Annotated in this window: 77 protein-coding genes (1 of these 77 running past the window's edge); 37 read left to right on the top strand and 40 right to left on the bottom strand. The window is 68.4% G+C overall.

Annotation, left to right across the window (positions count from 1 at the left end):
* Positions 1 to 466: 466 nt before the first annotated feature.
* From RF644_RS17580 to RF644_RS17625, 10 genes are all read right to left on the bottom strand, one after another.
* A complete protein-coding gene (locus RF644_RS17580; protein WP_368797473.1) occupies positions 467 to 916 on the bottom strand; it encodes a hypothetical protein in 450 nt (149 codons plus the stop codon).
* Positions 917 to 994: 78 nt separating this feature from the next.
* Positions 995 to 1573 (bottom strand): cupin domain-containing protein, encoded by a 579-nt coding sequence (locus tag RF644_RS17585; RefSeq protein WP_368797474.1) that lies wholly within the window; start codon positions 1571 to 1573, stop codon positions 995 to 997.
* Positions 1574 to 1744: 171 nt separating this feature from the next.
* Positions 1745 to 2323 carry a cupin domain-containing protein gene (locus RF644_RS17590; protein WP_368797475.1) on the bottom strand — a complete coding sequence of 193 codons (579 nt, stop codon included), beginning with the start codon at positions 2321 to 2323 and terminating at the stop codon, positions 1745 to 1747.
* Between the two features lie 151 nt (positions 2324 to 2474).
* Positions 2475 to 3254: a hypothetical protein gene (locus RF644_RS17595; RefSeq protein WP_368797476.1), complete on the bottom strand. Its 780-nt coding sequence runs from the start codon at positions 3252 to 3254 to the stop codon at positions 2475 to 2477.
* Between the two features lie 235 nt (positions 3255 to 3489).
* Positions 3490 to 5583, bottom strand: a complete 2094-nt coding sequence (locus RF644_RS17600; RefSeq protein ID WP_368797477.1) for an S-layer homology domain-containing protein — start codon at positions 5581 to 5583, stop codon at positions 3490 to 3492.
* A gap of 148 nt (positions 5584 to 5731) precedes the next feature.
* Positions 5732 to 6178: a hypothetical protein gene (locus RF644_RS17605; protein WP_368797478.1), complete on the bottom strand. Its 447-nt coding sequence runs from the start codon at positions 6176 to 6178 to the stop codon at positions 5732 to 5734.
* 139 nt (positions 6179 to 6317) lie between these two features.
* Complete coding sequence (locus RF644_RS17610) at positions 6318 to 6758, bottom strand: hypothetical protein (protein WP_368797479.1); 441 nt, start codon at positions 6756 to 6758, stop codon at positions 6318 to 6320.
* Positions 6759 to 6846: 88 nt separating this feature from the next.
* Positions 6847 to 7212 carry a hypothetical protein gene (locus RF644_RS17615; protein ID WP_368797480.1) on the bottom strand — a complete coding sequence of 122 codons (366 nt, stop codon included), beginning with the start codon at positions 7210 to 7212 and terminating at the stop codon, positions 6847 to 6849.
* A 27-nt stretch (positions 7213 to 7239) separates the two neighbouring features.
* On the bottom strand, positions 7240 to 7584 hold the full coding sequence (locus RF644_RS17620) for a hypothetical protein (protein WP_368797481.1): 345 nt from the start codon (positions 7582 to 7584) through the stop codon (positions 7240 to 7242).
* 9 nt (positions 7585 to 7593) lie between these two features.
* Positions 7594 to 7848: a hypothetical protein gene (locus RF644_RS17625; RefSeq protein ID WP_368797482.1), complete on the bottom strand. Its 255-nt coding sequence runs from the start codon at positions 7846 to 7848 to the stop codon at positions 7594 to 7596.
* Positions 7849 to 8269: 421 nt separating this feature from the next.
* Between RF644_RS17625 and RF644_RS17630 the strand changes: the two genes are divergently transcribed.
* A complete protein-coding gene (locus RF644_RS17630) occupies positions 8270 to 8875 on the top strand; it encodes a recombinase family protein (RefSeq protein WP_368797483.1) in 606 nt (201 codons plus the stop codon).
* Positions 8876 to 10124: 1249 nt separating this feature from the next.
* Here RF644_RS17630 and RF644_RS17635 read toward each other — a convergent pair.
* Genes RF644_RS17635 through RF644_RS17645 form a run of 3 tightly spaced genes read right to left on the bottom strand, consistent with a single transcriptional unit; the run spans position 10125 to position 11943 of the window.
* Positions 10125 to 10685, bottom strand: coding sequence for a GNAT family N-acetyltransferase (locus tag RF644_RS17635; RefSeq protein WP_368797484.1), 561 nt, complete (start codon positions 10683 to 10685; stop codon positions 10125 to 10127).
* A gap of 52 nt (positions 10686 to 10737) precedes the next feature.
* Entirely contained in the window at positions 10738 to 11289 is a 552-nt protein-coding gene (locus RF644_RS17640) for a GNAT family N-acetyltransferase (protein ID WP_368797485.1), read from the bottom strand.
* Positions 11290 to 11346: 57 nt separating this feature from the next.
* On the bottom strand, positions 11347 to 11943 hold the full coding sequence (locus RF644_RS17645; RefSeq protein WP_368797486.1) for a GNAT family N-acetyltransferase: 597 nt from the start codon (positions 11941 to 11943) through the stop codon (positions 11347 to 11349).
* Between the two features lie 180 nt (positions 11944 to 12123).
* Between RF644_RS17645 and RF644_RS17650 the strand changes: the two genes are divergently transcribed.
* The 19 genes from RF644_RS17650 (at position 12124) to RF644_RS17740 (ending at position 21999) form a co-directional block, all read left to right on the top strand.
* Complete coding sequence (locus tag RF644_RS17650) at positions 12124 to 12525, top strand: hypothetical protein (RefSeq protein ID WP_368797487.1); 402 nt, start codon at positions 12124 to 12126, stop codon at positions 12523 to 12525.
* Positions 12526 to 12594: 69 nt separating this feature from the next.
* The gene (locus RF644_RS17655; protein ID WP_368797488.1) at positions 12595 to 13026 is read left to right on the top strand and encodes a hypothetical protein; all 432 of its coding nucleotides are present in this window, start codon (positions 12595 to 12597) and stop codon (positions 13024 to 13026) included.
* A gap of 77 nt (positions 13027 to 13103) precedes the next feature.
* Positions 13104 to 13763 carry a hypothetical protein gene (locus RF644_RS17660; protein ID WP_368797489.1) on the top strand — a complete coding sequence of 220 codons (660 nt, stop codon included), beginning with the start codon at positions 13104 to 13106 and terminating at the stop codon, positions 13761 to 13763.
* Positions 13764 to 13922: 159 nt separating this feature from the next.
* On the top strand, positions 13923 to 14567 hold the full coding sequence (locus RF644_RS17665; protein ID WP_368797490.1) for an Ltp family lipoprotein: 645 nt from the start codon (positions 13923 to 13925) through the stop codon (positions 14565 to 14567).
* Between the two features lie 79 nt (positions 14568 to 14646).
* Positions 14647 to 15129 carry a hypothetical protein gene (locus RF644_RS17670; protein ID WP_368797491.1) on the top strand — a complete coding sequence of 161 codons (483 nt, stop codon included), beginning with the start codon at positions 14647 to 14649 and terminating at the stop codon, positions 15127 to 15129.
* 102 nt (positions 15130 to 15231) lie between these two features.
* Entirely contained in the window at positions 15232 to 15594 is a 363-nt protein-coding gene (locus RF644_RS17675; protein WP_368797492.1) for a hypothetical protein, read from the top strand.
* 44 nt (positions 15595 to 15638) lie between these two features.
* The gene (locus RF644_RS17680; protein ID WP_368797493.1) at positions 15639 to 16115 is read left to right on the top strand and encodes a hypothetical protein; all 477 of its coding nucleotides are present in this window, start codon (positions 15639 to 15641) and stop codon (positions 16113 to 16115) included.
* A 680-nt stretch (positions 16116 to 16795) separates the two neighbouring features.
* Positions 16796 to 17257, top strand: a complete 462-nt coding sequence (locus RF644_RS17685) for a hypothetical protein (RefSeq protein ID WP_368797494.1) — start codon at positions 16796 to 16798, stop codon at positions 17255 to 17257.
* Positions 17258 to 17283: 26 nt separating this feature from the next.
* A complete protein-coding gene (locus RF644_RS17690) occupies positions 17284 to 17772 on the top strand; it encodes a hypothetical protein (RefSeq protein WP_368797495.1) in 489 nt (162 codons plus the stop codon).
* Between the two features lie 12 nt (positions 17773 to 17784).
* Positions 17785 to 18258, top strand: a complete 474-nt coding sequence (locus RF644_RS17695) for a hypothetical protein (protein WP_368797496.1) — start codon at positions 17785 to 17787, stop codon at positions 18256 to 18258.
* A gap of 5 nt (positions 18259 to 18263) precedes the next feature.
* The gene (locus RF644_RS17700) at positions 18264 to 18467 is read left to right on the top strand and encodes a hypothetical protein (RefSeq protein WP_368797497.1); all 204 of its coding nucleotides are present in this window, start codon (positions 18264 to 18266) and stop codon (positions 18465 to 18467) included.
* 522 nt (positions 18468 to 18989) lie between these two features.
* Positions 18990 to 19166: a hypothetical protein gene (locus tag RF644_RS17705; RefSeq protein WP_368797498.1), complete on the top strand. Its 177-nt coding sequence runs from the start codon at positions 18990 to 18992 to the stop codon at positions 19164 to 19166.
* A 9-nt stretch (positions 19167 to 19175) separates the two neighbouring features.
* Positions 19176 to 19298, top strand: coding sequence for a hypothetical protein (locus RF644_RS17710; RefSeq protein ID WP_368797499.1), 123 nt, complete (start codon positions 19176 to 19178; stop codon positions 19296 to 19298).
* Complete coding sequence (locus RF644_RS17715) at positions 19295 to 19462, top strand: hypothetical protein (protein ID WP_368797500.1); 168 nt, start codon at positions 19295 to 19297, stop codon at positions 19460 to 19462. Before RF644_RS17710 ends, RF644_RS17715 begins: the two co-directional genes overlap by 4 nt.
* Before the next feature lie 66 nt (positions 19463 to 19528).
* Positions 19529 to 20524, top strand: a complete 996-nt coding sequence (locus RF644_RS17720; protein ID WP_368797501.1) for a hypothetical protein — start codon at positions 19529 to 19531, stop codon at positions 20522 to 20524.
* Between the two features lie 281 nt (positions 20525 to 20805).
* Positions 20806 to 21111, top strand: coding sequence for a hypothetical protein (locus tag RF644_RS17725; RefSeq protein ID WP_368797502.1), 306 nt, complete (start codon positions 20806 to 20808; stop codon positions 21109 to 21111).
* 19 nt (positions 21112 to 21130) lie between these two features.
* Positions 21131 to 21529 carry a hypothetical protein gene (locus RF644_RS17730; protein WP_368797503.1) on the top strand — a complete coding sequence of 133 codons (399 nt, stop codon included), beginning with the start codon at positions 21131 to 21133 and terminating at the stop codon, positions 21527 to 21529.
* Positions 21530 to 21610: 81 nt separating this feature from the next.
* A complete protein-coding gene (locus RF644_RS17735) occupies positions 21611 to 21805 on the top strand; it encodes a hypothetical protein (RefSeq protein WP_368797504.1) in 195 nt (64 codons plus the stop codon).
* Positions 21805 to 21999, top strand: coding sequence for a hypothetical protein (locus RF644_RS17740; protein ID WP_368797505.1), 195 nt, complete (start codon positions 21805 to 21807; stop codon positions 21997 to 21999). Before RF644_RS17735 ends, RF644_RS17740 begins: the two co-directional genes overlap by 1 nt.
* Before the next feature lie 235 nt (positions 22000 to 22234).
* On the opposite strand, the gene RF644_RS17745 is transcribed toward RF644_RS17740, so the two are convergent.
* From RF644_RS17745 to RF644_RS17770, 6 genes are all read right to left on the bottom strand, one after another.
* Complete coding sequence (locus RF644_RS17745; RefSeq protein ID WP_368797506.1) at positions 22235 to 22687, bottom strand: helix-turn-helix domain-containing protein; 453 nt, start codon at positions 22685 to 22687, stop codon at positions 22235 to 22237.
* A complete protein-coding gene (locus RF644_RS17750) occupies positions 22684 to 22944 on the bottom strand; it encodes a hypothetical protein (RefSeq protein WP_368797507.1) in 261 nt (86 codons plus the stop codon). Before RF644_RS17750 ends, RF644_RS17745 begins: the two co-directional genes overlap by 4 nt.
* A 96-nt stretch (positions 22945 to 23040) precedes the next feature.
* The gene (locus RF644_RS17755) at positions 23041 to 23253 is read right to left on the bottom strand and encodes a hypothetical protein (protein WP_368797508.1); all 213 of its coding nucleotides are present in this window, start codon (positions 23251 to 23253) and stop codon (positions 23041 to 23043) included.
* 132 nt (positions 23254 to 23385) lie between these two features.
* Positions 23386 to 23919 carry a hypothetical protein gene (locus tag RF644_RS17760; protein ID WP_368797509.1) on the bottom strand — a complete coding sequence of 178 codons (534 nt, stop codon included), beginning with the start codon at positions 23917 to 23919 and terminating at the stop codon, positions 23386 to 23388.
* Positions 23920 to 24005: 86 nt separating this feature from the next.
* Complete coding sequence (locus RF644_RS17765) at positions 24006 to 24230, bottom strand: hypothetical protein (protein ID WP_368797510.1); 225 nt, start codon at positions 24228 to 24230, stop codon at positions 24006 to 24008.
* A complete protein-coding gene (locus RF644_RS17770) occupies positions 24227 to 24877 on the bottom strand; it encodes a hypothetical protein (RefSeq protein ID WP_368797511.1) in 651 nt (216 codons plus the stop codon). The genes RF644_RS17765 and RF644_RS17770 overlap by 4 nt, the downstream gene beginning before the upstream one ends.
* A 169-nt stretch (positions 24878 to 25046) precedes the next feature.
* Here RF644_RS17770 and RF644_RS17775 point away from each other — a divergent pair, with 169 nt between their 5' ends.
* From RF644_RS17775 to RF644_RS17795, 5 genes are all read left to right on the top strand, one after another.
* On the top strand, positions 25047 to 25547 hold the full coding sequence (locus tag RF644_RS17775; protein WP_368797512.1) for a hypothetical protein: 501 nt from the start codon (positions 25047 to 25049) through the stop codon (positions 25545 to 25547).
* A 71-nt stretch (positions 25548 to 25618) separates the two neighbouring features.
* Entirely contained in the window at positions 25619 to 25810 is a 192-nt protein-coding gene (locus RF644_RS17780) for a hypothetical protein (RefSeq protein WP_368797513.1), read from the top strand.
* Positions 25807 to 26022, top strand: coding sequence for a hypothetical protein (locus tag RF644_RS17785; protein ID WP_368797514.1), 216 nt, complete (start codon positions 25807 to 25809; stop codon positions 26020 to 26022). The genes RF644_RS17780 and RF644_RS17785 overlap by 4 nt, the downstream gene beginning before the upstream one ends.
* Positions 26023 to 26063: 41 nt before the next feature.
* Positions 26064 to 26258, top strand: a complete 195-nt coding sequence (locus RF644_RS17790; protein WP_368797515.1) for a hypothetical protein — start codon at positions 26064 to 26066, stop codon at positions 26256 to 26258.
* Between the two features lie 378 nt (positions 26259 to 26636).
* Positions 26637 to 27101 carry an ester cyclase gene (locus tag RF644_RS17795; RefSeq protein WP_368797516.1) on the top strand — a complete coding sequence of 155 codons (465 nt, stop codon included), beginning with the start codon at positions 26637 to 26639 and terminating at the stop codon, positions 27099 to 27101.
* A gap of 69 nt (positions 27102 to 27170) precedes the next feature.
* On the opposite strand, the gene RF644_RS17800 is transcribed toward RF644_RS17795, so the two are convergent.
* Both RF644_RS17800 and RF644_RS17805 read right to left on the bottom strand, forming a co-directional pair.
* Positions 27171 to 27602 (bottom strand): hypothetical protein, encoded by a 432-nt coding sequence (locus tag RF644_RS17800; protein ID WP_368797517.1) that lies wholly within the window; start codon positions 27600 to 27602, stop codon positions 27171 to 27173.
* Positions 27603 to 27675: 73 nt separating this feature from the next.
* Positions 27676 to 28065, bottom strand: a complete 390-nt coding sequence (locus RF644_RS17805) for a hypothetical protein (protein ID WP_368797518.1) — start codon at positions 28063 to 28065, stop codon at positions 27676 to 27678.
* Between the two features lie 120 nt (positions 28066 to 28185).
* On the opposite strand from RF644_RS17805, the gene RF644_RS17810 reads away from it, so the two are divergent.
* Entirely contained in the window at positions 28186 to 28437 is a 252-nt protein-coding gene (locus RF644_RS17810) for a hypothetical protein (RefSeq protein WP_368797519.1), read from the top strand.
* A gap of 8 nt (positions 28438 to 28445) precedes the next feature.
* Positions 28446 to 28670, top strand: a complete 225-nt coding sequence (locus RF644_RS17815) for a hypothetical protein (RefSeq protein ID WP_368797520.1) — start codon at positions 28446 to 28448, stop codon at positions 28668 to 28670.
* Positions 28671 to 28673: 3 nt separating this feature from the next.
* Here RF644_RS17815 and RF644_RS17820 read toward each other — a convergent pair whose 3' ends face one another.
* The gene (locus RF644_RS17820; protein ID WP_368797521.1) at positions 28674 to 29177 is read right to left on the bottom strand and encodes a hypothetical protein; all 504 of its coding nucleotides are present in this window, start codon (positions 29175 to 29177) and stop codon (positions 28674 to 28676) included.
* Positions 29178 to 29833: 656 nt separating this feature from the next.
* On the opposite strand from RF644_RS17820, the gene RF644_RS17825 reads away from it, so the two are divergent.
* Positions 29834 to 31321 (top strand): amidase, encoded by a 1488-nt coding sequence (locus RF644_RS17825; RefSeq protein WP_368797522.1) that lies wholly within the window; start codon positions 29834 to 29836, stop codon positions 31319 to 31321.
* A gap of 56 nt (positions 31322 to 31377) precedes the next feature.
* Here the strand turns inward: RF644_RS17825 and RF644_RS17830 are convergent, their stop codons facing one another.
* From RF644_RS17830 to RF644_RS17840, 3 genes are all read right to left on the bottom strand, one after another.
* Positions 31378 to 31734 (bottom strand): hypothetical protein, encoded by a 357-nt coding sequence (locus RF644_RS17830; RefSeq protein WP_368797523.1) that lies wholly within the window; start codon positions 31732 to 31734, stop codon positions 31378 to 31380.
* Positions 31735 to 31802: 68 nt separating this feature from the next.
* On the bottom strand, positions 31803 to 32177 hold the full coding sequence (locus RF644_RS17835; protein WP_368797524.1) for a hypothetical protein: 375 nt from the start codon (positions 32175 to 32177) through the stop codon (positions 31803 to 31805).
* Positions 32178 to 32192: 15 nt separating this feature from the next.
* The gene (locus RF644_RS17840) at positions 32193 to 32654 is read right to left on the bottom strand and encodes a hypothetical protein (protein ID WP_368797525.1); all 462 of its coding nucleotides are present in this window, start codon (positions 32652 to 32654) and stop codon (positions 32193 to 32195) included.
* A gap of 79 nt (positions 32655 to 32733) precedes the next feature.
* Between RF644_RS17840 and RF644_RS17845 the strand changes: the two genes are divergently transcribed.
* Complete coding sequence (locus tag RF644_RS17845; protein ID WP_368797526.1) at positions 32734 to 33372, top strand: hypothetical protein; 639 nt, start codon at positions 32734 to 32736, stop codon at positions 33370 to 33372.
* A gap of 4 nt (positions 33373 to 33376) precedes the next feature.
* Here the strand turns inward: RF644_RS17845 and RF644_RS17850 are convergent, their stop codons facing one another.
* From RF644_RS17850 to RF644_RS17865, 4 genes are all read right to left on the bottom strand, one after another.
* Positions 33377 to 33709, bottom strand: a complete 333-nt coding sequence (locus RF644_RS17850) for a hypothetical protein (protein WP_368797527.1) — start codon at positions 33707 to 33709, stop codon at positions 33377 to 33379.
* A 258-nt stretch (positions 33710 to 33967) separates the two neighbouring features.
* Positions 33968 to 34276, bottom strand: a complete 309-nt coding sequence (locus tag RF644_RS17855) for a hypothetical protein (protein WP_368797528.1) — start codon at positions 34274 to 34276, stop codon at positions 33968 to 33970.
* Positions 34277 to 34334: 58 nt separating this feature from the next.
* On the bottom strand, positions 34335 to 34652 hold the full coding sequence (locus tag RF644_RS17860; RefSeq protein ID WP_368797529.1) for a hypothetical protein: 318 nt from the start codon (positions 34650 to 34652) through the stop codon (positions 34335 to 34337).
* A gap of 80 nt (positions 34653 to 34732) precedes the next feature.
* On the bottom strand, positions 34733 to 35425 hold the full coding sequence (locus tag RF644_RS17865) for a hypothetical protein (protein WP_368797530.1): 693 nt from the start codon (positions 35423 to 35425) through the stop codon (positions 34733 to 34735).
* Positions 35426 to 37712: 2287 nt separating this feature from the next.
* On the opposite strand from RF644_RS17865, the gene RF644_RS17870 reads away from it, so the two are divergent.
* Together RF644_RS17870 and RF644_RS17875 are read left to right on the top strand one after the other, a co-directional pair.
* Positions 37713 to 38207 (top strand): hypothetical protein, encoded by a 495-nt coding sequence (locus RF644_RS17870; RefSeq protein WP_368797531.1) that lies wholly within the window; start codon positions 37713 to 37715, stop codon positions 38205 to 38207.
* Between the two features lie 37 nt (positions 38208 to 38244).
* Entirely contained in the window at positions 38245 to 38661 is a 417-nt protein-coding gene (locus RF644_RS17875; RefSeq protein ID WP_368797532.1) for a DUF6578 domain-containing protein, read from the top strand.
* A 60-nt stretch (positions 38662 to 38721) separates the two neighbouring features.
* Here RF644_RS17875 and RF644_RS17880 read toward each other — a convergent pair whose 3' ends face one another.
* Both RF644_RS17880 and RF644_RS17885 read right to left on the bottom strand, forming a co-directional pair.
* The gene (locus RF644_RS17880) at positions 38722 to 38952 is read right to left on the bottom strand and encodes a hypothetical protein (RefSeq protein WP_368797533.1); all 231 of its coding nucleotides are present in this window, start codon (positions 38950 to 38952) and stop codon (positions 38722 to 38724) included.
* Positions 38949 to 39509, bottom strand: coding sequence for a hypothetical protein (locus RF644_RS17885; protein ID WP_368797534.1), 561 nt, complete (start codon positions 39507 to 39509; stop codon positions 38949 to 38951). The genes RF644_RS17880 and RF644_RS17885 overlap by 4 nt, the downstream gene beginning before the upstream one ends.
* Before the next feature lie 118 nt (positions 39510 to 39627).
* On the opposite strand from RF644_RS17885, the gene RF644_RS17890 reads away from it, so the two are divergent.
* Together RF644_RS17890 and RF644_RS17895 are read left to right on the top strand one after the other, a co-directional pair.
* Complete coding sequence (locus tag RF644_RS17890) at positions 39628 to 39801, top strand: hypothetical protein (RefSeq protein ID WP_368797535.1); 174 nt, start codon at positions 39628 to 39630, stop codon at positions 39799 to 39801.
* 65 nt (positions 39802 to 39866) lie between these two features.
* Positions 39867 to 40067 carry a hypothetical protein gene (locus tag RF644_RS17895; protein ID WP_368797536.1) on the top strand — a complete coding sequence of 67 codons (201 nt, stop codon included), beginning with the start codon at positions 39867 to 39869 and terminating at the stop codon, positions 40065 to 40067.
* Here the strand turns inward: RF644_RS17895 and RF644_RS17900 are convergent.
* The 4 genes from RF644_RS17900 to RF644_RS17915 all read right to left on the bottom strand — a co-directional run bounded on the left by RF644_RS17900 (position 40040) and on the right by RF644_RS17915 (position 41442).
* The gene (locus RF644_RS17900) at positions 40040 to 40537 is read right to left on the bottom strand and encodes a hypothetical protein (RefSeq protein ID WP_368797537.1); all 498 of its coding nucleotides are present in this window, start codon (positions 40535 to 40537) and stop codon (positions 40040 to 40042) included. The genes RF644_RS17895 and RF644_RS17900 overlap by 28 nt on opposite strands.
* Positions 40538 to 40541: 4 nt before the next feature.
* Positions 40542 to 40817, bottom strand: coding sequence for a PLD nuclease N-terminal domain-containing protein (locus RF644_RS17905; protein WP_368797538.1), 276 nt, complete (start codon positions 40815 to 40817; stop codon positions 40542 to 40544).
* A gap of 73 nt (positions 40818 to 40890) precedes the next feature.
* Positions 40891 to 41046: a hypothetical protein gene (locus RF644_RS17910; RefSeq protein ID WP_368797539.1), complete on the bottom strand. Its 156-nt coding sequence runs from the start codon at positions 41044 to 41046 to the stop codon at positions 40891 to 40893.
* Between the two features lie 24 nt (positions 41047 to 41070).
* The gene (locus RF644_RS17915; protein WP_368797540.1) at positions 41071 to 41442 is read right to left on the bottom strand and encodes a hypothetical protein; all 372 of its coding nucleotides are present in this window, start codon (positions 41440 to 41442) and stop codon (positions 41071 to 41073) included.
* A 1092-nt stretch (positions 41443 to 42534) separates the two neighbouring features.
* Here RF644_RS17915 and RF644_RS17920 point away from each other — a divergent pair.
* Positions 42535 to 43536 carry a RecB family exonuclease gene (locus RF644_RS17920; protein WP_368797541.1) on the top strand — a complete coding sequence of 334 codons (1002 nt, stop codon included), beginning with the start codon at positions 42535 to 42537 and terminating at the stop codon, positions 43534 to 43536.
* Positions 43537 to 43556: 20 nt separating this feature from the next.
* Entirely contained in the window at positions 43557 to 44054 is a 498-nt protein-coding gene (locus RF644_RS17925; protein ID WP_368797542.1) for a matrixin family metalloprotease, read from the top strand.
* A 55-nt stretch (positions 44055 to 44109) separates the two neighbouring features.
* Here the strand turns inward: RF644_RS17925 and RF644_RS17930 are convergent, their stop codons facing one another.
* Entirely contained in the window at positions 44110 to 44436 is a 327-nt protein-coding gene (locus RF644_RS17930; RefSeq protein ID WP_368797543.1) for a hypothetical protein, read from the bottom strand.
* A gap of 252 nt (positions 44437 to 44688) precedes the next feature.
* On the opposite strand from RF644_RS17930, the gene RF644_RS17935 reads away from it, so the two are divergent.
* Positions 44689 to 45600: a hypothetical protein gene (locus tag RF644_RS17935; protein ID WP_368797544.1), complete on the top strand. Its 912-nt coding sequence runs from the start codon at positions 44689 to 44691 to the stop codon at positions 45598 to 45600.
* On the opposite strand, the gene RF644_RS17940 is transcribed toward RF644_RS17935, so the two are convergent.
* Positions 45492 to 45908 carry an MmcQ/YjbR family DNA-binding protein gene (locus RF644_RS17940; RefSeq protein WP_368797545.1) on the bottom strand — a complete coding sequence of 139 codons (417 nt, stop codon included), beginning with the start codon at positions 45906 to 45908 and terminating at the stop codon, positions 45492 to 45494. The two genes, RF644_RS17935 and RF644_RS17940, sit on opposite strands and share 109 nt — an antisense overlap.
* Before the next feature lie 1293 nt (positions 45909 to 47201).
* On the opposite strand from RF644_RS17940, the gene RF644_RS17945 reads away from it, so the two are divergent.
* On the top strand, positions 47202 to 48047 hold the full coding sequence (locus RF644_RS17945; RefSeq protein WP_368797546.1) for a Cof-type HAD-IIB family hydrolase: 846 nt from the start codon (positions 47202 to 47204) through the stop codon (positions 48045 to 48047).
* A 51-nt stretch (positions 48048 to 48098) separates the two neighbouring features.
* Here RF644_RS17945 and RF644_RS17950 read toward each other — a convergent pair whose 3' ends face one another.
* From RF644_RS17950 to RF644_RS17960, 3 genes are all read right to left on the bottom strand, one after another.
* The gene (locus RF644_RS17950) at positions 48099 to 48944 is read right to left on the bottom strand and encodes a PRD domain-containing protein (RefSeq protein ID WP_368797547.1); all 846 of its coding nucleotides are present in this window, start codon (positions 48942 to 48944) and stop codon (positions 48099 to 48101) included.
* 97 nt (positions 48945 to 49041) lie between these two features.
* Positions 49042 to 50466 (bottom strand): glycoside hydrolase family 1 protein, encoded by a 1425-nt coding sequence (locus RF644_RS17955; RefSeq protein ID WP_368797548.1) that lies wholly within the window; start codon positions 50464 to 50466, stop codon positions 49042 to 49044.
* A 70-nt stretch (positions 50467 to 50536) separates the two neighbouring features.
* Positions 50537 to 51698, bottom strand: the 3' portion of a protein-coding gene (locus RF644_RS17960) for a beta-glucoside-specific PTS transporter subunit IIABC (protein WP_368797549.1). It continues 791 nt past the right edge of the window; 1162 of the gene's 1953 nt are visible here — the last part of the coding sequence; its start codon lies off the right edge, out of view — the gene reads right to left on this strand; the stop codon is at positions 50537 to 50539.

Here is a 51698-nt window from a genome sequence, read left to right on the forward strand (position 1 = left end):
GGGGGGGGGGGGGGGGGGGGGGGGGGGGGGGGGGGGGGGGGGGGGGGGGGGGGGGGGGGGGGGGGGGGGGAATTTGAACCGCGTTGTCGGTGTCAGCCGGAACCAGGGCGTCGTCGACGGCCTGCCACGACGTGGTCTCCCAGCCGAGTCCGGCAACTACCAGCGTATTCAGCACGGGCACCGCCCGTGCCAGGAATCCGCAGTCTCGCAGCCATCGAGGCTTCCTATCAGCTGCTTACGTGGCGCATTCTGCCGCCGTCTGGCGAGCTCCCCTGCACTCGTGCACGGCCGGCCCCACGTCGAAAGGAGCGGCGTCGGCGGCGTGGATCTCGCGCGGACGGTGGAGAGCCGGTATAGCTCGGTGACGATCTGGGCGGTGTTGAGAGCCATGGTGGTCCACCAGCAAGTGGAAAGCTTTAGGCTCCTCCCATATGTGCGGAGAACCCTTCATGGCCCGCCGCCGATGTCAGCGGCTCTTTCGCGGGGATCCGAGCAGGTGGCCGTCCCGGTGTCCGAGCACCGCGTCCCCGGTGCGTCCGCTCGTCGGGGTGACGGGGTGCCCGGCGGCGCGAAGATGGGCGGCGACCTCATCTCGCAAGCGGTCCTCCAGCCACCAGTCGGCGGCGAGTTCCTGGAGGGCGCGCACCGTGGTGAAGCCGGTCCCGGTTCCCAGCGAGAATACTGAGGGCATCATCGAGGAATCCAGGCGCAGGACGGCCCCGTCGGCCAGCAGGTCCTTGATTACTGCCTCGGCGCCGTCGCCCAGCCGCTTGGCCAGGGCCTCCAGGTGCCACAGGTGCATGCGCCGGTAGCGCGGCTGGGCGGCCAGGTAGCCCTCGATCGCGCCCTGTACGTACTCCGGGCTGACAGGGTGCGGATCCATGCGCTGGCTGTTATGGAAGACGGGGAAGGTCATCGCGGGCTCCTACGGTGGCGGGGGCTGAAGTCACCCACCATGTGTGCGGAGCCCTCACGAACGGCGGCCCGTCCCGCCTCAGTCGCAGTAGCGGTCCAGCAGCTGCTCGTCGACTCCCTGCGCCCGGGCCTTCTCGGCCAGGGCCCGCAGCAGCGGGCCGAGCGGCCGGGACGTCCGGGGCAGCCAGATGTCCGAGTACTCCATCAGCCACGCGGTGTGCAGCACGTTGCGCGGCACCCCGTTGGCGAAGGTCAGCCCGTCGGAGGCCAGCCCGTAGAGGACCTGCAGGCCCTTCTCGAACCCTTCGCTGGCCGGCGTCGCTTCGACGAGGAACCGCACCGTTGATGAGGACTGGTTCGCCCAGCGGTGCACGGTGTTCGTCGGGGCGGTGGCACTCTCCCCGGTCATCAGCACCTGGGTGCGACCGCCGGTCTCCACGGTCAGCACACCTTCACGCACGTTGAAACGCTCCGTGTAGGTCTGGTGGTAGTGCCGAGTGACGCCGGAGCCGGGTTCGGCCTGGACGTGCAGGAGGGTGTACTCCCCGCCGGTCTCCGCGGCAGTGCGCAGGAACACGACCTCGTCGTGCTGGAGGGCGTTGCGGTGGATGCATCGGGTGGCGAGCAGCTCACCGATCTCCGCAGCGGTCAGGCGCATGATGATCCCCGTTCGTGACCCTTGTGCTGGTCACCACGCTACGCCGCCGCGCCGGGGATCGAACAGGTGACGAGTACGGAAGCGGCCCACCCCGCGCAGTGCTGGACAGGTCATCGGGAGAGGGCTTGCCGGTCTCATGCGGCCGGAGCAGGTTCCGGGCTCGGCGGGCCGTCAGCGGCAGTACCGCTGCTCCAGCTCCCGGTCGGTGCCCTGGGCACGGACACGCTCTGCCATGGCGTGGATGAGCGGGCCGACCACCCGGGAGACCCCGGGCAAGCGCACGTCGGCGAGCTCAAATATCCACGCCGTCAAGAGCGGGTTTCGCGGCACCCCGTTAGACCTGGACAGCCCGTCGCTGGCCAACCCGTAGAGGATCGGCACCCCCTTCTCGAACCCTTCGCTGGCCGGTGAGATCTCGACCAGGGCCCGCACCGTGGACGAACCCTGGTTCATCCACCGGTGCACGGTGTTCACCGACGCTGTGGCGTGCTCGCCAGGCAGCACGACGTGGGGTTGCTTCGCGACCTCGACGGTCAGAGCGCCGTCGAGGATCTCGAAGTGCTCGGAGGAGTGCAGATGATAGTGGCGGGGGACGCCGGCGCCCGGTTCGGCCACGAGGTGGAGGAGGGTGTACTCCCCGCCGGTCTCGGCGCTGGTGCGCAGGAAAGTGACGGCCTCGTCCTGGAACGTGTTCCGGTGGGTGGTGCGCGTGGCGAGCAGCTCGTCGATCTCCGCTTGGGTCAGTCGCATGGCGATCCCCGTTCGTGCGTATCTGCTGGTCACAACGCTACGCCGAGGCCAAGGCTGGGGACCCGCGTGCGGGCAGATTACGACCGACTGCGGCGAATGGCCCGCCCCACGGTGCGCGGGACGGGCCGTCGGGCGAGCGCGAACCGGGTCTCTACGCGACCAGAACCACGGTCTCCACGGCGTCGGAGACGTTGGCGTAGAGGTCAGCCAGGCCGCCGTCGTTGACGATGATCTTATCGACCAGGGTCGGAGCAACGCCGGCTTCGGAGGCGTGGGCGTCGGTGTTGGCGCCGAGTCCGGGGCGCTCGATCGCGATGACGATCCCGCCGGCGGCGTGGATCGCCTCGGCCTCGTTGTCGAAGCGGACGTCGGTGACGACGACAGGCCCGTCGACCTTGGCGGCGGCTTCGAGCATGAGGCGGATCCACAGGTCGTCGCCGAAGACCTGGCGGCCGGCCTCGGTGCCGAGGACCTGCTGGAGGCGGCGGATCTCGCGGTGGGCGGGCAGCTCTTCGTTCTTGAGCTGGTTCCAGTCTCCGTTCACGGCCGCGAGGTGGGTCGAGAGGCGGTCGGCGTCGGCGTCGCGGTGGGCCGGGACGGCGAACGGGTTGAGGATGCGGGCGACTTTCACGGCCTGCAGGATGCGCCCGGCGGTGAGGTCGGAGGACAGGCCGCGGCGGGAGATTTCCCCGGCGATCTTGTTGACCAGCCGGGAGGACTCGTCGGCGGCCTTCTTCGGCACGGACTCGTGCTCGTCCTCTGGGTTGCGGCGGGCCTTGCCTTCGACGAACGGGTCGATGGCGGCGACGATCTGCTTGATCGGGTCCGCCAGGGCCAGCCGGGTGTGGCCGAGCTCGTCGACGAGGTGGGCGCCGGCGGTGTCCTTGCCGGAGCGCTTGGGGCCCGTGAGGCCGATGAGGGTGGACGCCATGGTGGTGCTCCTGGGGCTCGAGTGGTGCGAGGTCACCCTCCATGTGTGCGGCGGGCGCGGGGCGCCGGGCGTCGGTGGTGTGCGCGCGCGCTGCGCGGGCCGCTGAGGCTGCCAGGGGGAGGGGACGGTGCTGAGCGTACTCCGCCGCTGCGACACCGGTGCGCGCCCCGCTACGGGCGCAGCAGAGGCCGGTGAGGAACGTTCCCTCACCGGCCTCTGGCGGGTGGTGCTGCGCTCAGCGGGTGAGCCGGGTCGGGGTGTGGACCAGCCCGTCACCGCCGTCGCGGGAGTGGTAGGGGCCCTGGAATCCCCAGCCCCACAGCGATCCGTCGGTGCCGATGGCGTAGGCCGAGGCTCGGCGTTCACCGGCGATGCCCGCGTTGGCGGTCACCTTGGCGACGGACGGCAGTCCGGGCACCGGCACGAAGTTCGGCTCGTAGGTGGTGCCGGTGCCCAGGTCGGCGCCGTTGATCGCCTGACCGGACACGGTGAGGGTGCCGTCGGCCTTCACCGCGAAGGAGCTGCAGGCACCCACGGACATGGACGTCACCCCGGTCAGGTTGTAGACCTGCTGGGCGGTGGTGGAGAACTTCGGGGCTCCACTGGGATGGATGGCGCAGTCGCGCTGACCCATGTGCCAGACGGTGCCGTTGGTCTTCACCGCGTAGGCGCCGGAGGACCCGGCGGCCACGGACTTCACCCCGGTGAGACCGGGAACCGGTCGAGGGGAGCTGGCGCTGTCGGTGTGGCCGAGCCCGAGCTGACCCTCGAAGTTCATGCCCCAGGCCCACACGCTCCCGTCGCGGGTCACGGCGTAGACCGACTCCTCGCCCGCCTCGATCGAGGCGATCGGAGCGTTGGCGAGGTTCGGCACCCGCACCGGGGTCTTGACGGGCGGGTTGTCCTGCCACTGCCCGGTGCCCAGCAGATAGTTCCAGTTCGAGCCCCAGGACCAGATCGTGCCGTCGGACTTCAGTGCGAAGTTGGTCCGGCCGGCCGAGGCGATCTGCACGACGTTGGTCAGTCCACCGACCCGCACCGGCATCTCGGCGAGGCCGCCGGCATCCGGGTTGGCCAGCTCTCCGTACATGTTCCAGCCCCAGCCCCACACGGTGCCGTCGGCGCGCAGGGCCAGCGTGGACTCGGCGCCCGTGGCGGTCTGGATGATGTTGCTGATGCCTTCGCGCTTGGTCGGGGTCAGGAACCCGCTGCGGCTCTGGTCGGCGGTCCACTCCCACACGGTGCCGTCGTTCTGCACCACGGCGGTGTTGATGTAGTTGGCGTCCATCGACTTGGCCGTCAGCGCGGTCTTCTGGCTGAGGTCGCGCGGGACCACGGAGAGGATCACCGGGGTCGTGACGCTGTTGCCCCGGGCGTCGGTGACCTTCACCGCGATCTCGTACTCCCCGGACCGGGTGGGCGTGCCGGTGAACTTCCCGGTGCTGGAGAGGTAGATGTCACCGGGGAGGGTCCCGGCGACGCGAGCGAAGGTGTAGGGCTTGGTGCCGCCCGTGGCGGTGAGGGTCCAGTTCACGGGAACGTTGACCTCCCCGGGCTTCACCCCGGTGCTGACCAGTTTCAGGGGCTGGTTGGCCGTGAAGTGGTCCAGGTGCCCGCCGTCGTGGAGCCGATACATGAACGCGGCCATCTGATCGCGCATCACCTCACGGCCGGGACCGTAGATGCGAGTGCCACCGGTGGACGCCCAGCCGGTGGAGATGCCGTTCTCGGCCAGCCAGGAGATCTCCTTGTAGAAGGTTTTGCCAGGGCGGACATCGGTGAACTTCGACACCGACGGGGCGGTGTAGTTCGGGGAGCCGGCCAGCCGGTACATGAACGCGGCCATCTGGTCGCGCATCACCGGGCGTCCGGGACCGAAGGTCCGTGTGTCGTTGGGACCGGCCCAGCCGGTGGAGATGCCGTTTTCCGCCAGCCAGGTGATCTCTTTGTAGAACGCCTGACCGGGCCGGACGTCGGTGAACGGTGAGACCTTCGGTGGCGTGTAGGTAGGGGAGCCGGCGAGCCGGTACATGAACGCGGCCATCTGGTCGCGCAGCACCCGCTGCGCCGGGCGGTACTGACGGGTGCCGTCCTGCATGGTCCAGCCGTTGGAGATCCCGGCTGAGCCCATCCAGGAGATCTCCCGGTAGAAGACGTGACGGCTCGACACGTCGCTGAACGAGGTGACGTTCTGCGTCTGGACGGTGGGCTGGGCGTCTGCCGGTGCCGCGGTGGCCGGGGACAGACCGGCGGGGGCGAGCAGGGTCAGCGACAGTGCCACCCCGATCGCTGTGGCAAGCGGGCGCGCGGCCCGGGTGCGGTGGAACATGGATCTCCTGACGTGAGGATTCCGGCGAGGGGGAGGCGGCGCAGAGAAGGCCAATCGGAATCGCTTAAGTGAAGCATGAGCGGATCGGTGACACAGGGTGTGGCCGTTGGTCCAGGTCCCTGCACGTAACACGGCGGAGTTTTGCCCGTCAGGACGGGTCGATGAGCCCGCCGAACAGGCGCTGGTCGTTGCCGTCTTCGACGACGATAAGCAGTTCGTCTTCGTGCAGGTTCTCGATCACGACGGTGGGCATCCCGTCGCCCCGGAACGTCAGCTCCACGGCGAGCATCCCGTTGGCGACCAGGGACGCGGTGGCCGGTTCACGGCCGGTGGTGCCGTCGCCGTTGCCGAGGGTGCCCGGTTCGACCTGCGCCTCGATGACGAGGTGGTCCTGGGCTGGGTCGATCTCGGTGTAGTCGGTGAGCTGGCCGTGCTCGACCAGCAGCTCGGGCTCAGGCACCACCCCGACGTTGTGGCAGGCGTTGAGGTAGCTCGCCAGGGCCGCGGCACGGTTGGCGCGGACCGTATCCCGGTGGGCGGCGGGGGTGGCCGCGGGCTCGGGGGCGACGATGGGGGAGGTGATGGTGCTCAGCACGGGGGTGCGTCTCCTAGCGAGGCGAGGGGCGAATGAAGGCCGGCCCCGGGGTTCACCAGGACCGACCTTCATGTGTGCAGGAGCCACACCTGATACCCGCAGTTTCATGTACCTGCTTCGGGGGACAGTTCCGGCCGCCTCAGCTGGTGATGAGCGTGCCGCGGTAGAGGTCCTGACCGTTGTCGGTGCAGCTGACCTCGACCGGTAGCGGCTTCTCGGAGAGGTTCTCCACGAGCACCGCCAGGGTGCCGTCGGGACGAAAGGTCAGGGCGACGGAGATGATGCCGTTGGCCACGACCCACCCGGTGGCCGGGGAGTCCGCCTCGTGCTCGGTGCCTTCGGTGACGATCGGCCCGGGGTTGGAGTCCGTCTCGATGACGAGGTGGTTGTCGGCCAGGTCCACCTGGCGGTAGCCGGTCAGCGCCTGGTTCTCGGCGACCAGCGCCGGGTCCGGGGTCGCCCCGACGAGGGTGCACGCCTTGAGGTAGGAGGCCAGCTCGGCGATGCGGTTGGCCTCGGTGGTGTTCGTGGCGGCCGGCTCGACGTCGGCGATCTGAATCGTGGTGATCTGGGCGGTCATGGCGCTCTCCTGGAGGTCTCGAGCAGGTCCATCGCGGCCTGCTGCTGCACCCCTCATGTGTGCGGCAATGACCCCTCGTCACCCCTGGTCAGGAGCGATGAAGTAAGTCATCACGTCGGGCGAGCGCTTGTTCGGCGAGGGCGTCGAAGCCGTCGGTGCCGTCGGGGTTCCAGGCGTCCAGATACGTCCCGGCGAGTGCCCGGTGGGCGAGGGTGCCAGTGAGGCGGCCGGCCATCGGGACGGCGAAGAGGCTGATGAGCATCGCGATGGCCGGGTCCATGCCCCACGGAGTGATGTCGACGTCGAGGGTCGTGGGGTGGCTGATCGCGGTGAGGATGATCGAGGCCAGCCACACGCCCATGGTGGCGGCGAACAACAGTGGGGTGCGGCGGAACGGGGAGAGGACCAGGCCGGTGAACACCACGACCCACAGGGCGACGATCATGGTCACCATGATCGCCCACGGTAGGAGACGTGCCGGTCAGCCCAGGTGTTTGAGCGGTGCGGGTGCCGTCGGAACGGGGCTGGTCCGTGCCCCGGGCTCCTTGGGAGGGCCGAGCTGCTCCCGGCGGATGTAGTCCACCAGCTTGCCGAGGGACACTCCGGCGAGGAACACGAGGAAGGTGGGGATCCAGGCGTCGGTCGGCGCGTCCAGTCCCAGAGATCCGGAGGCGGCAGCGGCCCACAGCGTGATCACCAGGTACAGCACCAGTGCGGCCATCAAGAGGTTGCGGCGGGCCAGCACGACGGCGTGGAACGCGCAGAGGAACATCGCAGCCCACAGGACGATGATCATGTACCCATGATGGACCTCGCGCGTGCTCATCGGAACGGTTCAGGCCCAGGAGTCCTCGGTCATCAGGAGGTGACGGCAGAGGTAGCCGGCCACCACGCCGGCGACGGCGACCGCGCAGGTGGCCGCTGGCAGCAGACCGGGGCCGGCGGCACCCCAGGGGGCGTCGGCGTAGAAGGACAGCCCCAGGGTGGAGCCGAACAGGACCCCGATGATCGCTTCCCGTCCCAGCCCGTCGGGCAGCGCGTGGCGCAGCGCGAGGACGGCGAAGAGCAGGGCCAACAGCACAACGATCATGGCTCAAGGGTGCGCCGCGGTCGCGGCCGGGCGGGCGCACCTGGCCTCTGTCCGGCGTGGTTGACCTTCCAGAGAGTTGGAATGCGCCTGGTGGCGTTATCGTCGTCCCGTAGTACGGGGACGCTCGTCGACCCCGCGCACCGCGCGGGAGGACCTAACCAACCACTCCAAACACCACACTCAGCTGGCCCCTGGCAGAGGCTCCGCATTGGTTCGTCCGGGCGAGGCCTTCCCTCTCTTCCAGCGGCGAGCTTGGCGGCACCATCACGGAGGGCTGCACGAAAGGGGATCGCTGAGCGAACAGTCCGAGCAACCAGATTCGCGTCTGCAACTTTCTTTGCAATCTGCGTACACAGGGTGCTCGTTAACCCTGCTCGCTCGTGAGTGCACGCTCCGAGGGCTTGAGTGCGACACTTCTGCCATGTCAGGCATCAGGATCGGTTACGCGCGGGTCTCGACGGACGCTCAGGACCTCACTGCGCAGTGCAATGCGCTCTCATCTCTCGGTGTACCACCGGATCAGATCTATGTCGATCATGGTCTGACCGGCACCAACCGTAACCGACCCGGGCTCACGACGGCCCTGGCGGCGTGCCGGACCGGCGACACCCTGGTCGTCACCAGGCTCGACCGGTTGGCGAGGTCCCTGATGGACGCGCGCAACATCGCCGACGAGCTCACCGCCAAGGGTGTGGTGCTCTCCCTGGGTGGATGTGAGCACGACCCGAACGATCCGGTCGGTCGGCTGCTATTCAACGCGCTCGGGATGATCGCCGAGTTCGAGGCGGACTTAATTCGAATGCGCACTCGCGAGGGGATGGCGATCGCCCGCGCCAAGGGAAGGCTCAAGGGCAAGCCGCCGAAGCTCACGGCCGCCCAGCAGGACCTCGTCATGTCGTTGTGGGGCGAGGAGTCGCACTCGCAGGTTGAGCTGGCCGGGATTTTCGGTGTCTCGAGGGCGACCATCCAGCGAACGATCGCCCGGCACGAGTCCAAGCAGAAGCTCGAGCAGGGCCGCTCCGTCTAGAGCTTGGACATGTCGAGTTTTAAGCCGTTCAGGCATGACGAAGTGACACCATACATTTGCATGCGACATGGAAATGCGCGCAAATGGGTCGGTCCGAAGCTTCAGTGCATAACGATTGAACCTATGACTTGCAGTAACGCCTGCGTAGGTATTTCCCGCTGAGGATACTGGGGGCCACGGGGCTCACATCAAAATCTCTGGGTCCTCAGTGTGGCCGACCCGCAGTCTTTGCGGCGTCGCTCGGGAACAGGTAATGGACTCCACTTTCATTGCCGAAAATTAGATTACATTTTGCCATTCAGGGAATAGCCATGAATAGAAATAGGTTGAATTGCCTTGCGGCGGCATCACTGCTTGCCGTGTCTTCGATCGGCCTGGCGGCAACACCATCTGCGGCGGACACCAAGGCTCACGGATGCCGAGTCCTCACGCCAGCGGGGCCCAAAGCAGACGGCGTCGACGGGAGTAACCGCGTCATGATTCGGTGGGTCATCGACGTCAGATGCGACAAGGGTCGCAAAATCCATGTCCAACAAGAGCGCTGGGAGGAGGATGACGGAACGGGTAAGGGCCGTGGTGACGACTACATTGGGAAGTCGGATCTGAATTACTCTTTCCATAGCGACGGTGGATCTCATAGATTCACATTCCGTACGCGATTGCCGCAAACCAAAGACTCGGGTGGGGGAACAGAACGTAATGAGGAGATGTATCAGAAAGTTCGTTTCTTTGTAACCTCGGGCGGCGTCACTTCCCCCTGGACTAAGTTCGAAAGAGGTGGCGCTAGTTGGATTTTCCACTAGAAGGGTGGATCGATGAAAACCACCAATTCCCTGAGAAACCTATATACGACGTGAACCCCGACTTTTGATCACCCTGGCGGTGTATTCCATCAAAGGAACAGGCACGGCGAATGCCCGGACCCCCCACAGGTTCCGGGCCTTCGACTAGCTACTCCATGAACGTCTAGGCACCACCGCGGTCCCTACTACCAGCCGAGTTGCACCACCTGACCTATTCATATTCGGCCATGTGCATCAGTACAGTTCCGCGATGACCCGATGTTGGTTCCGGAGTAGATGAACAGCTCCTACACCCCCATCGGGCAGGACCGAGGTTCCGGGCGGCGACCACAGTGCGTGAGCACCTGCGCCGGGTAAGTCGAAGAACGAGCCGCCCACCGTCCCGGTGCGCTCCCACCCTCGCCGCGGCACGGGGCCGGGGACGCCGGCACCGAAGGTCACGAAGGTCAGCGGCCGCCGGGACCTGTGGCGGTGACCTGCAGCGGCTCGATGGCGTGGTCGGGGTGCTCGACCACGGCGCGGCCGAGCACCGGTGCGCGCGTGAGGCCGTGGGCGAGCCGGTGCTGGAGCGGGACGAAGCCGGCCGCCCCGTAGAAGGTCAGCAGCTCCTCCGCACCGTGCACGGGGTCGGCAGGCATCGGTCTCAGCACGACCCAGGTGTTGCCTGCCGCCCGCGCGGCGTCCAGGAACCGTTCCAGGAGTGCCGCTCCGATGCCGTGGCCGCGGTGGTCGGCGGCGACGACAAGGGTGTCGAGGTAGCTGCACCGCCACTCGGTGGGAGGCTCCGGCGTCATGACGAAGCTCTGCCAGGTCGCCGAGGTGTGGTTGCCGTGGCAGAGCCCGACGATCTCGCCCGAGTCGGTCTGCGCGACCGTGGTGGTGCTCAGCCACCGCTGGAACTGCTCCCGGGTGAGGTCCCGGCCCGGGGCGACCTGCCGGTTGAGCTCAACGGCGGCTTCGTAGTCGTCGCAGGTGGCGGTGCGGATTGTCAGTCCGGGGGAGCGCATGGGTCGAGCGTAGCGCCGGGGCGGTGCGGCGCCGAGGAGGTGAACGAGAAGCTCAGGCGGCCTGGGCCAGCTCCTCGACGGCGACGGATGAGCGGGCGAAGACGTGCGGCGGGCGGGTCACCAGGGGCCGGCCCATCATCCACGGCTTGGTGCGCAGGTGGTTCTCGCGAGGTTCGAGCAGCCCCAGCCCGGCGCGGGTGTAGAAGCGCAGCAGATCGTCGGTGGCCAGCGGCCGCCCGTCGCCGCGCTTGGGGTACAGCAGCAGCCAGGTGCTCCCGGCCGCTCTGGCCCGCGCGCTGAAGTCCTCCAGCAGGGCGGTGCCGATTCCGTTGCCGCGCCGCTGCTCGTCGACGACGAGGGTCTCGAGGTAGCTGCAGTCCCAGTCCGTGTCCGGTGCCGGCTGCACCCGGCACTCCAGCCACGCCCCGGAGGCGTGGTGGCCGAGGCAGAACCCGACCACGACATCGTTCTCGACGGCGACCGTGCAGGTCGGCAGATCCGCCAGGAAGTCCGACTTCGTGCAGCTCACACCGGGGGCGTACTGGCGCCACAGGGCCGCCACGGCGTCGTGGTCGTCGGGCTGGGCTGGTCGGATCTCAGGCATCGGAGCATCGTATCCAGGCCCGGGAAGGCGCCGGGCCGGGCAGCGGGGAGAGAACGGTCACGCGGCGGCGTAGGCCGGCTGCCGCCTCGTGCGGGTGCTCCGCCGGCGAGCCTGCGTTTGTGGGGCGTGGGAGGCTGCCCGGAAGTGGTGGTCCGGGGAGTCGGTGAGCGGGGCGGCCATCAAGGTCGGGGAGTGCCGGCGGTGCACGGCCAGGGGCTCCACCCAGCGCAGCCCGGCGCGGGCGCACAAGGCAGCCATCGCCGGGGGCAGGCCGCGGCCGGTGCCGCACTCGGCCGGGTGCAGCATCATCCACTGAGAGCCGGCGGCCCGGGCTCGGATCATGAACTCGCGCAGCAGCGCGGAGCCCAGGCCGTGGGCGCGGGCCTCGGGGTGGACGGTGAAGTAGCTGATCGTGCTGCACGTCCAGGTCTGGGCCGGGACGGGGGAGACCAGGCAGGCGGCCCAGGCGGTGGAGTCGTGGTGGCCCTGCAGGAAGCCCCACACCTGCCCGTCGACGACGGCGACCAGGTACTCGTGGCAGTCCACGTCGAAGGCGTGCTCGGGTGGCAGCGAGGGCCAGGTGCCCAGCTGGTCGATCTCGTGCAGGGCGGCGTAGTCGTCGACGACCGCGGTACGAACTTCAACCTCAACCATGGCTAGAGGGTATGGGCGGGTCCGTGCGGCCGCGTCAGGATTTGGACGGGATCCGCACCCATGACGGGTCCGTGACGGCCAACCAGGCGTTCACCGGGGCGTTTCCCCGGGCATCCGGTGGGGCATCTTCGCAGGTGCGCGCCCTAGCAGTTTGTCCGAGTCCCGGGGGACTATGGGTCCATGACTTCGCCGACCGCCGCCGTGCCAGGGCTGGGGGCCTACCGTGAATCGGTGACCCTGCCCTTCCCGCACCTGGTCGTCGCGCTGCGGAACAAGCTCGGCGCGCAGCTGGTCGCCTACCTCGGTGGGGTCACCGACACCAAGGCGGTGCGCCAGTGGGCCGCCGGGGAACGCCGACCCACCCAGGTGGTCGAGCACCGGCTCCGTCTGGTCTACCAGGTTGCCGGCGTGCTCGCCGAGACGACGCGCACCGCAGCGGTCGTGCAGGCGTGGTTCATGGGTGCGAACCCGGCGCTGGATGACCGGTCGCCGGCGCGGGTGCTGCGCGACCACCCGGTCGATGAGGTGAGTCCGCTGGTGCTCGCCGCGGCCCGGGCCTTCGTCGGCGGCGCCGACTTCTGATCGCGCGCGTCCGCACACATGGGAGGCACGAAGCCGGACCACCGGCGCCATCCCACGGAAGGACCCGTCGTGAAGACCACAGCGCCCCGCTTGATCGCACTCACCGCCCTCGCCGGCATCTGCCTCACCGGGTGCTCGGAAGCCGATGTCCACGAGGCCATCATGGGAGCGCCGGTCGCTGCCGCCACGCAGATCTCGCCGGACTCCGGGTGCACTATCGCTGAGAACGCCGGTGCCCCGGGCAAGACGGACGGCGACCCGACCATCGCCCCGCAGTCCCTGTCGATCACCTGCGGGGACAAGGGTCCGGTCATCCTCACCGGTGACTTCTCGCACAAGACCGCCAACGACTTCGATCTGGAAGCCACCGGGGTGAAGCAGGTCATCGTCGTCGACGACCAGGCGCGCATCTGGCACAACCTCCGCGGCGAGGACTGCCTGACGATCCAGCACCTCGACTCCCTGGACGCCAAGCGCGACACCTGTGAGCACAACGCCTGATCTCTTGGTCCCGAGTGCCGGAGCACCCCCGTGGCGCTCCGGCACTTCGCCATGCCCGCGCCGTACACATGGGACACATGGCCACCACGAACGAGCAGACTGCCATCGCCGACTTCCTGGACGCCGCCGCAGCTCGGATGCGCGGCGTGGACCTGTCCCCGCGCGCACTGACCGCCGAGGACGAGGACGTCGACCCTTGCGAGTTCGCCGCTGAGACCGCGGCTGCCCGGACGCTGACCGGCACACTCGGTGTCGCCTACGACCTTCTGATCGACCAGCTGTTCACCGACCTGCAGACGATCACCACCGCCGGCGGTGCGGTGGAGGGATCCATGGTGATCGTCCTCGACGAGCTCCCCAGCCAGTTCGAGGACCGCTACACCGCCGGGTTCCTCAAGCAGTTCTTGGCCGTGGTCTATGACCTGGGGCAGAAGCTGGCCACCGAGTACACCGGGCCCTCGTGTGTGGCCCAAGAGCTGGTGATCGAGCTGCTGCTCAACCAGGTGGAGTCCGTGGCCGCCGCCTTCGAGCTGCACCTGGACCCGCATTGGAGAGAGCTCGCCGAGGAGTTCCTGCTGGAGGACGACGACTACAAGCTGCTCTACCAGGACGGCCCGTACTCCCCGGAGGCATTCCCCGACTCCCTCGGGATGACCGACGTGAGATTCGAGCAGTGGTTCGTCCCGTTCACCCACCAGACCGTGAACCCCTACGCCGCAACCACTCCGGCGAGCTGAGGAAGTCCCGGCAGTCGCACCCTCTACACGCCGTGGAAGCGGCGGCTGTGCGAAGGTGTACGAAAGCGAAATGCCCTCGCGCGCGGCCGCCGACGCATCGTTGTCGATGCCCCGGCTCCCACCTTCCGCACTCGTGGGTGCAACAGAAGGAGCTCCTCGATGCCCAAGATCAACACGTCGGCACTGGTCACCTCGGGCAGTCTCTCCGCACTGCTGCTCCTGAGCGGGTGCGGCGCCGAAGAGGCGTCGTCGTCGACCCCGACGGCCACGGTCACGGTCACCTCCTCGCCGGATACCTCCGAGGTCGACCAGCGGGTGGCTGACGCTGAGGCCAAGGTCCAGGAGGCCGAGGAGCGTGCCGCGGAGGCGGAGAAGCGCGCCGACGAGGCGGAGGCAGAAGCCGAGGCCAAGGCCGCGGCAGAGGCCGAAGCGGAGGCCAAGGCCGCCGAGGAGGCCGAGGAGGCAGCGCCGCCGGAGGCGCCGGCCCCGGAGCCGAAAGCCGACCAGTCGGGAATGACGCTGGCGCAGCAGAACGCGGTGCGCTCGGCCCAGAACTATCTCGAGTTCACCGCGTTCTCGCGGTCCGGGCTCATCGATCAGCTGGTCTTCGAGGACTACTCGACCGAGGACGCCACCGTGGCCGTCGACAGCCTGACGATCGACTACAACGCCCAGGCCGCGAAAGCCGCGCAGAACTACCTCGACTTCTCCGGCTTCTCCCGCGGAGGCCTCATCGAGCAGCTGATGTTCGAGGGGTACTCCGCCGAGCAGGCGACCTACGGGGTCGATCAGGTCGGCCTCTGAGCGGCTCCCAGCGGCCTCTGAGGCCTCTCGCCTAGCCTGGGAGGGACCCGACCCGCCGCCACGACGAGGAGGGCCCACCATGGCCGACCACGCGACCACCCGACCAGACCTCTCCACCCTGCCGAGCACGACGCCGGCAGGGTCCGATCCAGATCTGGTGGACGAGGCCTATGTGGAGACCCTGGTGGAATCCGCCGGCGGAGCCGCGGCCCTGGACCCCGAGGGGATCGAGGGTGACTCCGCGCAGCCGGTGGAGGTTGACTCGCTGCTCGGCCTCGATGCGGTGGGCGAGATGGTCACCGCCGTGCTGGCGATCCGCGAAGACCACCTGGAGGCGTTCTGGGCGCTGGACAACGCCGTCTTCCAGAACGCGGTGACCGACTTCATCACCGACCGCCCGTTCCTGACCGTCGACGACGCGATGCGCGCGGTGCTGCGCTCGTTCGGGGTGCGCGCCAAGACCTTCCCCGACCACGTCGACGTCGTCGCCTGGGGCGAGCCGGGCTGGCAGCTGGTGGAGACCGACGTCACCGATCTGACCCAGGCGCGACTGCTCGCGTAGGCGGGCAACGCATCCGGGGTGCTCGAGCGCAGACGCGGGGGCCGCGCGCGGCGGTGTCTGCGTGCGAGGATGCTGCCACCAGGCCCAGGAGCGGAGGACGGCATGCACGGACCGGCGCGACGGGCTGTTTACGCGACCGTCGCAGCGGCCTCCCTCACGGCCGGTGCCATCCAGATCCTCCAGAGCACCCAGCTCGGATGGGCTGCGATCCTCGCCGCCGCCGTGACCTTCGCCGGTCTCGCGCTCGTCACCAGGGGCGCCCGCTGGGGTCAGCTGCTGGTCGGCTGGGGGCTGTTGACCAGCCTCGCGTGGTTCATCGCCGTGCTGTTCAGCCTCCTCGGCCGCAGCGGGGACTTTCCTTTCGCCGGGTGGATGGTGGGGATCGGGATCTACCTGGTGACCTACCGGGAAGCTCGTCGGCAGAACCGAGACGGGCACCGCGCCGGCATCCGCGGTGAGGGATAGGACCCTGGTCTCGGCCGGGGTCGTCTACGGGGGAGACTGGAACCATGTCTGATCCCGAGCACGAACCGAACCCCGAGCCGGACGACGTGCTGGGCGCGCTGCAGGTGCCTGGTGAGGTCGTCGAGAAGTCGACGCTGGCCGACCGGCGCCCGGACGTGAACCGGTTGCGCGCGGTCCGCACAGGGGAGGGGGCGGCGACCCTCTACGTCGGCTGGCCGGAGAACTCCGACACCCTCGCGCTGCCGGCGCGGATCTACGAGCAGGCGCGCGCGTTCGCTCAGGCGACGAAGCGGGAGGATCGGCTGTTGGAGGTGCCGGCGGTGGAGGTAGAGGTGATCGTCTTCGCCCCGGGCCCGGAGCTCGAGGAGCCGTCGGTGGCGGTGCTGATGGATCTGTCGGATCTGCCGCTGGCGCAGATCGAGATGCACTTCGCCGGCTTGGAGACGGACGAGGAGACGCTCGACTGGTTCATCGACGTGGTGGTCGCCGGCGCGTGGAAGCTCGTGGAAATGGGCCTCTGACGAGGATCCGGGGGTTCTGCGGGGGTCACATGCTACCGTCAGGCTTCAGAGCCTTCGGCCCTTGCTCCGCTCCGCTACGTCTTCAGTCTGACGGTAGCATGTGCGAAGAAATGTGTGTGATGAAGGTTCTTCGATTAGGTCGCTGCTCGGCGGCGGGGACACAGCGATCCTAATCGGGGTGTCAAACCCGGGTCAAACACCCGTGTGATGAGGACCAGTGAGGACCAGTGAGGACCACACTGAGGACCACGGATTTCCGTCGTTGCTCCAGGTCAAACACATTCTTTGACCGTTTTCGAGTATCCGAGGACCATGAGGACCTCCCGAGAGCACCCCCATAGAGAGGGAGAAGTTGTAAGAATCTTCCACCCCTATGAAACAGAGCCCTCGCGTATAGGGGTCTCTTATATGGTCCTCTGGTCCTCACCGTGTCCCTATAACCATATTTCTCTTAACGTAAAGAGATAGTCTTATAGGGTCTCACCTGGGCAGATGCTGCTTCGGAGGGGGTTGGCCGAGGACCACCGCCGGGTGTGCCCCAGGTGGTGCACAGGGCGACGATCGTGGTCCTCACGGTGCACAGCCTTGCCGGCCCAGGATTCCGGAGCGACGGGGGAGCAGACGCTGGATCCCCGCCTTGCACGGCGTCGCCCTCGGGCCCTGCCGCACACATTGAGCCCATGACTTCGTCCTCCGCGGCCCCCGCCGTCCCCCTGTCCTGCCGAGTCACCACCCCCGGTGACTCCCGGCTGCTGAGCATGCGCCCCCACGTGCTGAGGATCCGCGCGGTGCACACCTCCCGCGGCCCGGCCTCCGTCTACCTGCACCACCTCGACGACGAGGTTCTGGTCGGTGCCACGCTGCGCTCGATGCTCTACGACCTCGCCCGCATCACCGCCACCCAGCTCGGGGAGAGCTCGCGCCTGCTCGAGCACCGCGGCTCCACCGTGGAGCTGCACGAGCTGGAAGAGCACGACCTTGCACCGGGGCCGGCGGTGGAGGTCATGCTGTGCATGCACGAGCGCGAGGGCGTACTGATGGAGATCTGCTTCGACGGCCTGCCGATCGATGCGCACACCTGCCGGTGGGTCGTGGACACGCTCGTGGCGACCTCCTGGCGGATCCTCGAAGAGCAGCGCTGAGCTCAGCGTCCGCACACATGGACGCCATGACCGACACCGCCGCCCCCACGCCCATCGCCTCCGTCGCCTTCGTGCAGCCGACGGAGTCCCTGCTCGCCTCCCGGCGCCCCGACGTCATGCGCGTGCGCACCGTCTACCGAGGCGAGGACGAGGCGATCGTCTACATCGGGTACCCCGAGGACACCGGCACCGACGAGCGGCGGCCGGCCCTGGTGCGCAGCCTGGCGAAACTGGTGGCCGATGCGGCGTCGGTCGACCTCAAGGAGCCCAGCCACTTCCCGGACGCCAGGACCCTCCCGGTGCAGGTCCAGGTCTTTGCTCCGGAGCCGGAGCTCTCCGGCCCGTCCGCCGAGGTCCTCCTTGACCACCGCGGGGCGAAGCCCTGGGACATGGAGATCGTCTTCGACGGACTCAACTACTCCCGGGACGCCGCGCACTGGATCGTCGACGTCCTGGTCTCCGCCGCCAACCACCTCGAGGCCAGCACCACGGCTCAGACCGTCGCCGGGGACTGAAAGACTGAGCCCATGGATCAAGCGCAGCTTCCCCTGTGGATCGAGATCGTCCGCGCGGTCGGGCCGACCATCGGATCCCTGTTGCTCTTCGCGACTGCGGCCACCGCAGCGACCATCGCCTGGCGCACGTACCGGCAGCGCAAGGACGCCGACGAGAAGGTCTACCACCAGCGCAAGGAAGCTGACGAGAAGGCCTATCACCAGCGCAAGGACGCCGACGAACGGGCCGAGTGGTGGCGCCGCGCGCAGTGGGCCATCGACTACGCCTCCGACCCGGACACGGAGAAGGTCCGGATCGGCCTGCGGACCCTGCGGTTCCTGCTGACCTCCGACCTGGCCTCGCCGGAGGACAAGGCCCTGGTGCGCGCGCTGCTGGACGTCGTCATCGCCACCCGACAGAACCGCACCTACAATGGACCTACCGGATCAGCAGGTTCTTCGCCGCGACTCCAGCGGCGGTTCCCCTGGTCCCGGAGAGGGGAGTGAGTCCCATGGCCGAGAAGAAGACCCACGAGTACCGGCTCGACGACGCCGCCGGCCTTGACCGCGCCTACGACGACCTGGTGACCGAGACCGGCGACGGCTTCGCCGTGCAGCTGCCCAGCGAGGGTGACCGAGTCGTGGTGGTTCCTTCACGCGAGGATGCCACGGTGATCGCCGAAGCAGAGGTGCTCCGGCAGATGCTCGCGGCCTAGCGGCCGACGGACGCCGCCACGAAGAGACTGGCTGCCATCGACTCGGCGGCATAGCACCCCGGCACCAGGCCACCGACGCCCCGTCCAGCACGCGCTGGACGGGGCGTTGTCGTCGGCACCATCATCGATGTTTCACGTCAACGTTTCACGGTTGACCACTGCCCTGAATGTTTCACAGGCGATGTTTCACGGGTAGAGGCGCCTGGAGGTGCCCGGTGAAGCGCGACGCCAGCGCGTGCCGAATGACCCGCCGTGCCGCCGCGGGCCCTTGCGCACCGATCCCTTCATCCTGGGCACTTGTTCATCTTCCACGCCGGCGCTGTGCGACGACGTCATGGTGTGCGCAGCGCGCCGGCAGTGCGCCGCACACATGGGGTGATGAGCCTCTTCATCGGGGTTCGAGAGGAGTCTCAGACCCGCCCGTCAGTGTCGTGTCGTAGTAGATCAAAAGAACGACACGCACTACCGGCAGGTAACTACCCCTCCCCAACCGCTTTCGACCCCCGACGAAGGACTCCGCCGATGCGCCGACTCGCTGCGCTCCCGCTGCTCGCACTCGCCCTGGCCGGCTGCACCGCGGCCGACGCCGCCGAGCCGCAGACGGCCGAGGAGATGGTCGCCCAGCAGCTGGTCGAGGTCCAGGACTGGCAGGCCGACTGGTCGAACTCCGGCTGCGCTGAGAACCAGTCCTGGGATTAGATCTGCGGCGTGCACCTGCTCGAGGCCAGCTTCGTCGCCTCGACCGCTTCCCTGTCCTTCGATCGGACCCTGTACCCCACCTTGAACGACGACCTGACCGGTGATCAGCGTGACGCTCTGCTGGCCTATTGACGACGCTGCCAGCGGGCCTGGTTGGCACGGGCACCGCCGCGATGGAGGGCGATTGGATCATCCCCCGCCCCGACGGCAGCTATGACCTGTTCACCGACCATGTGTTCCGCACCGTGCGCGGCTTCGCGCCGGTGTCACATCGGTTCCTCGCCACGGCCGCCTGAGCGGCTCAGCTCCCCGCACGGCTTACCCTGAGATCCCCACCCCGTCACGATCGCGAAGAGACCACCATGTGCCGCACCACCGCCATCACCTCCCTCGCCCTGGCCGCCGGCCTCGCCCTCGCCGGCTGCACCTCCAGCTCCGGCCAGGACGCTTCTTCCACCGCACCGGCCACCCCTTCAGCCACCGCCGATGCCTCCGTCTCGGCCACCCCATCGGCGTCGGAGACCTACAAGCTCGGCCAGACGTTCACCGCCACCACGTCCTACGGCGCGGAGATCGTCGTGGAGCTCCCCGTCGAGGGCCCGGAAGAGGTGGAGCAGCTGCGCAAGGAGCTCGACGTGGACCCGATCTCCTACGCGAAGGTTGGCATCGACAACCGCGAAGGCACCGAGAGGGTCTCCGCCTACGCCATCACCCTCTACGACGAGGACGGCACCGCCTACGAGTTCAACGACCTCTCGACCAGCCACATCGGCGAGTGGGGCCCGGACTACACCGACGCCCTCGGCGGGGTCGAGGGTGAGTACGGCTACACACTGAACGACGGCACGGTCCTCGACGAGACGATTGGGGCGGACCTCAACGACCGCTCCACCACCCTCTACAACCAGCACCTCAACGACGGGGGCGCCTCACCGCTCGAGGTCACGACCGGGTGGATGGCCTCCACCGCCACCGAGCTGCCAGAGGAGATCACCGGGATCACCATCCAGCCCAACGGCGTCGGCGACGAGATGCTGATGACCCCGGGTGGGGCGATGCCGACCGCCAAGGCTCAGCCCTCGAAGGGCCCTGGCACCGACGCGCCCGACGCCCGGCCAACGAAGCCGGCGGACGAGTCCCAGGGCGGGTCCGGCCCCACCGAGGTGCCGATGCCTGGGGCGATCCCGAACCAGAACTTCACCTACGAAGAGGCGCTGGAGGCCCTGGAGAACGGCATGCCGTACTACGACGCCTTCTGCATCCACTACACCCCCACCACCGACGGCGGCCGCTCCCAGTGCGAGGGCATCGAGGCCGGCACGGTGGACTCGATCACCGGCGAGTACATCGGCGGCTGACACTGTGCCATTGGCGCCCCGGCACCTGCGCTCGACGCGGGAGCCGGGGCGCTTCACGTGGCGCGGGCTCCGCACACATGGGTGGTACGCGCAGCCCGCTGTTTCAGAGGAGGACCAGCGATTGTCATCATGACGCTCACGAAGCCCGACGCCACCACCGAGACCGTTGAGGTTGCTCCTCTGCCGGGCGGGCTGATCGTCACACCTGGCCGAGTGCACACCACCCAGGTCAGGGATGCCGCACACATGAGCCCCAGAACCGCCCGAACTCAGGAGACCCCATGACCGTCCTCGCCCACGAGCAGGCTGTAGCCGTGCTCACCATCATCCACCCGGACGCCACCTCCACCACCCGCGTCTTCATCGAGGATGACCACCACGAGCTCGACCCCTTCCACCGCGCCGTGAAGCGCCGCGACGCGGTGCTGGCCGAGCGCCCGGAGTCGAAGGCGACCATCGGCATCAACGAGCGCGCCCTGGACGCGGCGACCGTGACGAGGATGCACGACGCAGGCTTCCCCGCCTACGACCTCCTCGACGCCGAGCAGACCCGTCAGGCGATCGACGAGGTGAAGAACGACTCGTGACCACAGTGGCCGCGGCACCGTGCAGGCTGGCGCCGAGCAGGACACCACCGAGCAGGACGTCGCCACCATGACAGTCACCCGCGGCGAGGGCACCAGCTACACCACCCGGATCACCGACAGCGAGGTCTCCACCAACCCGCTGGCCCAGGCCGCCGCCGTGGCATCGTCGCTCGTGCGGGTGCGCCCGGAGATGACGGTCTCCGTCACCGGCAACGCCGAGGCGCGGCGCCAGCACGCCCGCCGGCGGGACCTGTTCGCCTTCCTGGGGCAGAAGCCGTGCACCTGCCCGAAGACCTACCGGCTTATCAGCTCTGCCTATCGGGCTGACGAGAAGCCGCGGCCGTTCGTCCAGGACATCACCGACCCGCAGGCCGACTGCCCGTGCTGCGGCTACCTGCCCGCCGAGCAGACCGCCTGACCGACCGCGCGGGGTCGCGCTCGCGCGTCGCTACGCTGGCGACATGGTTCAGACAGGTGTGACCGAGGCGGAGCTCCGCTGATGCCGGCCGACGAGATCCTCCGGGCGGCCGGCTACTCGCTGCTGCTGGCCGGGTTCCTGTTCATGATCCGCTGGTGGGTCGAGACCCGCGGCAAGGACCGGGGCGCCCGGGACCGGCGGATCGCGCTCGTGCTGGTGGCCGCTTCGCTGCTCTGCACGCTGGTCGCCATCATGCTCACGCCGGGAGGCAGCTGATGCCGACGTCGCTGCAGCTCAATCTGCTCGCCCTCGGGTTCCTGACCGCCGGGCTGGCGTTCCTGGCGCATGGCCTGGTCGAAGGCAAGGGCACGATGCCGAAGGGTCGAGATCGTCGTGCCGCCGCGGGTCTGTTGGCGATCGCGGCGGTGCTGTTCCTGGCCGCCGGCGGGTCGCTGATGTCGGGGGACTGAAGGTTCGCACCCTGGACAGCACTGTGGCGGCCCGGCTGGGAAGGCGGGCCGCCACGGTGACGCGCGCCGACAGGGGCGCTGCGTGCTGCGCGGCCACGCCCCCCCCGACGCGGCCTGCGCTGTGTCGGGCCGCTCAAAGCGGCTCACCGACAGCTTCAGCCTAGAGAGTCCGACCGCGCACCGGCAGCCCCACTTCTGTGCACAAGCATGGGTTCAGCGGCGCCGGTTGCCGGGGCTACTTCGGCGCCTCGACGATCCGCAGGCCCGGCACGTCCGCGGCCACCCGGTAGGCGACAGCCCGCCACCATCGGGCGGTGGGCGCCAGCGGTGCGCCCGGCAGGTCGAGGGCCGGCATGTCGGCGTCGCGGTCGTAGACCTCGAAGACCGGGTCGGGCCCGGCGTGCTCGAGCAGGTGGGCGGCCAGCTGGTCGGCGACCTCGGCGGTGTACGCCTCGATCCGCTCCACGTCATCGCGCACCCCGTCGGGGATGGGCCGCCGGCCGGACTCCCAGTCGTCGACCGCACGCAGACCGACGTTCAGAGCCGCTGCGAGCTGCTCGCGCGACAGGCCCATCGCCTCGCGCACGACCTTCAGCTCGATCGGCGTCATCCGTCCGTCGGCCGGCGCCTGTCCCGCGGGAAGCGGCTGAGGGCGGGACTGCGCCCAGCCGGCCAAGGCCTCGTTCACGATTCCTGCACCGTCTGCCCGGTGTCGTCGTCGGGGTGGGCGGCGCCGAAGGCCCAGTTCCACGGGGTGGTCAGGAAGTCGTAGGCGTCCTGCGGGAAGCCGTCGGCGTCGATCAGGTCCCTGGCGGCCAGGGCGATCAGGGCGTGGGCCACGGGCATCTGAAAGCTGGTGGCGGTGGCCGCGGAGGCACGCTCCAGGGCGTCCCCGGACGGCGGTGCGGAGTCCGGGCGGGTGTGCCGGTGCATCAGCAGGAACAAGTCGGTGGCGATCGCCTGCGACAGGCTCCGCCACGAGCCGAGGATGAGATCCAGAGAAGCCTGGCGTCCGGCCGCGGCCGCGGCGCTGACCGCCAGCTACACGGCGGCCTGACCGAGCGCGTCGTAGTCGACCTCGACCGGGGTGTTGTCGGTGACGAACTTCTGGTGGAGCTCGGCGGCCTTGCGCAGCGCCTGAGACTCATTGAGGCCGATGTCGGCCGCCTTCTCAAAGACGGCTTGGACCTGCGGGCCCTGGGGCCCGGCTGCGGCGGCGAGGATCTCCAGGTTCTGCCAGGTAGGGGTGCTCATCGCACGGTGCTCCTCGGGGAGTCGGAGGCGGTGAGCGACGTGTTCGCCCGGTGCCTGCTCGTCGCACCGTAGCAGTCGTCCCAACGGCGACAACAGAACCTGCAAGAGCAGGGAAGCGTCTGGCCGCGTTCGCTACTCGAGCCTGAGAATCGCCCGATTGATGTCCTCGAAACGCTTCTGACAATCACAGGAGACGAGGACCTTCAGCGCGTCCTCGGCGTTGAAGTCATCAGGGCCCACCAGCCAGCGGCAAACCTCGCCGTCCAGGTCAGAAGCGAGCCGGCCCAGCGGCAGCGGGTCCATCAGGGAGAGCATGTTCGCCTCGGCGGCGAAGCGGGTCGGGTCGGGGAAGTTCACCGCGACGCGGCCCGTGGCCCGGGTCTTCAGCACCTGGCGGTTCGGGCCCTCGAAGCAGTACTCCCCGTCCACCTCAGCATCCGGTGCAGCACCGAACTGGGTGCGGAACGCCGCGGCGGCGCGCTCGGTGGGGACGTACTCGTAGGCGGGGCGGGAGTCCATGTCGTGAATGCGTGGACCCCAGTCGCCGGTCGCCTCAGCCAGGGTGATGGCCAGCGCGCCGAGATCGAGCTCGGCCTCGGGGTGGTCCTTGGTGGCGAAGCGGCCGTCGGTGGCGCGCGGGTGCTGGTGGTCTACGAAGGTCGTCATGCCCGGAATGTGTGCGGCTGGTCCCTGGGGAGGACATGGCACCGCCCCGCAGCTCCTGGCGAGCGGCGAGGCGGTGTTAGAAGGCCTCAGCGGCGGGTCGCGATGATGGCCTCGTCGTCGTCGAGGAGACGCTGGGCCTCCTCGGGGGTGGCTACGTAGACGGTCAGGTCTGCCAGGGATTTCATCGGAACGCCGATGCGGCGGGAGGCAGAGGGGGTCGCAAGCTGTGCCAGGGCGTTCCCGTCGAGCTTGGTCCACGCCTGCGTCGCCTCGATAGCCGCGGCGTTCTCGTGTCGATTGATCACCGTCATGGTCGTGCACCTCCTTCAGAGGTCGTCCCACCATTATCGTCTTTGACGCTGTGGACGTCCATGGAGCTGAACAGCTCCTGCTGCTGATTCTCAATGATCTGGCGAATCTTCTCGCGAACCTCCCTTGGTGAGCCCGCGACGGTCACCTTGCGCTGCGCGGACTCTGGGTCGTTGCCCAGTGCCAGCAGCAGCGTGTTTCCGCGGTCTTGGGCGCAGATCCGGTTGAACAGAGCCAGATCGTCCTTCGGTGCCATATTGAGCTCACCGAGGGCGGTGATGGCCCTCTTGCCCAGATGACGCTTGTCTGGGGAGGGGTCCACGGAGGCGTTGAGCGCCCACTCCGCGCGTTTCCACCACCGGTCCGAGCGGAAGACCCTGTAGGCGACGTACGCCACGGCGAAAGGAATCAGCGCGGCCAGAACCTTCAACCGTTCGATGCTGCCGTCGAACCAGAACCAGAAACTGTCCATCACCTCGTTGTACCGGGGGAACCACCCGGCTCCGTAAATGATGAAGGCCGCGGCGATCACGAGGCCAGACGCCACCATGTGCCACCAGCGGAGCTTCCCCTTCTGTCGCTTCCGGTCTCCGGCACCGGGCTGCTTCCTGGTGGGGGCCTGAGTCGGCGCGGTGGGCGTTGACGTCATGTACTGCTTCTCCTCGCGGTGAATGGGATCGTCTCGAGCGTACCGAGCACCCCGGACGGTCTTCATCTGGCCTATCGGGCCGGTGCCGGTACGACTTCCATGTGTGCGGAGACACGCGCCGGTCCGGCTGGCTACCCTGGAGCCACGACATCAGAGCTGGGGGTGGCTCATGGGGCTCAAGACCAAGGCCGAGGGGTTGTCCGGCGGGCGGTTATTCCTGCTGTCGATCGCTGCATTCCTCGTCTGGTTCTACGCCTCCGACTGGCTCTGGGATCTGCTGGCAAGCTTCGCGGACTGGCTGGTGTCCATCGGCGGGTACGGGCTGTCCAACGCGGTGTTCGCTGCCCTGGTAGGCGCCGGGTGCTTCGCCGGCCTGGAGATCACCCGGCGGCGTCTGCGCCGGGTCGAGGTCGACGGGGACCCGGAGCCGATCAACCCGCCCTACGACTACGAGACCACCGCCCGTCCCTCGGTGTGGCTGGGTTGGACCGCCGGCGTTGTCTGCTGGGTCGCCGGGTTCGTGATCCTGACCGCCGGGTACCCGCACGTGTTCATCATCGGGCCTGTCATCGGCACCACTGCCGTTCTGGCCGGTCGGATGGAGGCCTCCCACGCCCGGGCGATGGATGCCCGCCGCGGGATGCCGCCGGCGGTCGCCGGCCCCGGATGAGGTGACGCCCGCCGGCGCCTGATCGTGCGACGATGCGAGCAGACAAGGTGCCGAGCGTGAAGGAGTGCAGCGTGTCGAGGCGATGGCAGCAGGTGCTCTTCCAGGCGGCGATCATCGTGGCCCTCATCGTGGGGCTTCGCCTGATCCTGGGCGAGTGGAACTGGTGGATGACCGCGATCGGTGTGGCCGCGTTGCTGCTGAACAACGTGTGGTCCGCGGGCGCCCGCCGCGGCGGGGCGGACGGCCGGCGGGAGAGGCCATGACACCGGACCGGTCCCTGCGCGGGCACCTGATTGCCATGCTCGTCGGCGCGGCGTTCCTGGTGCTGGCGCAGCTGGGCACTTGGCCGCCGGAGACCGGGTTCGAGCGAGCCCTGACCGGGCTCACCATTGCTGCGGTTCTGATTGCGGTGTCGCTGTCGTTTTACGAGTGGCTGCAGGGTCGGCGTCGCCGCGGACGGGGCAGCCAGCCATGACAGAGCAACGGCAATGGCCTAAGCGTGCGTGGTGGTCTGACGTGCTGATCGACGCGCTGAGCATCTTCGTGATCGTCGTTGTCGGATTGCTCTACGGGTGGGGCATGGCAGTCCTGGTCGGCGTGGTGGTTGTCTCCTTGGGGTTGTGGTGGAAGCTCGGTCGGTTCTGGACCCGGGACCAGCGATCGCGGATCCGCTGGCGAGCCCAGCAGCGTGCCGGCGACCGGCAGGTGTAGGTCGTGTCGAAGTCGCGTCGGTGGTACGTGGCGTTTCTGGGACTGATGCTGATTCTCTGCATCTGGCTCGGCCTTGAGGGCTCGGTGGGTGCGTAGATCACCGCGGTCGCTTTCGTCGGCCTGATCGCCTCGGTTGTCCAGCAGGACCGGCGGGCCCGCCGCCAGCGACAGGAGTAGCTGACGGGACGAAGCGCTCCGGCTCGGGGTCAAGCCCACGTGCGGTGTTTTGCAGGGCGGGAGGCGTCATGAGTGCTCCCTGAATCACGAGACTGCGACGATGCGGCCGGAACTCTTGGTGCCTCAGTCGGCCGGTGCCTACCGTCGGGTGTCCACCCTGCTGTGCGGAAGTGGCAGGTGCCCATCAGAGCGGAGGTCACCATGAGCGACATCCATACGTCCGTCGTCGGACCGGTCCACGGCGACAGCGGGGATCGCCGAGGGGACGTCGAAAAAGCGATCGCGGCTCTCAACGCCCACGATGCCGCGGGGTTCGCGGCGACCTACTCCCCGGACGCAGTCGTCTACACCGCGGCCTCGCCCGAGCCAGTGCGCGGGCAAGCCGCCATCCAGCGGGACACCCAACGGTGGATCGACTCGATGCCGGACATGACCATGGAGATCGAAGAGCTGGTCCTCGACGACTCGACCGCAGCGATGCGGCTGCTGTTCGTGGGCACCCACACCGGGCCGCTGGAGACTCCTATAGGGGTGGTGGAGCCCACTGGCCGGCGGGTGGCCGTGCCCATGGCGGTCTTCAACCGACGCGGCGAGAACGGAGCGATCGAGGTGGAGCACCGCTACTTGGACATGATGAGCATGGCCCAGCAGCTCGGTCTCACCTGACGGCGATGCTGACGAACGCCCCGGGCTCCGTCTCGGAGCACCGGGGCGTTCGTCGTCTCGGGGGCTGGATCAGAGGGCGGTGCCGAACATCTCGTCGAGCTCCCCGGGGTCGTAGCGGAACCCCAGCGCCTCGCGCAGATCGAAGCTGGCGACCAGGGTCAGCGTGTTGGCCGGGGAGGTGCCGATGACCTCGTAGCCCATCTGGACCGGCTCTAGGCCCCCTTCGACCATCTGGCGCACGACCGGGTAGTCCTCTCCGGCCTCCTCATTGGCGCGGCCCTCCAGCAGGGCGTGGAGGGAGACCTCCACGACCGCGGTCAGGAACCCGTCCTCGTCGGCGGCCGCAGCAGCCTCAGTAGCCGTCATGGGCTTCTCCAGCGTGGACAGGCCCCGCTGGGCGGCGTGGACGGCCAGGGAGTCCGGGGCGTGGCCAGCGGCGAGGGCGGCGGTCACAGCGTCGGGGACGGCGGTCTGAGCGGGTGCGTTCGTGGTCGTTTCCATACCCCTCATGTGTGCGGACGGACCTGTCGCAGTGCATCTGTGACCAGGTGCGACAATGCTCTGTGCTTCGTGTTCAGACCGCCCCGGAGACGCGGATCTCCGCCAGCTCCTTATCGGTGATGTCGCCGTCGAAGTCGTAGAGGGCGTCCTGGATGTCGAAGCGGGCGACGATCAGCGGGTTGCCGTTACGGGCGCCGCAGCACTCGAACTCCAGCTGGAACGGCGCGGGGCAGTCCTCGACGACGCGGCGGGCGATCAGGCCTTTCTCCCCGTCCTCCTCGCGGTCGTGAGCGGTGAACATCTCTGCCAGGGGGATTTCCACGACGGCGACGAGCACCCCGTCGGGCCCGGCGGTCTCGATTGCCTCCTCGATTGTGTGGGGCCTCTCCAGCGGAGTGAGGCCGAGTGCCGCGGCGTGGGCGCTGAGGGAGTCGGGGACGATGGCGGGTTCGGTGGTGTCCATGCCCGCCATGTGTGCGGACGGCGGAGCTGAGCGCGGTGCTCCCCCGAAGTGGGTCTGCCGCCGGCGCTGGGGGCCGTGGCACGATGCCCGGACGGTGTCGGGTGGATCGGGGGAGCGCGCATGGTGGTCGAGGTCGTCGGTACCGTCTCCGGCGCGCAACGATTCCGGCTGGTGCAGCGCCGGCTGAGCGTGGCGCTGGTCGTCCTGACGATCGGCATGATCATCCTCTGGCCCTACGAGGAGGCGCACCGGTCGGTGCCGAGCTTCGTGGTGACCTCGCTGTGGACGCTGGCGGCGATCGCCCTGTCGTCCATGATGATCGCCGGCCCGGACGAGGAGCCCCACGAGGACGTTGGCGAGGGCGCTCTGTGAGGGGTGTCGTGCTCGGGATCTGCGCGGGGGCGGCTGTGGTGGCGGTGGGCCTGTGGATCATCTGGGTCTTCCGCGGGGTGTTCCCGATCTGGATCGTGCTGGCGGCCGTCGCAGCCCTCTTCGGGCGCCCGGTGTTCGAGTGGCTGGAGTGGCGGTACCGGATGCGCGAGCAGGACCGGCAGGACGAGCAGGCCCTCCAGAACGAGCGCGACCGCAAGGACGAGGAGGGGTAGGGGTCAGCTCCAGTCGGCGCCGGCCGGCAGGTCCGCCGGCGTGCCGAGCACCCCGACAGCGACCACCCGGGCCACCAGCACCAGCAGCGGTGGGATGATCGCCAGCCCCACGACCCAGGCCCGCTCCCGGTAGGCGCGGGCGAACAGGTCCTCCGTCTCCCCATCGGGGCCGCCGACCCACTGCCGGTGGGAGAGACGTCCCGCGTACTCGCTGAAGTAGCGGGCCTGGACGTAGCCGACGGTGAAGAAAGCGGCGCCGACGGCCGGGACGACGACCGTCTGCGTGTCCGTGACGCCGTAGAGGACCTGGGTGCCCACAGCGACCATCAGGAACAGGCTCATGGCCAGCATCGCGACGTGGAAGAGCGTCACCGACAGCCGGGTGGAGACCACCGGGATCTCCTCGGGCGTCCCCGCGATCCGAGCAGCGATGGCAGCGCGGGCCAGCGTGGCGATGATGACCACGAGGAAGAGGGCGAACACGACGGCGAACGAGCCGATGATCACGATGTAGTCCCTCCTTGACCGCTCCGGCACCGGACCCCTCAAGCGTAGGAGTTGCAAACGCGAACTACTGTCCGCATTGCTGAGGTGCTGTTCACTCAGCTGTCGTGGATGCCTGTGGCAGGCTCCACTTATGTGGTGCGGGGGACCGTGCATGATCAGCTGAGCGAGCCGCACTGTCCACGACAGCATGATGGCGATCTTCAGCACAACGTTCACCGGACTTGAACCAGCGCCTGATGCGCCATCCGGTGCCGCCGGCGGCCTGGACGGACTTCGCCTGGTGTTCGGCGACGATCTCCGTCACCACCCCTGTCCCGCGCATCGCTGCGGCGTGAGCCGGCCGGTAGCCCGGGGCGGCCCTCAGCGGGATCCGCCGGATGTCGTGACAGGTGCGCAGGTACTCGACCGCCTGAGCGATCCGGGTCGGCGGCGGTGAACGCGATGAGGGTGGCCACGGCGGTGCTCCTGGTCTCTGGAGTGGTGTCGACCCTTCTATGTGCGGGCGCGCGCCCAGGCGGTCGTTGCGGCGGGTGATCCACCGCGTGGTCGGCGAGGATCGGCCCGGATCACGCACGACCGCGGGAAGACCCCTTGGCGGCGCCTGGACCGATCCGTAGCATGCGGACTGACAACGATGTCGCACCGCAGGAGGCACCATGCTCACCGAGATCGATTTCGCCTACGTCAGCGCCACCGAGCTGGCACGCCGGGTCCGGGAACGCGAAGTGTCCGCCGTCGAGCTGCTCGACGCCTGCATCGAACGGATCGAGACCCGCAACCCCAGCCTGAACGCCTTCGTGTACCAGGGCTTCGACGACGCCCGCAACGCCGCGGAGTCCGCCGATGCGGCGGTGCGCTCCGGCGCCGAACTGGGCGCGCTGCACGGGGTGCCGACCGCCATCAAGGACCTGTTTGACTTCAAACCCGGCTGGCCAGCCACGTTCGGTGGGGTGCGGGCCCTGAAAGACTTCTCCGTGGACGGCTACTGCCTCTTCGCCGAACGGGTGGAGAAAGCCGGCGCGGTGATCGTCGGCAAGACGAACTCCCCGGTCATGGGCTACCGCGGCGCGTGCGACAACCCGTTGTTCGGCGCCACCCACAACCCATTCGACACCGCCCGGAACACCGGCGGATCCTCCGGCGGCAGCGCTGCCGCGGTGGCCGATGGGCTGGTCCCGTTCGCCGAAGGCACAGACGGCGGAGGTTCCATCCGCATTCCGGCTGCCTGGTGCGGCCTCTACGGCTACAAGGCCTCCTTCGGGCGCGTTCCCTCTGTGGTGCGTCCCAACGCCTTCGGCAGCACCATGCCGTTCCTGTTCGAAGGACCGTTGACCCGCAACGTCGAAGACGCGGCCCTGGTGCTCAACGCGATCTCCGGACACGACCCCCGCGACGTGTTCAGCCTCGACGAGGAACCGCACGACTTCACCACCGACGTGCACCGGGACATCTCCGGGATGCGGATCGCCTACACCGCCGACTTCGGGATCTTCCCGGTCGACCGGCGGATCCGGGCGGCCGTGGAGCAGGCGGTGCAGCTCTTCCGCGACGCCGGCGCCACCGTCGAAGAGGTTGACTTCCGCATTCCCTACGATCAGCGCCAGCTCAGCGATCTGTGGTGCCGGCAGATCATGCTGGTCAACGTGTGCGCTTTCGAGAACTTCAAGAGCAACGGCGTGGACCTGCTGGGTGAGCACCGCGAGGACTTTCCGGAGGGGTACCTGCGCTGGGCCGATCACGTCTACAACATGTCGACGGCCGAGCTCAACGAGGACTACGTGATGCGCTCAGCGGTCTACGACGCAATCCAGGCCGTCTACACGGACTTCGATCTGCTGGTCAGTCCGACCCTCAGCGCGATGCCGGTTCTCAACGCGCAAGCGCCCGGCACCACCGTCGGTCCCACCGAGGTGGAGGGCGTGGAAGTCGACCCTTACATCGGGTGGTGCCCGACCTACCTCACCAACTTCACCGGCCACCCGGCGGCCTCCATTCCGGCCGGGCTGGTGGACGGGTTGCCGGTCGGCATGCAGATCCAAGGCCGCCGCTACGCCGATGGTGACGTCCTGGCCGCCAGTGGCGCCTACGAACGGCTCCGCCCCTGGACCGACATCTACGACCGTTGCCGCACCCGCACCTTGTGATGCACCTCGGCGCGGCAAGATCCGAACCCTCGGCGGGTCTCCTAGGCGGGCAGCGTTCAGGTCATGATGATCTCGCCGTCCTCGGCCACGACCTCGGCGATGGCCGGGGATCCGTAGCGGGCCGGGGAGACCAGGCGAATCGTCGCCCCGCCGCGGGCGGCGTAGTGCTCGGCGACAGCACCCAGCAGGACGTGCTTGGAGTCGGAGTAGAGCGGGGCGTCCGGCTCGAAGACCTGGAAGTCGTCGACGTGGATCGGCAGGGCCCGTAGAGCGTCGTCGATCTGAACGGCGGAGCCCGCCCCGGGGGTCAGGTCCAGATCGGCCTCGGACAGGGGCTGGGTGCCAAACTGGCCGGTCTGGGTGCGGGCGGTCTCGCGGGCGGCGGCCGCGGCGGAGGTGATGTTCTGAGTCATGCCTGGACTGTGTGCGGCCCCGCCTCCGTAGAACCGACAGACAGGGCCGCGAGCACGAGCCGGTCCGGCTACCAGCGCATCGGCCAGGCGCGCGGGGCGATGTCGTAGATGGAGATGTCGGTCGTGTTGCCGCGGCGGTACTCTCCGATCCAAGCCCGCCGGTACTCACCCTCCGGAGTGAGATGGACGGAGACCTCCTGGTCGCGGTGCTGCTTGGAGGTGAACTGAACCTCCAGCACCTCGGCCAGGGAGTTGACGCCCATCTGCTTCACGGGCCCGTGCAGGCGCTCGATCCGCCCCAGCGCCTCGTGCTGGGCCTCCTGCACGCCGTTGATTCCGATGCGGGCTGCCACCTCCGCACCGGCGGCGGTGTCGGGTCCGACGTTGGCTGCCAGGCGCTCACCGAGGTAGTCCTCCAGCTTCCCGTCGGTCGCGGCGTTCACCCGCTCCGACATTGTCTAGGGGTTCGGGTCGCCGCAGGTGAGGGTGGTGCGGTGCTCGATCGAGGTGCGGCCGCGCCACCCGCGCAGCTCGGCGCCGTCGGTGCCGGTGCGGTCGGTGAGCAGCTGCTGGATCTCCTCCGACCGGACAGCGACCCACTCCTTGGGGTCCTCGACTCCCGCCGGGGCGATCCGGGCGGCGGTGAGCTCGCGCTTCACCGACAGGTGGGTGGCACCGTCCTTCGACCGGGTCTCCACGCGGGCGACCCCGTCGGGGTACTCCGCGGAGTCATAGCGCACGGTGGTGGATCCGTCGTAGTCATATTGGGGTGCCGAACGCTGCACCGTGTAGACCGGGTCGGCGGCCGGGCCGGTGAGCTCGAGGTCGGCCTCGGCGGCCGGCTGGGTGCCGAACTTGCCGCCGGCGGTCCGGGCGGTCTCGCGGGCGGAAGCGGCCGCGTCACTGATCTGAGTCGTCATACCCGGACTGTGTGCGGCCCAGCGTGTCCAGAGGCGGTGAGCGCCGGCAGCGCCACGCGGTGCCGTACACATGGATCCCATGGACCACCCCACCCTGCACGACTACCTCACGACCCACCCGCTGCTCGACGGCCAGGGTGCAGGCACCCACGGCTACATCCACTTCCGCCACCTGTTCTGGGAGCACCTGGTCAACCGGGCCCGGGCCGTGGCCGAAGACCTGACGCCGCTGCGGATCTTCGAGGTCGGCGCCCGGCTGCAGGGTCACCTCGACGACGAACCGATGACCCACACGGAGTTCGAGGCGGTGCAGCAGCTGGCGACCGCCTTGGCCGCCGGCGACGGGTACTGGCAGCGGACCGTGCTCGAGCACCTGGGACTCGACCTGGACCCGGACGAAACCATCACCCCGTTCCACCGCTCGGTGCTGATCCACGTGTTCCGCACCGGCCGGTCCCCGGTGAAAGAGCTCTGGTACCACCCCGAGCGTGACGTCGTGGCTGAGCTGACCGCGCGCGGCTACATCGACGCCTCCGGGCGCGAGCTGTCGCTCACCGACGAGGGCCTGGCGGCCGCCGGGGTGCTGTGGCCGCGGTGCGTGCGCGTGGACCCGGGGACGACGTTCGCCTCCGGCTCCGACGCCTACGGGGTGATCCTCGGGGCGTTCGACGAGGAGGGAGCCCAGACCGTCGTGCGGCTGCTCGAAGTGCAGGCCTGAGTCGCTACCGGGTCTCCGGGGGCTCCTCGAGCGAGGACTCCGTCTCGGCGGCGGCCCGCTCTCCTTCTTGGCCCTGATCTTGCGGACCCCTGCCGGCCATGAACTCCCGGTGCTTGGCGACCTCGGCCTCGTTGTGCTGCTGGTCGGCCAGGGCGACGTCGCCGCGGCCACGGGAGATCAGATTCCACCCCAGCACCGCGAGCAGCACACCGGCGATCAAGACCGAGCCGCCCAACCAGAACGGGCCCACGGAGTGGAGCTCGAAAGAGTTGTAGACCGTGAGGACCCCCATGGTCCCCACCATGGTGCCGATCGTCTGCTTCGTCGTGCCCTTCATGCCTGCCATCCCCATCCGGTCGCCGTCTGGTGACAGCCCATCAGATGCGTGTGCGAAGGGGAACGCCGCTGTTTGGGGGCGGTACAGCGAAGGCCCGGACTCCGATCAGGGAGTCCGGGCCTTCACCACGTTCCGCCTCCCGGTGCCGGAGGCAGGTCTTCCATCATGCGGGTGATAGTGCTTCGGGGTGAGCACGGCAGCGGCTACGGAGGTGCCGCGCAGGCTCTGTCCGTTCCCGTCGGTGATCGTGGGGTACGCCTAGAAGCCGGGGGCGTGGCGGATCTCCACCATCCCGGCTACCGGGTCCCGAAAGGAGATCCGGGTGGTGGTGCCCTGGTCCTGGGCGTCCACGCGCACTGGACCGATTGCCCCGGCCGCGGCGGCGGCGACGATGGGCTCAGTGAGCTCGGAGTACGGGGCGAGCACCAGGACCTGGCCTGGGTTTGGAACCGGGGCCGGTTCCAGCTCGAGGTCGGCCTCGGACAGCGGCTGGGTGCCGAAGTGACCGGAAGTGGTGCGGGAGGCCTCGCGGGCGGAAGCGGCCGCGCCGCTGATCTGTGTCGTCATGACCGTGATGTGTGCGGCCCGCCGCTCCGGTGACCGGCTGCGGCGGGCTCAAGGCAGCTCAGAACTCCCAGGGCACCTCGACCTCCACGATCCCGTCGGCGACCTGGGCGACGGAGACGTCGCAGCGGAAGGTCCCCGGCACACCGGTCACCCCGTAGTACAGGCGGGTACGGGAGTCTGGGTGGCCGAACTGCTCGACCGCCAGAGGCGCGACGACGACGAAACGCTTACCGCGCACCATCACCGGCTCCCCGAGGTGACGAGAGGCGGCGCCGATCACCCGGCGGGCCGCCAGCAGCTGCTCCTTCTTCGGCAGCAAGCGGTCGACGCCGCGCAGCGGCGCGGCGGCCTCAGGGGCGAGGGTCTGCGAGTCCATGAACTCCATGTGTGCGGATCACTTCCAACACGGAACGCCCCGCCGGCCGCGTCGGGCAGGCGAGGCCTTCCGGTGCCGGCTCAGGCCGCTCGACGGAGAGCGGTGATCAGCGCGGAGGTGACCACCTCGGGGACCTTAGCGACCTCGCGGGTGTCGATCTCCACGCGGATCACCTTGTCCGGGAAGTGGGTGCCCTCCTGACCGATCCACAGCCACTGCCCGCCAGAGCGCACGACACAGCCGCCCGGTTCGGCGCCGGCGCGGACGGTGACGATCAGCGGGTTCGTCGTCATCGAGTGGTGCGTGGGGCGGGCGGTGCCCATGCGGTGGGCGAGCCACTTCTGGTGCGCCTTCGACTCCTTCGCCGTGGCGGCCCGGGCGGTGACGGCGATCCACTCACCCTCACCGATGACCGGTGCGATGGCCTTGGCGAAGTCGGCGTTCTCGGCGCCGTACTGCGTGTCGCGGGAGGTGGCCGCGGAGGCGAAGGTGGCGTGGCCGAGCACGGTCGCCTGGTCGATGTGGTCGGGCAGTTCGGTCGGCTCCGGCGCCGCACCGAGCGCGTTGGCGAGGGTGACGTGGGAGTTGTTCGGAACGGCCGTCTCGTCGAGGTGCAGGTAGTCGCTGATCGCGCCGTCCTGCTTCGTCACCAGCAGGGTGAACGTCGACTTGGCGGCGGCGGTGGAGGCGAACATGGTGGCGAGGTTGCCGAACTGGGCGGCGTTCGTCTCGGCCCCGGAAGCGCGGGTCAGGAGGAAGGTCTTGTGGCTCATACCCACCAACATGCGTCGAACACAGATCCGGAGATCACCCACAACCCTATAGCTCAGGTAGAGGGTCCAAGTGGGCGGAAAAGTCCGGATCTGTGCAGTTCGCCGCCGGGGGTGCCTCCCCCTATAACCACTCCATGGTGTCCAGAGCCCTTCCGTCGTGCACGTCGAACCGGTTCCTCGCAGGCCTCGGCTCCGTTTCGCGACACTCTCTGCTTCGCCTGACGGAAGACGCTTGCCTCTGGCCAGAACCCTTGCGTGGCCGGGGTCGCCGCTTCGCGGGAGGCTGGGTCGCCGTGCGGAGCACGCTCGCGTAGCGAGACGACTTCGTCGTGCGTCCCATTCTGGTGGTCGTGACGCCTTCGGCGTCGAGTGTGCGTGTCCAGCGACCGGTGGTTCGTGGTCGTTCACCCCCAGTGTGTACGGCGGGCACCGGCTGCGAACGCCGTCGACACGTTTCTTTGGAAACCGCACACATCGCGTGCACCGACACTGTCTCCCAGGCGTGGCCGCCACGTGTGCGAAGCCCGTCCAACCTCGTGCAGACTCCCAGGCCGGAGGCCGCTGACGAGTCGCGAACCACGACGCCTCCCGCTGCGCATCAGCGCGATGATCTGCGTGCGCCGGAGGCGCGGATCCTCGTGACGGCTTCGTGTCATCATGCGTGCGGATCGCGTGCGGAATCCTCTCTGCGCTACGCGCACCCGGTCACCTCGTCGACGACTCGCACCGCCCGCAATGCGCTACGCGCCCGCTGGTCGCCGCGTGCACGACGGTCACCTCGAGCAACGGCTACGCCGACCGTGGAGACTCCCACGAGACGCGAACCATGACGCCTCCCGCTACGCGGACACGCCCCGGAGCATCGTGCCGCGGCGCGCAGCGCCGATGCCTCCCGTGGCGTCCACCGCCCCGAGAACCGGACCGTCCCCCGTGACGCCGACCCCGTGCCGCGTAGCGCCCCGACCCCGTACCGGACACCGAGATGACCGACGCCACCACGATGCGCGTAGCGCCTGCACCCGAAGAAGAGCACCGGCTTTGAGAACCCGTCACGGCGCGCGTAGCGCCTACGAGTCAGCCACCGAGAAGACCGACGACAGGGGAGGCGCGTAGCGCCAGAGAGTCATCACGACATCGAAGCGGAGAAGGCCGAGGATCCACGCGAAGCAGCGAGCAATCCATCGCGGCGGCCAGCCCGGCGCCAGCCGGGCACGAGACGTCAACCGGGACGCCTCCCGCCCCGTCGCACGAGCCGGAGACCATGACGGCCAGGCGCGCAGCGCCAGCAGAGAATCCGCCATCCGAGCATGCACTCGGCCCGCGTCGGACCGGCGCCAGCCGGGCCCCGAGATGAAACCCGAAGCGCGTAGCGCTCCGGGCGACGAGCCGGACAACGTCACGCCACCACGGGCCGCGTAGCGCCCACGAACCGCCACCGGAACGCCATTGCTGCCGAGGAGCGCGTAGCGCAGATGGTCCGGCGCAGCCGGAGTTCGATCAGGGACCAGACCGGCGCCAGCCGGGCTGCGAGACGCGAACCGGGACGCCTCCCGAGACGCCACCACGGTGCGTCTGACGTGACGCCCCGGAGGGGCCGGGGCGCCAGCCCCGGGGTGAGCGCAGAGCATCGACATGGAGCCGGAGTCGGAGGTGGAGAGAGTCGGCCCGCGCGCCAGCGCCGGGGGAGCGCCATGCCGTCATCCGAGACGCCACGACGCAGGCGGCGGAGCCGCCAGGCAAGCACCTGCAGGACAAGCACTGCGTGCGGGGACGACTCGCCCACGAAGTGGGCCCGCCACGTCCGTCGGCGAGTCGGCGAGGACGCGCCAGCGGCCGCGCCGGCGACGCCGGCACGACCCCGTGGCGCGCCCCGCGACGTCGCCCGGAACGTGACTCGATCCGCCCCTCCCAGCCGACGAGTCAGAGCAGAGACAAGTACAGGGAGCAAAGAGTTGGAGGCCAGCAGAGACCCACGAGCGCGAGCGAGGAGGCGCGCCAGCGCCGAGTCGGGAAGCGCAAGCAGGGATGCCCTACGGGCTGTCCCACACCTCGTTCTTCCCTCTCACCAACCACGCCTTCATCGCGCCCCGCCCGCGCCCAACCCCCCTCCCCATCGACGTCACCACCCGTCCTCGACACCCGTCACACCTCCGCTACCGCGGCCGACCCGCACGACCTGACGGTCGCGCGCAGGAGAGCACTTCGTGCTCGAACACCGAAGGCAGGACACCTGCCCTACCGGGCGCCGGGGACTGTCCCCGGCCAGCAAGGTGAGCGACCATGAGGTATGACCGATCGCGCCGATGAGGAGGCACCGCATTTCGTCACGGTCCAGCCATTGCGGATCCAGGTTGCGATCGCCGTCGTGTTCTTCGCGTTGATGATGGTCGCGTTCATGCTCGTGCCGGAGGGCCCGTATCTCTTGACGAACGGACCGATCTTCTTCGTCGGCTTCACGGCATACTCGTTCGCCGTGCACCGATCGGTCGTCATCCGACTGGAAGAGCAGACCGTGGACATCCGGCAGGGCTGGCGCAAGATGCGGATTCCGTACGAGGACATCACCGAGGTGGCCGTCGGGCCGCGCACCGAGTGGTGGCGCATCGGCCGGCGCCAGCTGGACGACGGAGCCACCGGCTACCTGATGGGCGGGCCCAGCGTGCGCATCAGCACCGCGGAGACGTCGGTGGTGGTCTCGGCCGAGGAGTCCTACCGGGTGGCCGGGGCGATCCAGCGACAGTGCGAGCGCGTCGCCGAGGAACGGAGTGCAGGCGCTGGATGAGCCGCCACGCATCGAAGACCGCTGCTAGGTTCGCGTCATGATGATCGAGGTGGAGCTGCGCGAGTGGGAGCAGCAGTGCTGCGGGGATCCGTTCCGGACCGGCTCGGCGGTCACCTGGAAGCTGGTGGCCCGCGACCCGGGCGAGGACAGCGGCCGGCCGATGCCTGGGTACTGGGAGGAGCACCACGACCAGTCGCCCGAGCACGTGCCGCACCTGCCGGTCACCGGCATCGTGCGCTCAGCCCAGGCGCTGCACTACGCCTTCGACGAGGGCGCGAACCCCGGCGAGATGATCATCCGACCCGGCAGCGAAGTGGCCGTGGAGGTCGACGCCGTTCCGGGCGCCGGGACGCAGCTGCCGGGGTGCTCGCGGGAGCACCAAGTGCTGGCCTATCGGGTGCAGCTGGAGATAGCCGAGGATGCTGAGTTGCCGGCCTACATGCCCTGCGAGTAGGCCAGGGTCCAGTTCGGCCGGCGGCGTGCAGGGCGTACAGCTCCGGACGCTGGCTGAGGACTACTGCTCTCCGCTGAGTCGCTGGTCAAGGCGCTCCATGCGTTGGAGGTACTCGAGGTCGCTGGCCTGAAAGCGACGCCAGATGAGCACGGTGAGCACGAAGTTCATCAGCGTGCTCGCCACCGTGAACCACGACAGGTCCACGGTCACCGCGAGGATGACGGTGGTGACGAACAGGAGCCCACAAGCGATCGCGATGGCTCCGCTGACCGGAGCTCTTCCCTTGGTCACGGCGCCTCCTGGTTCAGGTCGTCAGCCGCGGGCTCGGCGGTGTGCAGGGAGCGCAAGTAGACCCAGGCGCGGCGGGCCCGGACGGCCTTGATTCCGGTGAAGATCACAGGGAAGCTCAGTGCACTCAGCCACGGGAAGCCTGGGGCGGCCAGTGCGCTGAGGACGATCGCCACGAGCATGGCGACACCGAACACCAGTCCTTCGAGGGTCTCGCAGGCGACGACACCAACCGCGGTCCGCACCTCGGGATGCTCCGGCAGGGATCCGGTCTTCGCGGCCGCCGCGAACGCCGGCTTCCATCGCGCGTCCCCGACTCGCTGGTCGATCCGGGGGCGCGGCGCCTGGGCGTAGCGGTCGGTGAGGAAGGCCAGGCCGAATAGCGCGAGCAGCGGCACTGGCCACCAGGGGGTGCGCGTGTCACCGTTCTCGTCCAGCACGAGTCGGATGACCAGCGGTAGCCCGATGATCACCACAGCCGCCACAGGAAGCGTGCGCACGAGGACCTGCCCGGCATTCGGTACGGGCACCTCGTCGATGCGCTGGGCAGTCTCGTCCATGGCTCTGACGCTACCGGCGGGCGCCGATGCTCCGCGCGGGCCACAAGAGGGGAGGGACAGGGCTGGCGCGCGCGTGCCAGGATGCGAGCACCGGGGACTGTGGGGGAGGGGGAGCGACGTGCCGAAGCGGATCGAGTGGCTGATCATCGTGCTGGCCGCGGTCATACTGCTGGGCCGCAACGTGTTCCTGCTCCGAGGCAGCTGGGGTGGCTGGGTGATGGTGGCAGGATCGGTGCTGCTCGTGGTGATGATGGCACAGGTCATCCGCCAGCGGCGACGGGGAAGTCAGTGAGCGCGGAGGGTCCGCGGCACCGGGCTCCGCAGTCCGCCCAGGTACGGCGGGCCGAACGGCAGGGAATGGTTGCGCTGATCTCGCTGCCCTTCCTGCTGGCGTTCCTGATCTGGTTCGCCGTGCGCACGGACAACGTGCTACTGGGGATCGGGCTGGCCATCGGTTCGGTCATCGGGACGCAGTGGCGCGACAAGAGGAAGGCACGGAAGCAGGCGCGGCAGGATGCCCGAGCCGCGGACTACGACGCGATGCCCGAGTCCCGATAGCGGTGCAGGCCCGCGCCCAGCAGCACCAGTAGGGCGGCAGGTGCCGCGTGCATCACGGCCAGCGGCAGAAGCGGCGTCACTATCTGCGCCACCACCTCTAGCGGCAGTTCCAGCGCGTATCCCCACAACCCCATCATGGAGCCGTAGACGTGGTTCACAATGGCCACCCCAGCTGCCACCACCGCCCAGAGGATGACCACTTGGCGGGTGGGGGCCCAGCGGTAGCCGTCAATCACTGCCCAGACGCCGGCGGGTAGGAAGACGAGGACCGTGGCGAGGAGCCCGGTCGCGAGCTGCGGATTCGCGGTGAACCAGTCACTGCGCAGCATCACCTCGAAGCTCACCTGGATGACGAGGACGATCAACGCCACGCGCCCCAGCGCGCGCGGCACCCAGGTGCGTCGACGTGTGCGAGTCGGGGCGGGCGCATCGGCAGAGGCGCTCGTGTGTCCGTTCCGTTCGGCTGCCATGGCCTCACCCTTCCTGGTGCTCGAGTGCGTGCCGCCGGCCGACGGCAAACCACAGGATCGGCCCTACTACCGGGGCCGCCAGGATGACCAGCAGCCACAGCAGTCGCTGGGCCGGGGTGTAGTGCCGGTCGCGGGACAGGGAGATGATCGCGAGGGCGACCAGGGCAATCAGCGTCCCGCCGAGCAGCAGCGTGGTGAAGTCCCAGGACGTGGGGACGATCGGGTTGGCGCCGGCGGCACGGTGCAGGACTCCGGCGTCGATCGTCGCTTTGAAGGTCATCGTCGCGAGGTCCATCCCTCCACGGTAGGGGAGCGGGTAGCGCGTACGGCCGAGCAACTGGCCGGTGGCGTGTTCAGCGCGGCAGGTGGCGTTCGAGCCACAGGTCGCACCACAGCTTGAGCTGCAGCTCGTCCCAGTCGCGGAAGTTCACGGTGAGGGCGGCAGGTCCGTAGCGGTGGACCGACACGACGCCGGCGCGATCGGCGAGCTCGCGCATCAGATGCTCCATCAGGCCTGGGTGCTCAACGATGTCCTAGCGCAGTCCGACGTCGAAGCAGTCGACCTCGGCGACCACCGTCACCATCGGTCCCGCGAGGTCTGCGGACTCGGCGACTTCACCGTTCAGCGCGTTGATGGTGCGGCGGGCGTGGGCAAGGAACTCTGTCCCGGACATCCGGGGCAGGCCGTGGGGGGACCGGTAGGCGCCGTAAAACGGGAAGGCCAGCAGGAAGACCTGGTAGTGGTCAGTGGTGATCATCGGGCGGTTGAGCAGTGGGTGACTGGCGATTTGATGCTCCCCGACGACCCAGGGCGCTGCCTGCACCGCAGCGCGCATGAGCTGGCCGAGGTAGGAGGCGCAGCCGTCCAGCAAGTGGTTGGTCTCGACCGGTGGGTGCGGGTCCAAGAGCCGGCCGTGCCGAGCCCAGGACGGCCAGGTGGCTCGGGCCGGATCGCTTCTGAGTGAGTCCGGGGACATACGACACACGGAACTCCGCTTCCCGGGTGCTGATCCACCCCCATAGCAAGGAGACGGAGTAGACCGAGCCGTCGAGTATCTCCTCGGGGTCCCGGCCGCGATCAGTGTGCGCTGCGCGTCCGGACCATTCGGGCTGCGCGTGGGTGCTGGAGCGGGCATGGAACACCAAATTCGAGCCGCGGGGGTGGGGTTCGGACGACCCCATCATGTTGTCGGCGACGTCGATGAGGAGCGTTCGCGACGATTCGGGACGGTTCGCGCGGTCAGATGACGTCGCGAACGAGGAAGCGCGATGGGGGAGAGGCGTGTCTCTGAAACGACGGAAAACGGGTCTGACCTGGGTAATCACAGGTCATGTGCTATCGTGAAGCTTCAGAGCCTTCGGCCCTTGCTCCGCTCCGCTACATCTTCAGCTTCACGATAGCACATGTCACCAAATCGGTGGGAGCATCTTCCTTCGATTAGGTCGCTGCTCGGCGGCGTGGACACAGCGATCCTAATCGGGGTGTCAAGCCCGAGTCAAACACCTGTGTGATGAGGACCGCCGTGCACCACCGTGGACCACGTTGAGGACCACGGATTTTGTCTGTTTCCGCAGGTCAAATGTATATTTTGACCATTTTCGAGTGCCGGTGGACACTGAGGACCTCCCGAGAGCACCCCCATATAGGGAGGGGTTGTTTGTATGGAAGTCCACCCCCTACAACTCAGCCCTCACGTATAGGGGGTCTCATGCATGGTCCTCTGGTCCTCACTGTGCCCCATATACTCTCTTTCTCCTTAAGAAGAGAGATAACCTTATAGGGCCTCACCTGGGGAGATACCGGAATCCGGCCCCTTATGGTCAAAATGACCCTAAGTGCGTCCCGCTGTGCCCCACCCCCTCCCCGGTGGTCCTCACTGGTCCTCACCCTCACCAAGATCCCCGGAAACACGCGGTTTTTGGCTGGTCCTCACCACTGATCACACTTTCGCCCGACCGCCCCGGCCGCCGGCGCGTGCATCCACACAGTCAGTGGCATGGGAAAGAACACGACCGCCGCGACCGACGCCACCGACACCGAGAGCGGTGAGCCCGGCACCGCCGTGGGCCTGCTCGAAGGCAAGGGCCACTGGAAGGGCAAGCGCCTCCAGATCACCGAGCCCGAGACCGTGGAGAAGCTGCGCCGCAAGTCGCTCTCGCCCTCCACCTCCAAGATCTTCACCAAGGACTGCCCCACCCGCTGGGCGGTCGAGAAGCTCACCGGGGAGGAGGAGGAGAACCCATACGCGGCGACCTTCACCGGCACCTGCGTCCACGCCGTGCTCGAGGCCATCACCGTCGCCCCGCCGGCCAAGCGCACCCCGGCGTTCTTCGACCGGCTCGTGCTGGAGATGTCCGACGTGCTCTTCCCGCTGGAGGCCGACGCGACCGACGACGAGGTCGCCTCCCAGCAGATGACGAAGTCCCGCTGGGTCACCGAGAGGGCCGAAGCCGGCCGGGGCTACTTCGCCATGGAGGACGTCACCTCCATCGTCATCGCCGACCTCGACATGCCGGACCTGCCCACCCGCAAGCCCACCGACGCCACCACCCTGCAAGGTGCGGCCGTGGCTGTGGCCGAGCGCCACCGCGACGCCTTCCTCGCCGAGGCCGGCTTCACCCACATCCCCGGCATCGAGCTCGACTGCTCCGGGGTCGTCCTGGGCGATCATCTCGTCGACGGCAAGCTCGTCGGCGGAGTCCCCTCCGGCGGGTTCGTCGACCGCGTCACCCAGATCGGCACCGCCCCCGACGGGACGCCGCGGCTGTTGGTCGAGGACTACAAGTCCGGAAAGCTCCCGCGCAAGGGCGACGAGACCGTCCACGACCAGCTGCGCATCTACGTGCTGATGATCGAGAAGCTCACCGGCATCCGCCCGGTCGCCGCCCGGCTGATATACACCCGCTTCGGGGAGTTCATAGACGTCGACGTCTCCGACGAAGCGCTCGACGAGGCGCTGGAGCGCCACGAGTACGCCTGGGCCGCGCACAACAAGTAGATGGGCAAGGCGGGCGCGGGGTGGCCAACCTGGCGACCAAGGCCTCCGCGCTGTGCGACTGGTGCCCGGCGGTGCTGTCCTGCCTGGCCGCCGACAAGGGCCCCTCGCCGAAGGTCACCGACGGTCGGTTCCTCTCGATCGAGGAGCTGGGTGTCTACGACGAGGAGGTGCTCGCCGCCCGCGCCGAGGAGGACGCACCGGACACCCATGAAGTGCATGTCGGCCCTGGTGTCGCCGCGTCGATCATCCGCCAAGCCCCGGACGGGCAGCGCGTCATCGTCTCCGGCCACGTCATGCTCGACACCCCGGACCTGCTGCAGGTCGCGATGCGCCCGCAGGGGCTGTCCCAGGTGAAGGCGACGATCATGCACGAGATCGCCCACGTCGCCGGGCTCACCCATGTGGAAGACCCAAGCCAGCTGATGCATGCCACCTCGACGGAGGCCACCGAGTTCGCCGCCGGCGACCGGGCCGGGCTCGCCAAGCTCGGGGCGGGGGAGTGCCACCCCGAGCTGTGACGTCAGATCGTGCAACCGCGTCCGGTATCGGCGGGCTTGCGGCTTCGCTCCCCGATCAGTAGCGGTGGTCCAGGTGAGGCATCCAGCCTTCGGTCTGCTCGAGGTGGTCCACGACCTTCTGATTGAAGCGCGCGGTCACGGTGACGATGGCTTCCGCAGGACCGGTCTCATCGTTGAACTTGGGACCGTGCTGCACGTGCTGGACGATCGGCTGGTCGGTGTTGTCCGGGCCGAGGATGTAGGGGAACAGGCGATCACCGGCGCGCGGGGGGAAGGCGAAGCGCACGGACTTGGCCGCGATCATGCCGTGGTGGGTCTTGGACGTCGGGTTCTCCGGGTCGTCGTAGAAGTTGACGTGCAGGATGACGTGGATCTCGCTCATGTAGTGGGCCCCCAGGGGTCTCGTGGTGCAGGTCGGATCGTGCTCGCCTCGCAGGCCCGGTCGCCCGGATCCGCTCGGCATCTCCAGCGTATCGACGGCCCCGGACAGATCCCGGCGGTCGGCCCAGGTCAGCGGATGATCGGCAGGTAGCGTCGCCGCCCGTGTGCGGCACCGACCGGCGCGCAAGCAACTGTGACATAGATCACGTTTATGAGCCGTTCGGCGCCCGGGTTCGCCGTACACAACACGGTCATGACGAACCAGATGATCTCCGCGGCCGCCGCCCGCGAGACCTCCCGCGCCACCGACGGCAAGTTCGGCACCCAGCCGCTGGCTGAGGCCGACCTCGACCTCGACGCCACCTCCGGCGCCGAGCAGCCCGCCGACGGCGAGATCGTCTTCCAGCAGCGCGACGGCAAGATCTTCTCCGGCGAGGAGGTCCTCAAGCACGCCCAGGACGCCGCCCGGAAGTACTACGAGATGTACTCCGTCCAATCCAAGACCGGCACCCAGCTGGCCGACAAGGACGACCTCGCCTCCGAGTCCGTCGCCGCGATCGCGAAGACGATCCGCTCCTGGGAGTCCGGCAAGGGCAACGGCGTGACCGACATGGTCGCCGCACTGCGCTCCTGCACGGCCAACCACGCGGTGCGCGCCACCGCGATCGTGTGGCGCCCGGTGGACCGCGCCGCCTACATCAAGTACGACGAGCAGCTACGCCTGATCCAGTCGGCGCTGCAGCGGCCCACCACCCAGAAGGAGAAGGACGCGCTGGCGGAGAAGATCCGCGACGAGTGGCACGACGTCCGGCACAAGCTCTCCAAGGAGTTCCGCCAGGCCATCACCGTGGACCGGCCCCTGGACCGCCCGATGACCGCCGACCCGGAGGGCCCGACCATGGGCGACTCCCCGATTGACTGCGGCCAGGCGGCGAGGTCGGTAACTTCGAAAGGCTCCACCGGCAGCCCGGTGTCCCGCCGGTCGGCGACCGCGGCCTCGCCGCGATTATGGAAACTCGTTGCTGCCGGCCACCGCCGTAGCGTCGGCGGAGGGTGTCAGCTCCGCTGCTCGTCCTCCTCGACCACGATCTCGCGGTCCCGCTGCAGCGCCTCGAGGCCGAGCGGGCGCTTGGCGCGCGGCAGGTTCTCGGCCACGAGCAGGTAGGCGTTGAGCACCAGCTCCTCGACGAGGTCGGCGGTGATGCCGGGGCCGGCGGTGATGGTGATCCAGTGCTTCTTGTTCAGGTGGTAGCCGGGGACGATCGTCTCGAACTCCTGGCGCAGCGCCTGGGCATGGGCCGGTTCGCACTTGAGCGTCACGATCGGCTTCCCGGCCAGGTGCGAGGCCAGCAGGAAGATCTTGCCGACGACCTTGAAAACGTCGTGCTCAGGGCCGAACGGGAAGGTGTGCGTCACCGCCGGGAGCTCCCCGGCGACGCGCATCGCGGTCTCGTGCAGCGCCGTTCCGTCCACGGGGAACCTCCTGGCCTGTGATGTAGTGGGCCGTCCAGTCCTCAGTGTGCGGGCGCCCGCCGGCGGCCTCAAGGGCCCTGGGAGATCAGGAAACGGTTGCGATCTCGTAGATCTCGAAGGAGACGACCTGCTCGATCTCCGGCTCGTCGTACAGGAACTCCGCCTGGGAGTTCTGCTCGCCGACGTATTCGCCCCACTTGGATCACCGCCACCCGCCGTGGGCGGGATGGTCAACTTTGCGGTGGATCCACAACGCCACCGCGAAGTTCCGTGGATCGGTGGCCAGCCCAGGGCGCTTGGCGAAGAACTGCTCGGGGAGTGTCGGCCACCCCGTAGGAGGCGGTCGGCAGCCCGGCGGCCTCGCAGCGGTCGATCTCCGCGGTGACGCGCTGGAAGGCGCCGGTGCACCCCTGGTGGGTGCGCAGCTCAGACAACTACTCCTCGTAGGGGTCCCTGAACTCGGTGACACCGTGGCGGGCAAGGTCCATCGCGTGCAGACGACCCCATCAGGCGCCGGTGCTCATGCGGGAGATCCACTCGGCGTCGATCTGCGGGCCGGCGAGGTCGGCAGGGAAGTCGGTCAGCACGGCAGCGGCTCCTGGGTCACGGTGGTACCGGCACTCTGCCGGCCCTCAGCGTCCCATGTGTGTGGAGCACTCGCCCGGCGTCGTCAGGTCCACGCACGGCTGGGCTGTCACGGCGCCCAGGAGGCTCTGAGCCCCGTCGGACCAGTTCGCGCCAGCAAATGTACTGCGGGAGACTCAGCGAGGCGCCCAGCACCCCGCGGTGAGCTTCAGAGGACGCGTAGCTCCCCGGCAGACAGGCGCAGCAGCGTCCCTGGGGTCAAACCGATCACCGGGGAGTCGGTGCAGTGCACGACCACCGAGCAGAACTTCACCGACTCCACGCCCCCCACGTCCTTGCACGACGCGGCCGCCTCTCGACAAGCATTGGGAATCGGCCAGCTACCGTCATGTCGCATCGCTCACTCCCTGACAAAATTCGGCTCCTATTAGAGATGGCCTTGCCGGTCGTGGCGAAAACCGAGTTGCAGCATACGGGGGTGCATAGGGTTGGCTAGCGAGGCGGCCGTGAACGAGCAAGCGCAAGGGGCTCGTCAACTTCGCCCAGAATATGGAGTGACACGGCACCCTCGCCCGCTCCACTGAGAGCCCCTCGACAGGTACACCGAATTCGTACGTACGCTGGGCGACACCGATCCGGTGATACTGCCCGCGCTGGTGGTCCACATGGCCACGCAACGTCCCGAGAATGACTGTATTGGAGAACTGTATGACTCCCACCCGTATCGCCTTCCTCGACGTCGACGGAACGATTCTCGACCATGGCAAGGCCATCGCTCCCTCGACCGTTGCGGCAGTCAGGGGGGCCCGCGCGGCGGGTCATCTCGTGTACCTCTGCACCGGACGCTCAGCCGGGGCGATACCCCCTCAGGTGAGCGCCATCGGCTTCGACGGCGCAATCACCAATGGCGGCGCGTATGCCACCAGCGGCGCTGAGACCGTCGTCGCCGAACCCATGCCGTCCGACGCCGTGCAACGCCTCATCGACTATTTCGAGCACCGCGACATCCTCTTCTTCCTGCAGACCGATGCCGCCGTCCACGCGTCACCGCAGGTCCAGGAGAAGCTCGATGCCATGCTGCACCGCTGGCAGAGCGCCCACGGTGAGCCGGACGAACCGCAGACGGCGCCTCAAGAGGTGCCACGATCCCGGGATCTCGCTGACGTCGATCTCGACTGTGTGGCGAAGGCGGTGTTCCTCGGGGATGCGGTGGACACGGTCGCGTGCGCCCAAGAGGAGCTGGGCGACCGATTCCACGTCGTGCCCGGCAGCATGCCGCTGCCCGCCGGATCTAACGGCGAGATCGGCATGCGCGGGACCACCAAGGGCTCGGCCATCGAATCGGTGCTGGAACACCTCGATGTCGATCGGTCGGTGGCGATCGGCATCGGGGACAGCTGGAACGACGTGGAGATGTTCGAGGTGTGCGGCGTGGGCATCGCGATGGGCAACGCGGCCCCGGAGCTGAAGGCGCTGGCCGACGAGACCACCACGAGCGTGCGCGACGACGGGGTGTGGAACGCGTTCCTGCGTCACGGACTCGTCGCTGTCTGAAGGTTCCTTTGTGGGGCTCTCGGACCCCGGTCAAGGGTCACGGGTCGTGCGCTAGGGCACGCGGAGATCATCGACCATCCGAGCCACGTGCAGCGTCAGATAGGTCACCTCGTCCTCGGTGAGCGGTTCGCCGAGCCGGAGCTCGAGCACCGCCTGGAGCTTGAGCGCGGTGGCGAAGGCTTCTGGATAGGCCTCACGGATGGCGTTGCCCAGCTTGGTGGCGCCTTCGGCCAGCTGCCGGCCGGTGTGAGCGCGGACGAAGAAGTAGCGCAGATGGGTGATGAATCGGGCGGCGTTGACGGTCTCCCGGTCGAGGGGCCGGCCATAAGCCTGCTCGAGGACCTCGAACAGCTGGGCGAAGACCCCGGTCATCTGGTAGGTGAAGGACAGATCGCCGGTGGCGAAGCCGGCGTTGACCAGGTGCAGGGCGATCGGCACGGCCTCTGCCTCCGGCAACGGCTGCTCGAGACCGGTGTTGACGTGGTCGAGGACCCGCTGGGCGGTCCGCAGTTCGTCGGGGTAGAGGTGGGCGACCTCTGCCCGCAGGGGGTACTCGATGTCGATGCCCTGCCGCAGGCGCTTGATCGCGAAGCTCAGGTGGTCGGCCAGGCCCACCACCGTGGTGGAGCTCAGCGGGGTGCTCATCTGTCCCCGGGCGACTTCCAGGGCCTGGTCCGCCATCAGCAGGTGCTCCGGAGGAATGGCGGCCACCAGAGCCCCGAAGTTGTCCGCGTCGCGCCCGTCGTCGGGGACGAAGACGCGAACCACCTTGGACTCGTCGACCCTCTGCCCGGGTCTGGCCTGGAAACCCAGGCCGCGACCGGTGAGGATCACCTCGCCCCCAGTCGGATTGCGGGCGAGGACGACGTTGTTGTTGAAGACGCGCAGCACCTCCACGCCGTCCTCCTTCCTGTCGATTCCTCCGGAGTCGGCTCCCCGAAGAGGTGGTGGGGGCATTCTCGTGCCCCCACCACCGGGCGTCACAGCACGGCTCCTACTGCAGGGATCCTCCGTTGGTGGCGATGACCTGGCGGTACCAGTCGAAGGACTTCTTCCGGTAGCGCTGAAGGGTGCCGGTGCCGTCGTCGTTGCGGTCCACGTAGATGAAGCCGTAGCGCTTGCTGAGCTGAGCGGTGGAGGCGCTGACCAGATCGATGCACCCCCAGGTGGTGTAGCCCAGCAGCTCCACGCCGTCGGCCACCGCCTCGCGAGCCTGGACGAGGTGGTCGTTGAGGTAGCCGATGCGGTAGTCGTCCACCACGGTCTTCGTGCCGTCGACCTCCACGAGTTCGTCGACGGCCCCGAGCCCGTTCTCGACGATGAACAGCGGCTTCTGCCACCGCTCCCAGTAGTCGTTCATCACCACTCGCAGACCCTGAGGGTCGATCTGCCAGCCCCACTCGGAAGCCTGGAGGGTGGGGTTGGGCGTCCCGCCCAACAGGTTTCCGGCGCTCGTGACCTTGCGGGCCGGGTCGCCAGTCTCACACGAGCTCATGTAGTAGCTGAAGGACACGAAATCCACGGTGTGCGTCAGGTCCTCGCGGTCCTGGTCGGTGATCTCCAGCTCGATGCCGTTCTCCCGGAAGCGGCGCAGCAGGTACCCGGGATACTGACCGCGGCAGTGGATGTCGCCGAAAGCGTAGGAATCGTGGGCGGTGTGCATCGTGGCCACCACGTCCGCGGGGTCCGGGGTCAGCGGGTAGACCGGCATCGCCAAAATCATGCACCCCACCTGAGCGGTGGGCATGATCTCCCGGGCCAGCCGGGTGGCCCGGGCCGAGGCCACCAGCTCGTGGTGGACCGCCTGGTAGAGGTCCTGCTGGGACAGCTGGTCCTTCGGGGTGAGGATTCCGCCGGACATCAACGGGAAGTGCAGCACCGAGTTGATCTCGTTGAAGGTCAGCCAGTACTTCACCCGCTCCCCGTAGCGCTCGAACAGGACCCGGCAGTAGCGTTCGTAGAAGCCGATCAGCTCCCGGGACATCCAGCCCCCGTAGTTCCGCGCCAAGTGCAGCGGGGTCTCGTAGTGGCTGATCGTCACCAGCGGTTCGATGCCGTGCTTCTCGAGCTCGTCCAGAACTCGGTCGTAGAAGGCCAGTCCCTCCTCGTTGGGCGTCTCCTCGTCACCGCACGGGAAGATCCGGCTCCAGGCGATGGAGAACCGGAAGACAGTGAAGCCCATCTCGGCGAACAGGGCGATGTCCTCGGCGTAGCGGTGGTAGAAGTCGATCGCCTCGAGCTTGAGGTTGTCCGGGGTGGGGCCGTCCGTCGGGGGAGTCTTGATCCCGTGCGGCATGACGTCCTGGATGGACAGGCCCTTGCCGCCCTCGCTGTAGGCACCTTCGATCTGGTTGGCGGCAGTCGCGCCGCCCCAGAGGAACCCGTTCGGGAACGTGTCGGGGGAAGTCGTCGTCGTCATCATCTGCTCCTTCGTCTGTGGTCCATCATTCATTAGTCGTGTCTGCTCCGGGTCCTGTGCCGGTCCTGGTTCAGACCTGCACCGTGACCGCCGGCTGACCGTGTGTCACGGTGCCCCGGGCGACCGGGACCACGCCGGCCAGCTGGGCGGTGTTGGTGACGACCACCAGAGTGGTGGAGTCATACCCGGCTTCGGCCACCACATCGAGGTCGACGACGGCAAGAAGATCGCCGGCCTCGACGTGGTCGCCGCGGGCGACGGCCGGGCTGAAGCCGCGGCCCTCCATCTGGACGGTGTCGATGCCGATGTGCACCAGCACCTCGACTCCGTCAGGGGACTTGATGCCGTAGGCGTGCCCGGACTTCATGGCGGCCTTGACGGTCCCCGAGAGGGGAGCGTAGACGTGGCCGTCCGTGGGGACGATGCCCAGGCCCTGGCCCATGGCGCCGGAGGCGAAGACCTTGTCCGGAACGTCGGTCAGGGCCACGGTCGCGCCGTCGACGGGGGAGAGAACCTCCACGGTGCCCGAGACCTCGGTGCCCGTGGCCGTGCCGGTGGGCAGGGTGGCCGTGGCTGCGGTGGCACCGTTCGCCCCGGTGCCGGGCGAGGAGGCAGAGGACGTGGTGCCGGTCTGTTCGATCGGGGCGGGAGGCGCGGTGACGGCCTCGGACTCTCGGGTGCCGAAGAGGAAGGTGAGGGTGAAGGCGATGATCACGGCGATACCGGTGCCGATCAGCTGCATGGTGAAGCTTCCGACCTCGGTGTAGGCGGGCAGTGCCAGAGCCGACGCGAAGACGAAGGAGCTGGCTGCGCTGCCCCCGGCGGAGGCGATGGCCCCGCCGACGATGCCGCCGACGATGCCGAAGTAGAAGGGCTTCTTCAGCGGCAGGTTCACACCGTAGATCGCCGGTTCGGTGATCCCGGCCAGGAACCCGGACAGGGCGGCCGGACCGGCCACCTCGCGGCGGGCGGCGTTGCGGGTCCGGGCGAAGACGGCCGCGGTGGCGGCGGCCTGGGCTAGCACAGCAGCCACCAGCGGACCCATGAGAAGGGAGTAGCCCTGGGTGGCGAGATCGTTGATCATGGTCGGCACCAGACCCCAGTGCAGCCCGAAGAGAACGAACACCTGCCAGAAGCCACCCATGATGGCCCCGGCCAGCCAGGGAGCGAAGCCGAAGATCGCGTTGATGCCGGCGGACAGGCCCTGGGCGGCGAGGGTGGTGATGGGGCCG

Source organism: Kocuria sp. CPCC 205258 (genome assembly GCF_040981005.1).
Classification (GTDB): Bacteria; Actinomycetota; Actinomycetes; order Actinomycetales; family Micrococcaceae; genus Kocuria; species Kocuria rosea.

Bases quoted from the DNA above. Each gene is read 5' to 3' on its own strand.
- RF644_RS17910 (WP_368797539.1), bottom strand. From the start codon at position 41,046: ATGGAGCATCTGATGCGCGAGCTCGCCGATCGCGCCGGCGTCGTGTCG.
- RF644_RS17625 (WP_368797482.1), bottom strand. From the start codon at position 7,848: ATGATCGTTGTGCTGTTGGCCCTGCTCTTCGCCGTCCTCGCGCTGCGC.
- RF644_RS17850 (WP_368797527.1), bottom strand. From the start codon at position 33,709: ATGAAGGGCACGACGAAGCAGACGATCGGCACCATGGTGGGGACCATG.
- RF644_RS17840 (WP_368797525.1), bottom strand. From the start codon at position 32,654: ATGACGACTCAGATCAGTGACGCGGCCGCTTCCGCCCGCGAGACCGCC.
- RF644_RS17650 (WP_368797487.1), top strand. From the start codon at position 12,124: ATGACTTCGCCGACCGCCGCCGTGCCAGGGCTGGGGGCCTACCGTGAA.
- RF644_RS17855 (WP_368797528.1), bottom strand. From the start codon at position 34,276: ATGACGACACAGATCAGCGGCGCGGCCGCTTCCGCCCGCGAGGCCTCC.
- RF644_RS17895 (WP_368797536.1), top strand. From the start codon at position 39,867: ATGGTTGCGCTGATCTCGCTGCCCTTCCTGCTGGCGTTCCTGATCTGG.
- RF644_RS17805 (WP_368797518.1), bottom strand. From the start codon at position 28,065: ATGGACACCACCGAACCCGCCATCGTCCCCGACTCCCTCAGCGCCCAC.
- RF644_RS17875 (WP_368797532.1), top strand. From the start codon at position 38,245: ATGATGATCGAGGTGGAGCTGCGCGAGTGGGAGCAGCAGTGCTGCGGG.
- RF644_RS17900 (WP_368797537.1), bottom strand. From the start codon at position 40,537: ATGGCAGCCGAACGGAACGGACACACGAGCGCCTCTGCCGATGCGCCC.
- RF644_RS17920 (WP_368797541.1), top strand. From the start codon at position 42,535: ATGGGAAAGAACACGACCGCCGCGACCGACGCCACCGACACCGAGAGC.
- RF644_RS17735 (WP_368797504.1), top strand. From the start codon at position 21,611: ATGCCGGCCGACGAGATCCTCCGGGCGGCCGGCTACTCGCTGCTGCTG.
- RF644_RS17755 (WP_368797508.1), bottom strand. From the start codon at position 23,253: ATGAGCACCCCTACCTGGCAGAACCTGGAGATCCTCGCCGCCGCAGCC.
- RF644_RS17725 (WP_368797502.1), top strand. From the start codon at position 20,806: ATGACCGTCCTCGCCCACGAGCAGGCTGTAGCCGTGCTCACCATCATC.
- RF644_RS17870 (WP_368797531.1), top strand. From the start codon at position 37,713: ATGACCGATCGCGCCGATGAGGAGGCACCGCATTTCGTCACGGTCCAG.
- RF644_RS17770 (WP_368797511.1), bottom strand. From the start codon at position 24,877: ATGACGTCAACGCCCACCGCGCCGACTCAGGCCCCCACCAGGAAGCAG.
- RF644_RS17640 (WP_368797485.1), bottom strand. From the start codon at position 11,289: ATGCCTGAGATCCGACCAGCCCAGCCCGACGACCACGACGCCGTGGCG.
- RF644_RS17720 (WP_368797501.1), top strand. From the start codon at position 19,529: ATGTGCCGCACCACCGCCATCACCTCCCTCGCCCTGGCCGCCGGCCTC.
- RF644_RS17690 (WP_368797495.1), top strand. From the start codon at position 17,284: ATGACCGACACCGCCGCCCCCACGCCCATCGCCTCCGTCGCCTTCGTG.
- RF644_RS17860 (WP_368797529.1), bottom strand. From the start codon at position 34,652: ATGGACTCGCAGACCCTCGCCCCTGAGGCCGCCGCGCCGCTGCGCGGC.
- RF644_RS17660 (WP_368797489.1), top strand. From the start codon at position 13,104: ATGGCCACCACGAACGAGCAGACTGCCATCGCCGACTTCCTGGACGCC.
- RF644_RS17645 (WP_368797486.1), bottom strand. From the start codon at position 11,943: ATGGTTGAGGTTGAAGTTCGTACCGCGGTCGTCGACGACTACGCCGCC.
- RF644_RS17955 (WP_368797548.1), bottom strand. From the start codon at position 50,466: ATGACGACGACGACTTCCCCCGACACGTTCCCGAACGGGTTCCTCTGG.
- RF644_RS17775 (WP_368797512.1), top strand. From the start codon at position 25,047: ATGGGGCTCAAGACCAAGGCCGAGGGGTTGTCCGGCGGGCGGTTATTC.
- RF644_RS17600 (WP_368797477.1), bottom strand. From the start codon at position 5,583: ATGTTCCACCGCACCCGGGCCGCGCGCCCGCTTGCCACAGCGATCGGG.
- RF644_RS17705 (WP_368797498.1), top strand. From the start codon at position 18,990: ATGCGCCGACTCGCTGCGCTCCCGCTGCTCGCACTCGCCCTGGCCGGC.
- RF644_RS17610 (WP_368797479.1), bottom strand. From the start codon at position 6,758: ATGACCGCCCAGATCACCACGATTCAGATCGCCGACGTCGAGCCGGCC.
- RF644_RS17620 (WP_368797481.1), bottom strand. From the start codon at position 7,584: ATGAGCACGCGCGAGGTCCATCATGGGTACATGATCATCGTCCTGTGG.
- RF644_RS17905 (WP_368797538.1), bottom strand. From the start codon at position 40,817: ATGACCTTCAAAGCGACGATCGACGCCGGAGTCCTGCACCGTGCCGCC.
- RF644_RS17580 (WP_368797473.1), bottom strand. From the start codon at position 916: ATGACCTTCCCCGTCTTCCATAACAGCCAGCGCATGGATCCGCACCCT.
- RF644_RS17675 (WP_368797492.1), top strand. From the start codon at position 15,232: ATGCACGGACCGGCGCGACGGGCTGTTTACGCGACCGTCGCAGCGGCC.
- RF644_RS17590 (WP_368797475.1), bottom strand. From the start codon at position 2,323: ATGCGACTGACCCAAGCGGAGATCGACGAGCTGCTCGCCACGCGCACC.
- RF644_RS17845 (WP_368797526.1), top strand. From the start codon at position 32,734: ATGGACCACCCCACCCTGCACGACTACCTCACGACCCACCCGCTGCTC.
- RF644_RS17785 (WP_368797514.1), top strand. From the start codon at position 25,807: ATGACACCGGACCGGTCCCTGCGCGGGCACCTGATTGCCATGCTCGTC.
- RF644_RS17885 (WP_368797534.1), bottom strand. From the start codon at position 39,509: ATGGACGAGACTGCCCAGCGCATCGACGAGGTGCCCGTACCGAATGCC.
- RF644_RS17615 (WP_368797480.1), bottom strand. From the start codon at position 7,212: ATGGTGACCATGATCGTCGCCCTGTGGGTCGTGGTGTTCACCGGCCTG.
- RF644_RS17795 (WP_368797516.1), top strand. From the start codon at position 26,637: ATGAGCGACATCCATACGTCCGTCGTCGGACCGGTCCACGGCGACAGC.
- RF644_RS17935 (WP_368797544.1), top strand. From the start codon at position 44,689: ATGACGAACCAGATGATCTCCGCGGCCGCCGCCCGCGAGACCTCCCGC.
- RF644_RS17695 (WP_368797496.1), top strand. From the start codon at position 17,785: ATGGATCAAGCGCAGCTTCCCCTGTGGATCGAGATCGTCCGCGCGGTC.
- RF644_RS17810 (WP_368797519.1), top strand. From the start codon at position 28,186: ATGGTGGTCGAGGTCGTCGGTACCGTCTCCGGCGCGCAACGATTCCGG.
- RF644_RS17635 (WP_368797484.1), bottom strand. From the start codon at position 10,685: ATGCGCTCCCCCGGACTGACAATCCGCACCGCCACCTGCGACGACTAC.
- RF644_RS17945 (WP_368797546.1), top strand. From the start codon at position 47,202: ATGACTCCCACCCGTATCGCCTTCCTCGACGTCGACGGAACGATTCTC.
- RF644_RS17665 (WP_368797490.1), top strand. From the start codon at position 13,923: ATGCCCAAGATCAACACGTCGGCACTGGTCACCTCGGGCAGTCTCTCC.
- RF644_RS17930 (WP_368797543.1), bottom strand. From the start codon at position 44,436: ATGAGCGAGATCCACGTCATCCTGCACGTCAACTTCTACGACGACCCG.
- RF644_RS17670 (WP_368797491.1), top strand. From the start codon at position 14,647: ATGGCCGACCACGCGACCACCCGACCAGACCTCTCCACCCTGCCGAGC.
- RF644_RS17830 (WP_368797523.1), bottom strand. From the start codon at position 31,734: ATGACTCAGAACATCACCTCCGCCGCGGCCGCCGCCCGCGAGACCGCC.
- RF644_RS17765 (WP_368797510.1), bottom strand. From the start codon at position 24,230: ATGACGGTGATCAATCGACACGAGAACGCCGCGGCTATCGAGGCGACG.
- RF644_RS17740 (WP_368797505.1), top strand. From the start codon at position 21,805: ATGCCGACGTCGCTGCAGCTCAATCTGCTCGCCCTCGGGTTCCTGACC.
- RF644_RS17700 (WP_368797497.1), top strand. From the start codon at position 18,264: ATGGCCGAGAAGAAGACCCACGAGTACCGGCTCGACGACGCCGCCGGC.
- RF644_RS17630 (WP_368797483.1), top strand. From the start codon at position 8,270: ATGTCAGGCATCAGGATCGGTTACGCGCGGGTCTCGACGGACGCTCAG.
- RF644_RS17585 (WP_368797474.1), bottom strand. From the start codon at position 1,573: ATGCGCCTGACCGCTGCGGAGATCGGTGAGCTGCTCGCCACCCGATGC.
- RF644_RS17680 (WP_368797493.1), top strand. From the start codon at position 15,639: ATGTCTGATCCCGAGCACGAACCGAACCCCGAGCCGGACGACGTGCTG.
- RF644_RS17685 (WP_368797494.1), top strand. From the start codon at position 16,796: ATGACTTCGTCCTCCGCGGCCCCCGCCGTCCCCCTGTCCTGCCGAGTC.
- RF644_RS17800 (WP_368797517.1), bottom strand. From the start codon at position 27,602: ATGGAAACGACCACGAACGCACCCGCTCAGACCGCCGTCCCCGACGCT.
- RF644_RS17595 (WP_368797476.1), bottom strand. From the start codon at position 3,254: ATGGCGTCCACCCTCATCGGCCTCACGGGCCCCAAGCGCTCCGGCAAG.
- RF644_RS17825 (WP_368797522.1), top strand. From the start codon at position 29,834: ATGCTCACCGAGATCGATTTCGCCTACGTCAGCGCCACCGAGCTGGCA.
- RF644_RS17760 (WP_368797509.1), bottom strand. From the start codon at position 23,919: ATGACGACCTTCGTAGACCACCAGCACCCGCGCGCCACCGACGGCCGC.
- RF644_RS17865 (WP_368797530.1), bottom strand. From the start codon at position 35,425: ATGAGCCACAAGACCTTCCTCCTGACCCGCGCTTCCGGGGCCGAGACG.